Annotated in this window: 41 protein-coding genes and 1 pseudogene; 24 read left to right on the top strand and 18 right to left on the bottom strand. The window is 43.5% G+C overall.

The window, feature by feature from the left end; genetic code table 11:
• Together QUA40_RS12535 and QUA40_RS12530 are read left to right on the top strand one after the other, a co-directional pair.
• A pseudogene (locus QUA40_RS12535) lies at positions 1 to 162 on the top strand (ISKra4 family transposase); the annotation flags it as partial.
• Between the two features lie 5 nt (positions 163 to 167).
• Positions 168 to 644 carry a hypothetical protein gene (locus tag QUA40_RS12530; protein WP_333125921.1) on the top strand — a complete coding sequence of 159 codons (477 nt, stop codon included), beginning with the start codon at positions 168 to 170 and terminating at the stop codon, positions 642 to 644.
• A 250-nt stretch (positions 645 to 894) separates the two neighbouring features.
• On the opposite strand, the gene QUA40_RS12525 is transcribed toward QUA40_RS12530, so the two are convergent.
• Entirely contained in the window at positions 895 to 1,515 is a 621-nt protein-coding gene (locus QUA40_RS12525) for a Uma2 family endonuclease (RefSeq protein WP_333125919.1), read from the bottom strand.
• A gap of 39 nt (positions 1,516 to 1,554) precedes the next feature.
• On the bottom strand, positions 1,555 to 1,830 hold the full coding sequence (locus tag QUA40_RS12520) for a hypothetical protein (protein WP_333125916.1): 276 nt from the start codon (positions 1,828 to 1,830) through the stop codon (positions 1,555 to 1,557).
• A 171-nt stretch (positions 1,831 to 2,001) separates the two neighbouring features.
• Between QUA40_RS12520 and QUA40_RS12515 the strand changes: the two genes are divergently transcribed.
• Positions 2,002 to 3,090 (top strand): hypothetical protein, encoded by a 1,089-nt coding sequence (locus QUA40_RS12515; RefSeq protein WP_333125913.1) that lies wholly within the window; start codon positions 2,002 to 2,004, stop codon positions 3,088 to 3,090.
• Here the strand turns inward: QUA40_RS12515 and QUA40_RS12510 are convergent.
• From QUA40_RS12510 to QUA40_RS12480, 7 genes are all read right to left on the bottom strand, one after another.
• Positions 3,032 to 3,454: a hypothetical protein gene (locus QUA40_RS12510; RefSeq protein WP_333125911.1), complete on the bottom strand. Its 423-nt coding sequence runs from the start codon at positions 3,452 to 3,454 to the stop codon at positions 3,032 to 3,034. The genes QUA40_RS12515 and QUA40_RS12510 overlap by 59 nt on opposite strands.
• 58 nt (positions 3,455 to 3,512) lie before the next feature.
• Positions 3,513 to 4,634: a DUF6753 family protein gene (locus tag QUA40_RS12505; protein WP_333125909.1), complete on the bottom strand. Its 1,122-nt coding sequence runs from the start codon at positions 4,632 to 4,634 to the stop codon at positions 3,513 to 3,515.
• A gap of 108 nt (positions 4,635 to 4,742) precedes the next feature.
• A complete protein-coding gene (locus QUA40_RS12500; protein ID WP_333125906.1) occupies positions 4,743 to 5,537 on the bottom strand; it encodes a mobilization protein MobD-like protein in 795 nt (264 codons plus the stop codon).
• 49 nt (positions 5,538 to 5,586) lie between these two features.
• Positions 5,587 to 6,099, bottom strand: a complete 513-nt coding sequence (locus QUA40_RS12495) for a hypothetical protein (protein WP_333125903.1) — start codon at positions 6,097 to 6,099, stop codon at positions 5,587 to 5,589.
• Complete coding sequence (locus QUA40_RS12490; RefSeq protein ID WP_333125900.1) at positions 6,092 to 7,756, bottom strand: hypothetical protein; 1,665 nt, start codon at positions 7,754 to 7,756, stop codon at positions 6,092 to 6,094. The genes QUA40_RS12495 and QUA40_RS12490 overlap by 8 nt, the downstream gene beginning before the upstream one ends.
• A 245-nt stretch (positions 7,757 to 8,001) precedes the next feature.
• The gene (locus tag QUA40_RS12485) at positions 8,002 to 8,235 is read right to left on the bottom strand and encodes a hypothetical protein (RefSeq protein ID WP_333125898.1); all 234 of its coding nucleotides are present in this window, start codon (positions 8,233 to 8,235) and stop codon (positions 8,002 to 8,004) included.
• Positions 8,213 to 8,575, bottom strand: coding sequence for an HNH endonuclease (locus QUA40_RS12480; protein WP_333125896.1), 363 nt, complete (start codon positions 8,573 to 8,575; stop codon positions 8,213 to 8,215). The genes QUA40_RS12485 and QUA40_RS12480 overlap by 23 nt, the downstream gene beginning before the upstream one ends.
• A gap of 168 nt (positions 8,576 to 8,743) precedes the next feature.
• Here QUA40_RS12480 and QUA40_RS12475 point away from each other — a divergent pair, with 168 nt between their 5' ends.
• The gene (locus tag QUA40_RS12475) at positions 8,744 to 9,178 is read left to right on the top strand and encodes a discoidin domain-containing protein (RefSeq protein ID WP_333125892.1); all 435 of its coding nucleotides are present in this window, start codon (positions 8,744 to 8,746) and stop codon (positions 9,176 to 9,178) included.
• Between the two features lie 105 nt (positions 9,179 to 9,283).
• Positions 9,284 to 9,436 (top strand): DUF72 domain-containing protein, encoded by a 153-nt coding sequence (locus QUA40_RS12470; RefSeq protein WP_333125890.1) that lies wholly within the window; start codon positions 9,284 to 9,286, stop codon positions 9,434 to 9,436.
• A 538-nt stretch (positions 9,437 to 9,974) separates the two neighbouring features.
• Here QUA40_RS12470 and QUA40_RS12465 read toward each other — a convergent pair.
• Positions 9,975 to 10,706, bottom strand: a complete 732-nt coding sequence (locus QUA40_RS12465; protein WP_333125887.1) for a tetratricopeptide repeat protein — start codon at positions 10,704 to 10,706, stop codon at positions 9,975 to 9,977.
• Positions 10,707 to 10,948: 242 nt separating this feature from the next.
• Between QUA40_RS12465 and QUA40_RS12460 the strand changes: the two genes are divergently transcribed.
• Entirely contained in the window at positions 10,949 to 11,260 is a 312-nt protein-coding gene (locus tag QUA40_RS12460; RefSeq protein WP_333125884.1) for a nucleotidyltransferase domain-containing protein, read from the top strand.
• Positions 11,257 to 11,598, top strand: a complete 342-nt coding sequence (locus QUA40_RS12455) for a HepT-like ribonuclease domain-containing protein (RefSeq protein ID WP_333125882.1) — start codon at positions 11,257 to 11,259, stop codon at positions 11,596 to 11,598. Before QUA40_RS12460 ends, QUA40_RS12455 begins: the two co-directional genes overlap by 4 nt.
• Before the next feature lie 379 nt (positions 11,599 to 11,977).
• On the opposite strand, the gene QUA40_RS12450 is transcribed toward QUA40_RS12455, so the two are convergent.
• Positions 11,978 to 12,460 carry an Hsp20/alpha crystallin family protein gene (locus tag QUA40_RS12450; RefSeq protein ID WP_333125879.1) on the bottom strand — a complete coding sequence of 161 codons (483 nt, stop codon included), beginning with the start codon at positions 12,458 to 12,460 and terminating at the stop codon, positions 11,978 to 11,980.
• 253 nt (positions 12,461 to 12,713) lie between these two features.
• Positions 12,714 to 13,940: an ISL3 family transposase gene (locus tag QUA40_RS12445; protein ID WP_333125876.1), complete on the bottom strand. Its 1,227-nt coding sequence runs from the start codon at positions 13,938 to 13,940 to the stop codon at positions 12,714 to 12,716.
• A gap of 168 nt (positions 13,941 to 14,108) precedes the next feature.
• On the opposite strand from QUA40_RS12445, the gene QUA40_RS29010 reads away from it, so the two are divergent.
• On the top strand, positions 14,109 to 14,270 hold the full coding sequence (locus tag QUA40_RS29010) for a transposase (RefSeq protein ID WP_445301149.1): 162 nt from the start codon (positions 14,109 to 14,111) through the stop codon (positions 14,268 to 14,270).
• Positions 14,191 to 14,556 (top strand): hypothetical protein, encoded by a 366-nt coding sequence (locus QUA40_RS12440; protein WP_333125874.1) that lies wholly within the window; start codon positions 14,191 to 14,193, stop codon positions 14,554 to 14,556. The genes QUA40_RS29010 and QUA40_RS12440 overlap by 80 nt, the downstream gene beginning before the upstream one ends.
• A gap of 808 nt (positions 14,557 to 15,364) precedes the next feature.
• On the opposite strand, the gene QUA40_RS12435 is transcribed toward QUA40_RS12440, so the two are convergent.
• A complete protein-coding gene (locus tag QUA40_RS12435; RefSeq protein WP_333125872.1) occupies positions 15,365 to 16,216 on the bottom strand; it encodes a hypothetical protein in 852 nt (283 codons plus the stop codon).
• 190 nt (positions 16,217 to 16,406) lie between these two features.
• The gene (locus QUA40_RS12430; protein ID WP_333125869.1) at positions 16,407 to 18,359 is read right to left on the bottom strand and encodes an AAA family ATPase; all 1,953 of its coding nucleotides are present in this window, start codon (positions 18,357 to 18,359) and stop codon (positions 16,407 to 16,409) included.
• Between the two features lie 344 nt (positions 18,360 to 18,703).
• Here QUA40_RS12430 and QUA40_RS12425 point away from each other — a divergent pair, with 344 nt between their 5' ends.
• The 5 genes from QUA40_RS12425 to QUA40_RS12405 all read left to right on the top strand — a co-directional run bounded on the left by QUA40_RS12425 (position 18,704) and on the right by QUA40_RS12405 (position 22,991).
• Positions 18,704 to 19,183: a patatin-like phospholipase family protein gene (locus QUA40_RS12425; protein WP_333125867.1), complete on the top strand. Its 480-nt coding sequence runs from the start codon at positions 18,704 to 18,706 to the stop codon at positions 19,181 to 19,183.
• 71 nt (positions 19,184 to 19,254) lie between these two features.
• Complete coding sequence (locus QUA40_RS12420; RefSeq protein WP_333125864.1) at positions 19,255 to 19,722, top strand: helix-turn-helix domain-containing protein; 468 nt, start codon at positions 19,255 to 19,257, stop codon at positions 19,720 to 19,722.
• Between the two features lie 102 nt (positions 19,723 to 19,824).
• Positions 19,825 to 20,589: an IS1 family transposase gene (locus tag QUA40_RS12415; RefSeq protein ID WP_333125861.1), complete on the top strand. Its 765-nt coding sequence runs from the start codon at positions 19,825 to 19,827 to the stop codon at positions 20,587 to 20,589.
• Positions 20,590 to 20,764: 175 nt separating this feature from the next.
• Positions 20,765 to 22,525, top strand: coding sequence for a ThiF family adenylyltransferase (locus QUA40_RS12410; RefSeq protein WP_333125859.1), 1,761 nt, complete (start codon positions 20,765 to 20,767; stop codon positions 22,523 to 22,525).
• Between the two features lie 7 nt (positions 22,526 to 22,532).
• Complete coding sequence (locus tag QUA40_RS12405; RefSeq protein ID WP_333125856.1) at positions 22,533 to 22,991, top strand: Mov34/MPN/PAD-1 family protein; 459 nt, start codon at positions 22,533 to 22,535, stop codon at positions 22,989 to 22,991.
• 49 nt (positions 22,992 to 23,040) lie between these two features.
• Here QUA40_RS12405 and QUA40_RS12400 read toward each other — a convergent pair whose 3' ends face one another.
• Both QUA40_RS12400 and QUA40_RS12395 read right to left on the bottom strand, forming a co-directional pair.
• Positions 23,041 to 23,694, bottom strand: coding sequence for a GIY-YIG nuclease family protein (locus QUA40_RS12400; RefSeq protein WP_333125853.1), 654 nt, complete (start codon positions 23,692 to 23,694; stop codon positions 23,041 to 23,043).
• Positions 23,695 to 23,779: 85 nt separating this feature from the next.
• Positions 23,780 to 23,944: a competence protein CoiA family protein gene (locus QUA40_RS12395; protein ID WP_333125851.1), complete on the bottom strand. Its 165-nt coding sequence runs from the start codon at positions 23,942 to 23,944 to the stop codon at positions 23,780 to 23,782.
• A gap of 207 nt (positions 23,945 to 24,151) precedes the next feature.
• Here QUA40_RS12395 and QUA40_RS12390 point away from each other — a divergent pair, with 207 nt between their 5' ends.
• The 8 genes from QUA40_RS12390 (at position 24,152) to QUA40_RS12355 (ending at position 40,323) form a co-directional block, all read left to right on the top strand.
• The gene (locus QUA40_RS12390) at positions 24,152 to 25,102 is read left to right on the top strand and encodes a tyrosine-type recombinase/integrase (RefSeq protein WP_333125847.1); all 951 of its coding nucleotides are present in this window, start codon (positions 24,152 to 24,154) and stop codon (positions 25,100 to 25,102) included.
• Between the two features lie 291 nt (positions 25,103 to 25,393).
• The gene (locus QUA40_RS12385) at positions 25,394 to 25,564 is read left to right on the top strand and encodes a hypothetical protein (protein ID WP_333125844.1); all 171 of its coding nucleotides are present in this window, start codon (positions 25,394 to 25,396) and stop codon (positions 25,562 to 25,564) included.
• 216 nt (positions 25,565 to 25,780) lie between these two features.
• Positions 25,781 to 28,627: a helicase-related protein gene (locus QUA40_RS12380; protein WP_333125841.1), complete on the top strand. Its 2,847-nt coding sequence runs from the start codon at positions 25,781 to 25,783 to the stop codon at positions 28,625 to 28,627.
• Between the two features lie 100 nt (positions 28,628 to 28,727).
• Positions 28,728 to 32,684 (top strand): Eco57I restriction-modification methylase domain-containing protein, encoded by a 3,957-nt coding sequence (locus QUA40_RS12375; protein WP_333125837.1) that lies wholly within the window; start codon positions 28,728 to 28,730, stop codon positions 32,682 to 32,684.
• A 63-nt stretch (positions 32,685 to 32,747) separates the two neighbouring features.
• On the top strand, positions 32,748 to 33,323 hold the full coding sequence (locus tag QUA40_RS12370; RefSeq protein WP_333125834.1) for a Uma2 family endonuclease: 576 nt from the start codon (positions 32,748 to 32,750) through the stop codon (positions 33,321 to 33,323).
• Between the two features lie 39 nt (positions 33,324 to 33,362).
• Positions 33,363 to 34,259, top strand: a complete 897-nt coding sequence (locus QUA40_RS12365; RefSeq protein WP_333125831.1) for a hypothetical protein — start codon at positions 33,363 to 33,365, stop codon at positions 34,257 to 34,259.
• A complete protein-coding gene (locus QUA40_RS12360) occupies positions 34,256 to 34,957 on the top strand; it encodes a hypothetical protein (RefSeq protein ID WP_333125828.1) in 702 nt (233 codons plus the stop codon). The genes QUA40_RS12365 and QUA40_RS12360 overlap by 4 nt, the downstream gene beginning before the upstream one ends.
• The gene (locus QUA40_RS12355; protein ID WP_333125825.1) at positions 34,954 to 40,323 is read left to right on the top strand and encodes a DEAD/DEAH box helicase; all 5,370 of its coding nucleotides are present in this window, start codon (positions 34,954 to 34,956) and stop codon (positions 40,321 to 40,323) included. Before QUA40_RS12360 ends, QUA40_RS12355 begins: the two co-directional genes overlap by 4 nt.
• 26 nt (positions 40,324 to 40,349) lie before the next feature.
• Here QUA40_RS12355 and QUA40_RS12350 read toward each other — a convergent pair whose 3' ends face one another.
• Both QUA40_RS12350 and QUA40_RS12345 read right to left on the bottom strand, forming a co-directional pair.
• Positions 40,350 to 40,670 carry a hypothetical protein gene (locus QUA40_RS12350; protein ID WP_333125822.1) on the bottom strand — a complete coding sequence of 107 codons (321 nt, stop codon included), beginning with the start codon at positions 40,668 to 40,670 and terminating at the stop codon, positions 40,350 to 40,352.
• Positions 40,671 to 41,334: 664 nt separating this feature from the next.
• Positions 41,335 to 42,093 carry a phytochelatin synthase family protein gene (locus QUA40_RS12345; RefSeq protein ID WP_333125819.1) on the bottom strand — a complete coding sequence of 253 codons (759 nt, stop codon included), beginning with the start codon at positions 42,091 to 42,093 and terminating at the stop codon, positions 41,335 to 41,337.
• A gap of 267 nt (positions 42,094 to 42,360) precedes the next feature.
• Here QUA40_RS12345 and QUA40_RS12340 point away from each other — a divergent pair, with 267 nt between their 5' ends.
• On the top strand, positions 42,361 to 43,251 hold the full coding sequence (locus QUA40_RS12340; RefSeq protein WP_333125817.1) for a hypothetical protein: 891 nt from the start codon (positions 42,361 to 42,363) through the stop codon (positions 43,249 to 43,251).
• A 16-nt stretch (positions 43,252 to 43,267) separates the two neighbouring features.
• Positions 43,268 to 43,918 (top strand): hypothetical protein, encoded by a 651-nt coding sequence (locus QUA40_RS12335; RefSeq protein ID WP_333125814.1) that lies wholly within the window; start codon positions 43,268 to 43,270, stop codon positions 43,916 to 43,918.
• Positions 43,919 to 44,415: the final 497 nt, after the last annotated feature.

Below are 44,415 nucleotides of genomic sequence, written 5' to 3'. Positions count from 1 at the left end.
TCAGAAGACAAGATTTGTTCCATCGGCTCGGGAGCGGTGGAATCGACGGTCAAACAAATAGATAGAAGGTTGAAAATTTCTGGCGCTCAATGGTTGAAAAAAAATGTCAATCAAATGCTAAAACTTCGTTGTGCTTACCTCAACGACCTCTTGGCCATTTGAGGCTTTTGCAAAACCGGGATGCTCCCGGCTTAATTGTCCACTATATGGCTACGCTGTTAGCATCGAAGCGGATGAATCATTCTGAAAAACTCACAGCAGAACTTGCCCCAGATTTTGTGCCTCTTCTCAATAAAATTGCTTCCTTTCCTGCTGTTGCCGAAGGTGCAGCAACTCCAGAACCCACAGAAGAACAGCGCCTCACTTCTTCGCTACAAGTTCAAGCCGAAATTGCTTCTAATATTCAACTCGATACCGATACATTAAATCTACCCTTCCTTCAAGTCGATAGCCTGACTCTTCGACAATGCCGCACCGTTATTCGAGCGCTCAATTCCACTCTCCCACGAAGTGAGCATATTCGCCTTAAACTCAACAAAAAAGATGTGCCAGCCGATTCGTTAAAATTTCAAATTAAGAAGCACGTTGAGCATCGACCGCAGCAATTTGTCTCCCTAATTGAGCAAATTTTGAAAGCTAGTTAAAATGCTCGGAGAATCAACGACTAAATTAGTGTTCTTTTTCAAAAAAACTTCTGGTAACGAGTTGATAGAAAGTTTTTTTGAGTGAACCCTCCCTTTCCATATCTGGCGATTAGTTACTTTTTTCACCATTGCCAAAGGGAATCAGACCCCTGCCAATCTGTTCTATCAACTCGTTGAGACTCAATCCCAGTTCAATGGCGATCACACCGCACGAATTTCCTCCATCCTACCGACGTTACCTGGATCTAAGCTAGATAGCAGCATATCTGCCTGCCGCGAAGATTTGTTGTGCGGTTAATTGCAAGTCTGGAAACATTGAGGAAATAAGCCGAGATCCATTTTGAAACAACTGTTTTTGATACTCATCCTCTCGCAGGGTACAAATCGTAACTGTCGGCTGTTTGGGTTTGCCAATATATTCTCTGCCACCAATCCCTAAATAGTCAACAATCCAATACTCAGGTACTCCAAGCAGGGCGTAATCTTCAACTTTACGGGCGTAGTCATTCTGCCAGTTGGTACTAACAACTTCAGCAATCAGTTTAATAGAAGAACCTGATGTAATTACAGGTTCTTGTTGCCACAAAGGTTCATTAATTAGTCGAGTTTGGTCTAATACAAGCACATCTGGGCGAAAGGCTGTTGCTGTTCCTAATAGTTTGATGAGACAGCGAGGGGGGATAAAGTAGGGTAGCTCCATGCGGTCAATTTCTACATTCAGTTTTCGTCCCAGAAAACCGGATACTTGTTCGTGGGGCCCTGTTGGTTCCATTTCGGTTAATTCACCATCAATGAGTTCGTAACAATCGCTGTCGCCGTAGTTCGTAATAAATTCATCAACAGTTATAAATTTTGGAGGTGATTGAACCATTGTGTTTGTTCCTCATCCGACGGCAATGTACGTCTTTATTCAAAGCCTCGCCATACCTGAAAGATTGGCTGTGGGTTGTTTGCGACTTTGTTCCTCGGCGTCAGTCAAAGTAATTTTGCGCCTGCCAATCTGTTCGATCAACTCGCTCAAACTCAATCCGCGCTCTTTAGCAATAGCGCGAAAACCTTCCCACCCCGCAGATGTTACCTGAATGTTCCTTTGCTTTTTTGGCTCCTCATATCGAGGTTCGCCTCCGCCTAACTTTAAATTAGCTAGAGAGTTGGGGTGGAGCTGCGTTCCTTTGCTTGGGGGCATTTTGCAACATTATCCTTTCGACTTTTTTCTTTATTATCCCACATTACGAGCAGATTTCCGTGTTACTATAGGAAAGATGGAATCAACCTATACGAGTCAACTTCTTCAATCTGGTGTCTAGCTTTGGGGCTGGCAAGTCAGGGGTTGACTTATCTCAGGAGGCACTAGGAAATGCACCCAACTCAGGAGACACCGGGCAGCGAGCAGCGTCAACCTTTAGTAGTTTTGCGAGGCTCAACCCGAAAGCACCACCACACTGTTGCAGACTCCCTGCGGATTGACCCAGATTTCCAAACGCTCATCCCTCCTTTGAGTGCGAGCGAGTTTGCTACCTTAGAAGCCAGCATTCAAGAGAAAGGGTGTCGGGACCCTTTGGTGGTTTGGGCTGAAGAAAAAATTCTCATCGACGGTCACAACCGCTATGCTATTTGTACGGCGCACGGCATCCCCTACAAAACTGTAGAGATGTCTTTCGACAGCCCTAACACCGTCAAAGTTTGGATGCTCCTCAATCAACTGGGCCGCCGCAATCTCACGTCTGAGTCAGTCAGCTATTTGCGCGGCACTTGGTACGAACTCACCAAACAGTCCCGCGGCGGAGACAGAAAATCAAGTGGTCATTTTGACCACTTGAAAACAGAGACAAAGTTGGGGGCACAGTTCAAGGCATCCCCAAAAACAGTTCGCAGAGACGCTCAGTTTGCTAAAGCAGTAGACACCCTGAGTTCCATTGGAGGAGAGGATATGAAGTGGAAAATACTGAATCGCTCTGCGGGGATGACCAAGAAGCAGGTCATCGCTTTGGCGATTGATGCTCGCAGCCGTCCGGCTAAGGTTGCCAAAACTTTACAGGGGCGCGACCAAAAAGTAAAGCCTGAAGGTGAACCTACCATCGCTCATCACCTGACGCTCAAAATTGGTTCCTTAGTAGAAGTATACGCGCCCGATCGCCAAGACGTTAACGGCAGGTTAGGCCGCATTCACTCAGTCGGGGAGAAAACCGCCACTGTGTGGATGCGACACATCCCCACCGTTACTATGGACTTGTACACCTTCAAACACTCGGCTCTTACTGCTGTACCGCTCGAAAATCAACCGGGACTTCAAGAAATTTGCGATCGCACTGACCGACTTCACAAATTAGGAAATCTAGATCCGTTTGAAGTCGAAATTCTGAACTTGTTAGAAAGAACAACTGCTCTTACTCCCACCGAATTGCTGTATTTAGAACAGATTGAGAACAGACACAAGCTTGATTGAGTGCCTCGCAACTATTTTTTTGTTTGGGGACACTAATAATTTCGGAAATTTTAGTTGATTCACTTGACAGTTCAAACACTGAGTCAATCAATTTTTGTTGAGCTGCTAATTGTTGCAGTGAATAACAAGCTACCGCTCGCACTCGCTCGGGAGACTTGCTAGCATTTTTGGCAGCAAACGGCCCCCAGAAAGCACTCAGTACAATCTTAATCTGTTCCGATATTGGGTATGTTTGACTCAAACAGTAATCCCAAACCATCTCATCGAATGGGTCGTTTAGTGCAACTAAAACACCCGATATTTGCGACTGCACTTGCTTCTGATTTTGGTCAGGTAACGGCTGATTGTTCAAATTGGCAATCATAAATTTCTCCTGTTAAGCTAACTTATTTACATCCCACTCAAGACTTTAGTATTTGCCCTCAAGGAACAAACTCTCGTTCTTGAGGGGAGCGAATCCACAAAGTACAAAATCCTTTTTGTGCAGGTTTACCCTCTACTGTCAGCGTCACCCCCAATCTATTTATCTCAGTTTCACACAGTTTTTTGCCACCTTTCTCGCTCAACAAAGCTTGATTCCAGCTCATAAATTGGCGAGCATATTTCCCTTCATTGCTGGTTGCCCACTGAATTGTATCCGCGTTCTTGCGAGCAAACTGACCCTCTTTGCTCAGCCCCCATTCGAGCGCTACGGCTTGTTCTAAAGTGAGCTGGCGCGGCCCTTTTGGGTCGAGTTCAGGCGCTGGAATGAACCGGGGCAGCGCTAACCCGATAAACGCGCCGATCGCCATTGCCCCTAACACCACCCCGCTCCCAAAAATCACCGACCAAATATCGTGAGCAACTTTCTCTAAAGCTGCTTGTCGTACTAGGGTGTAAACTGAGTTGGAAATGTGGCGATGTTGCACCTTAACAGCCGCTTTTCCCTGCCGTTCTAAAAACTCCCTGCTTTCTTTTTCCCAATTCTCAGTAAGCTGCCGAACTTGTTCCAATTCTTGAGAGATGACAGCTTGAGAATCTTTCAAATCACCTTGCCATTGAGATTGCCAATTCTTGAAAAACTGGTCAATCTCTTGCGGTTTTTTTTCTAACAGCAGTTCGAGTTGACCTGTCGCCAGCAATACGATAAAAAGCGGGTCATTTTTATTGAGACCGTATCGGTAAGCTGTCTGAATGACATGAGAGCGAAATTTGGAGTCTTTGCCCTTGAGTACCTGGCTGATTAGTGACTCAGTATCTCTCTCGTACATGGGAGGGGCAGATAAAGGATCTCTGTTCAGAGCTTCTCTTTCCCTCGAATCATCGTCTATGAGTTCCCAAAACTCCTCTTCATTTAGCTTATTCCCATCTAATCTCAACTTTTCTTCTACTGCATCTTCTGGGAATGTATCTGGAGAATCGGGCAAAATGAGCGAATTTTCAGCAGATTGTATGGAATTATTTTTGGTATTATTAAGTCTGCCCTGTTCCCTTGGCGTTTCCAATATCTCGCCAAACTCTTCAGAGTCAACTTCGGAAAGTTCTTCTAAAAGTCGATCGGACATTTAACCTCCTACCTAATCAAAATCCTAATCTTTATGCTGTTCTGTATCGCGCATTCTATAGTCTGAACTCACACATTTTGTCCGTCCTATAAAGTTGACAACCTGTTCCTAAATTTGTGGTTTATTCTCGGGTGGCATTTCCTCATCTTTTTTTCGTTCATAGGGAGCGATGACTTCTTTTTTATTGCGATTGGGTGCGTTGTTAAACAAACCTACATCTTCTATCAGACGAAAACAGTCTTCCAGAAAAGTATGCAATCGCTGCTGACTAATCAAGAAAAATTCAGAGTGTTTCATTGCTTGAGAAAAGGACAATCGCTTCGTATCAATAAACTTGCGCTCTCTTGCACTCAGAGCCGGCAAATCTACGACAGGAATTCGGTAATTATTAATGAGCTTGTTCATTTCCTTATGGCTTTGTACGTGCGACCAATCTTTGCAAACTCCAAAATTGCGGACAAAAATGTGATTGAGCTGACCTTCAAAGTAGTTGAAAGAGTCAATAAACATTTCAATGCTGTCCGTTGTGCCACCGCAAATAAACCACTTGCATACGTCAACTCCTGACTGCTCTTTAAAATCGGGAGAAGTTAAATTAGCTTCGTCAATCCATTTGTTGATAATGCCGTAAACCCGAGCTGGTAAATTGACAATCACAGGAGTTTCTACTGCTGTTTCAAAAATAATATCGATATCGAAAAACTTCTCTTCATCTTCAACTAAAGCTACGATTTTTGCATTGTGTTCAGGATAGCGCTGCTGCACGTCAGGATTTTGAAAATCGCCATCAATTAACGTGTACAGCAGTTCATACTTCTGATTGAATTCAACCAGAATCCGAGTTAGCATCGACTTGCCAACGCCACCTTTCTCGCCGTCAACCAAGTGAATCATGTTAGTCATTTCATTCCTCCTTGCTGGATGTCGATGTCTATTAAAGGCTTAATAATTTTTAACTAAAGCTAGGCCCGACCATTGCTGGATCGAAACCAGCTAAGTTAAACGCGCTGTTTTCAAACTCAACTTCTCCCGAAAATTCGTCTGGTTCTTTTTCTTCGGGCAAACTTGCTGGATTTGAACTCTCAGGGGCCGTTAATTCTGCAGCAATAGATGCACCTGAATTCGATAAGTGAGGGAAAGTAGCTAAAGGAATTAAACCCGAAGAAATACCAGGGGCAATTGCTCCTAACTCGGTACAGTTAAATCCCGCATCTCGGCAAACTTCATCTATCTGCCTGAGCAAAAAATTAATGCTTTCTCGCCTCAAATACTCTAAGTCTGTAATAGAATGACTACCGCTATTGCGTAAAGCTGCTAACAACCACCGCGCTTTGATTAGAGGTAAAATCGTTTCCTGGAAACTAAAAAAAGGATGATTTTGCAGGTAAGATAGCAAGATAGCGTCTTCGGAATCTGGCAAAACTTGACAGCGCCAGCAAAATTCCTTGTAACGTTTTCTAGGCATAATTCCTCACCTTCTTTCCAGCACCTCGGTAGGGCCCTCCCAATAAGAGAGCTGCATCTAAGTTTGCTTCTGATTCCTCTAATGAAGGTTCTGTATTCGACGACGACTCATCACTCCATTTATTAGAATCATCTAAGCAGCTATCTTTGATACTTGAATCAGCATTTTGTTGAACGCAAATTTCACTGTTTTGTTCAGTAATATCTTCAGTCTTTTGTTCAGTGGGTTCCTCAATTTTTTGTTCAGTGGGTTCCTCAAATTTTTGTTCAGTAATATTTTCAGTCTTTTGTTCAGTGGGTTCCTCAAATTTTTGTTCAGTAGATTGCTCCGATTTAGCGTGAGTAAATTGCTCAAGTTTTAATTTAGTAGGTGGCTCGGATTTGGGGTGAGTAGGTTGTTCAGATTTTGGCTTGGTAGATTGTTCAGATTTGGGTTTGGTAGATTGTTCAGCACATTCTTTTACACTCTGTATATCAGTCGTAGGCACTGGAGCATCTCCTGAACTGGAAGTTGTATCTTCTGCCCTCTGAGAAGTCGCCGCAACAGACCTTTGCCTCAGTACCTCAAACTGAGATTTGAAGTAAGAAAATAGTCCGTAAACATCAGCTATGCGGCAACCTAAACCATCAGGATCGAGCGTTTTTGGCACTGTTATACCTGCGTGCCAAGATAGCGAATAATGAGAAAACTGATTTCGCAGTTCTGGCTTCATATATTCAGAAGTCCCCCCGCAAAATACAATTTCATCTAAATCGGGCGGCAGCACTTCATTAATCCAATGAGATAGCATTCGAGCGTAGTCGAAGCGAGACAGCTTGACTGCTTCAATCAATTGGTCAACTTCTCGATCTTTAGCTGTTTCCTCTCGATTCCGAGCAATTCGGTAAAAGTAAGGGCGGTTGTAGCTTACGCCTGCTTGAGCGATTGATAAAGCCAAACGGGAAGCATCGTAGTTAGAGGTTCGCTCTTGAACTAAATCCACCAACCTTACCATTCCTAAGTCTGAAGTTTTGCCCTTACCGACAGCACCGCGTGCCGAAACTATTACCGAAGCATTGCGAAATCCTACCATAACAAAGGCAGTTACCCGCTGCTTGAAGGCTGAACCTAAGTTGCTGTTGTGGATCAAAGCAATGCCGCCGCCTTCTTGCAAAGCTTGGGTTTTGTCCAGGGTGACGGAGAGCTTGCCGGTGGGTGTTTCAAATGAAGCAGAGTATTGACTTAAGAGTTCAAAAAATTGCTTGGAGTCATTAAATTCGCCTGGGGGCAAGAAAACGGAGATCGCAGCGCTAAATTGACTGCCTAAATCTAACTTCCGCGACACTACCCACAAAGCTGCTAGAGCTTTGTACAAAGCGCTACTGTACTTCAGTCCCGCCAAACCGATGTGAGCATTGAATTGCGCTGCTGCCAGGTAGCCAACGGCTCGGCATTCATTACCAATTGCCACCCAAGCAATATTTTCGGGAGATGCTGATGCGAGGTTGGGTTGTGTGAAACAATTGGCTATGTCTTGGCTCACTGGCCCCACCTGCGATTCCATTACAAAGGAGTTTGCTTTACTGCCTGCTTGCGAGCTTTGGCAGAAAACTCTAGTAGATAAGCCGCCAAAATCTATAGCCAGAATCGCATCTGGTATTGAGGATTTTTTCTTCATAAATGCTGGTTTTTATTACGTTATAAAATGATAATATTGGCTTCAGTTTAAGTCTGACCTCACCAAATTCGGTGGTTTTAGATAGTTAAAATAGCCCCCTCCAAATGGCGGGGTAGAGGCTGCCTTGCAAGGAAAACATCTCGGTTTGTGTCGGTTGCTTTGCGCTTCCTACAAATAGCAACTATGTCAAGGTTAGGCTAAGATGAAAGGCGAAAGATTGATTTTGATAACTATCCTGTCTTCGTTTAACTCAAGCTGAGCGGGTAGTTCTGGAGCTTCAAAGAAATAAATTGGGTACGGTAATCTTCGGGCAGCTTGATTTGATGTTGCCACTCGAAACTTTGCAACTCGGCTTCCGCAAGCGTTTGCCTCAGTTTGTATTGGTGAGAATCTGCGCGTGTTCCGTGCAGATTTTTATCTTCTTGCTGCAAGGGTTGAAGCAGTTCTGCTAATTCTTTAATATTTTTTGATATTTTCAATTGCCGATTCCAGAGAGCAATCCATCATATCCCAGTCAATACCATCATCGGGGAACAGCGATAATTGTCCAGGCGAGACGTTGGATTGCCCGCGGTTGTGATAAGAAAGGTGACACGCAGTACAAAGGGCTATTAAGTTTTCTGGACGGTTGTCCTCCGGTATCCGGTTGCGGTGGTGCACTGTCAAAGTTAGGGAACATCGTTCGGACTTGGTTAAACCACTTTTCCTACCGGGTCGGAGGCATTGTTGGTTGCATTTAGTACAGCGCCAAAGAGCACTTTCTTTCACTGAGAGCGCAATCTCTCGCCAATTTTTTGGATACCTTTTGGGTTTTGCCATAAACGTCAAAGCTCATCTCTCTATAGGGCGATCGCTTTTGTTGCCATTACTCAGAATACCGTCTCATCCGGACATAAAAGCGATGGCTCCGCCCCGGATGGAGCCTACGCACTCAGGGAGTTTGGGCATGACTGTCAGGCACTAACGTAGCTGCTGGCAAACCAGTGATTGCCAGAAACGGAGGGATTACCTATCCTGGCGCTTGCTAATGCTAACGACCCGGCTGATTACCAAACAACAACGAATTATCCAAAACTGGGGCGGTGGGGAAACGGAACCAATCAAGGGACTGGCACTTTTCAAATCGTCGATTTAGGTACGGTTTATTCACTTCATGGCGTTGGTTACAATATTGATTGGGATGGTGCGTTTAAGAATCCACTCACTTTTCGTGTTGAGGTTTCAACAGACAATAAGACTTGGCAATTAGCTTCTGAAATAGTCCATCCTTACTCTCCAAATACCAGTTTCAATAAAATTGATATTGATGTTGCAATTTCACCGATGACCGCTCGATATGTCAAGTATTGGGAGCCACCAGACGGCCAATGGAATGGTTGGGGGACGTTCCATCAACTCCGGGCTTACTCCCCAAAAAAGTAAAAGGTTGAAGTGTCTTTTAGGATAGCCCATAGCTGAACTCGGTGCGGTAGCGATGCGGAGCGACTAAACTTAAATTCACACGCTTATTGGTGGAGTAAAAAGGCGATGAGTGTTCACATCGGCACTTCAGGTTGGAATTGCGACCCTTGGCAAGGTGTGCTTTATCCCCACCAGCTACCGCCTTACAAAGAGCTCGATCGCTACATTCAGCAATATCAAACAGTCGAAGTTAATAGCACCTACTACCGCAGAGATTAGCAGCAATAATGAAACGACAAGGACGATGATCGAGAAGCGCAGAACAAACGATCGAACGAGTACGGAATAATGATTGCAGTCTTCGAGATTTCACAACAAATTCCCTCTGATTGTTTGCAGCTTAAATTCCCTAGCATTCCGTGTCTCCGAAGTGAAAAAATTCAAATGCTTCAAATTGGTAGACGATTTGAACGTGTTTTAGTAGGCAGTTCTAAAACTTTCCTCTCTACAGCATTAAGCAATAGTCCGGACACTTTTTATATGGCTAAATGGCTTATTCCATAGGACTTTGAAGCGAGTGTGGATAATTAAATGAATGTCACCTCTACCCCTGACTTGCATTTAATTCGACTTTTTTATGATGCTTGCCCTGTAAGGCTTGTAGTATCGTTCCAAAAACTGTCCGGAGTATTGATTAAGTTGAAGGATAAGATGCGGTACACTTTACTTTCCAAGCATTAGTCGTACCTGCAATTCTCGTGAAGTTCTAATTAGAACCGCTATAAATATGGCTCCGAACAGGACTATACTGCTCTTTTTACCGCTCGGCCTGTTCACGTGTTAATAACAAAGCTTTTTGGATGGCTGCTTTTCCTTCTTCCGTTCTGTCTACAGCATTGAGCACAAATCCCAGGTTATAGTAAGCTGCCGCATAGCTTGGATCGAGTTCTATCGCTTCTTGAAATGTTGCAATCGCTGCATCAAATTGACCTTGATTACCAAGTATTTGTCCGAGGTATTGATATACAACAACCGAATTGGGTGCCAGTTCTGTGGTGCGCTGAAGTACGCTGATAGCATCTTCGTATCTGCCCTGCTTATTCAAAGCAACACCTAAATGGTAATGTGCAGCAGCAGATTGAGGAGCAACCTGAATTGCCTGTTGAAAATTAGTAATTGCCTCGCCGTATCTCTCTAGATTTACAAGTACCATACCAAGACCAACAAAAGCCTGTGGTTGGCTCGAATCAATCTCGATCGCTTTTCGATAGACTGTCATAGCCTCGGAAAATCTTTGCAGATCGGCTAGTGTGGCAGCCATATTCAGGTAAGCTGCTGAATAATTAGGTGCAATCCTAATAGCGTTTTGGTAGGCCCAGATAGCTTTCTCACCTTGACCTTGATAATCCAAAGCCATTCCTAGCTTGAGGTAGACATACGCATTATCAGGATCGTGCTTCAGAAAACGCCTCCATATTGACTCAGCCTCAATATATTCACCAGCTTGCTGTGCTAAATCTCCGGCTTGAAATAGTTTTTCCAAATCCATAAATTTTCTCCCCCATGCAAAAGACCAATAACAGCATCAAGGTGGTGAGGGTCGTAGGGTTCAATTTGCATTCCCAGATGAACTCCTGTTAACTCTGAAAGCTTATGAGAGCATACTACAATACTCTACAATGTCTGATAGCTTGGCTTTGAGTGCTTACAGATAACTTTTAGGCTACTTTCGCTGATTAACTAGCAATGACCCCAGTGTGGGAGGCACCATCTTAAGGCGTTGAGGAGGGCATGATGGAAAAAACAGGATTAGGCATTCAAGAATTACTGTATTGCGAGCGATCGCAAATTCTAGCCATTGCCCAAAAGCACGGAGCCTACAACGTGCGCGTATTCGGTTCGGTAGCGCGGGGCGAAGCGACCCCAGAAAGTGATATTGATTTGTTAGTGGATTACGATTTGGAGAAAATCACGCCTTGGTTTCCAGGTGGGCTATTGCTCGATTTAGAACAACTGCTCAATCGTAAGGTTGATATCGCCACAGTGGATATGTTGAAAGAACGCATTCGCGAGCGCGTTTTGCAAGAGGCTGTACCGCTATGAGGCGGGAAGCGGAACGGCTGCAAGATATATTAGATGCAATAGCCGCAATTGAGCGATATGCAAGCCAAGGCAGGCAAGCATTTGACAACCAAGAATTAATTCAAATTTGGATTGTTCATCACCTGCAAATTATTGGAGAAGCGACAAATGCGTTATCGTCCGAGTTGACTAGCCAATATTCCCAAGTCCCTTGGGCGCAAATTGTAGCGTTTAGAAATCTTGTAGTGCATGAATATTTTCGAGTTTCGCTCAACCTAGTTTGGGCGATCGTACAGAATAATTTACCTCCGTTGAAGGTAACAGTAGAACAGATTTTACAGGAGCTAGGAGATACGTGAGTTCAGCACTATCAAACCTTCGCGTTCCTAGCAGCAGCGTCTCCCCCCAGAGTTTCTGATGACCGTAAAAGCGCCCTGTGGTCTAATCCACTCCAAGCGTCTTTATTCGCCACAGAAGTGGGTGGAACGGAGGACTGAGGGACTTCAAAGCCCCTGGACGATCGATTGGGTATTCTGCTCGTCAGACTCTCTCTTGCCTTGTAAGCGTTACTGAATTCACTGCCGGTTCAAGTGGTTTCGCTCGGCTTTCCTAAATAAAGAATACCGAGAGCAATGGTAGCTCCCGGCATCAGCTTTTCCAGTTCCGTTGTTGTTAAGTAAATGCAATCAGGCTCAATGAAAGGAAAACTTGTCTCACTCGATTAAGCACAGGCGATCGTTATTGGTTAGCCTGTTCCAAAGCCGGATTCGTTGAAGCTCCAGCAATTTCGGCTAAGTTAATCTTGACGACTTTATTGCGAGCTTCAGTCACTTTGGGCAGGGTTAGCGTTAGAATGCCATCTTTGTATTCAGCTTGCACGGAGTCGTTTTGAATGTGTGCGGGCAAGGGAAGCACCCGGTGGAATTTGCCGTAGCGGAATTCAGAGCGGACATAGCCAGATTTGGGGTTTGTGTTTTCGTAGCGGCGTTCGCCAGAGATAGAAATTGCTTCGCGGGTGACTTGAACGTCAATGTCTTTGGGGTCAATTCCAGGCAGTTGCGCTTTTAATACGAAGTTGTCCCCAGCATCAACCAATTCCAGAGCTGGCATCCAAGCGGCTTCTGAGTGATCTCTCGCTGTTGCCCGTTGCTCAAAAACTTTATCGAGTTGCTCGCGGAGCGTTTCAATTTCCGTGAAGGGTTGCCAATAGCGCATCAACATAATCTGTCACCTCAAAGATGGTAAAGCTTTATAGAACCCATTTGACATCTTTTTAGCGATCGCTCACAACAGTCGATCGGTTTACAGCAGGCGATCACTCACAATCGCAGAGACAGATGTTCAGGTTGCTTGTCCCCCATCAAGTTTTGAGCTAAAGTTACCATCAAAATACACGCTTTGCCGTCATGCCGTATTCTAGTAGCCTAACGGACTCCGAATGGTTAATCGGTTCTACCGAACCTAGTATGTAAAACTAACTAGCAAAATGCCAATGTAAGAAGCTCCTCAGAATAAAGTTGTCAAAATTTCTAAACCCATAAGCTTTTCTTTTGATTAGCTTTAATTTATTATTAATTCCTTCCACAACTCCTTGAGTAGTCCTCCGATCAAAATACGCAATAATTTCTCCAATCCACCTAATAATTGTCCCACAGCTTTTGGGGAAAACGGAAATTGCATCCTTTAACCAATCACTTAAACTCAATAATCCTTCTACCCAATCTTTTGAGGATTCAAAAATTTGTCTAAACTCTTCTTTCATTTGATGCATTTTGTGTAATGTAGGAGCAACTTTTTTGACTGATTCTAACTGCTCTTTTTCGATTTCTGTGAGATTCTCTTCATTTTTTAGTAAGACATATTTACTTTTTTTTATTCCGGAGAGTATTCGATCTTTTTCCGAGTTATTTTTTAAGGCTTCGGCTGCTTTCTTAATCTTTTTTCTAGCTCCATCTAATTCTTCATTTACTTGTTTCATAACATGAAATCTATCGGCCACAACTTCTGCTTGTGGCATTAAATCTTCTGAGACCTTTTTATAAGGCTTCCACATATCTATACTGACTTCTTCTATTTGCTGTAAAACCTCTTCTCCCCAGGCTTCTAGGTATTTTTTTACTTCCACTTGAGTTCGGTTTTTGAGCATTCCTACTATAACTTTTTTATCGATATCTACTAAAACTACACAATAATTTTTCTGTCCTTTAAAGAGAGCAATTTCATCAATTCCTAGCCTTTTTAATCCTGATGGTTTTTGTCCGGTCAGTTCCTTTCCCCATTCTTTTAACATGGTTTCTATTTCTTGTTCGCTGACTCCATTCCTTTGAGCCACATTTTTGATATCGCTTTCTAATAATTCTGACAAAATCTTTTTTTTCAACCTCTCTGTATAGGTTCGAGTTTTTTTAACAAATTCTAAGTCTTCACTAAATTTTTTTGGGCAACCTTCACACCTCATCTGACGGCGATTTACTTGTAAATATACTTTTTGCTCTCCAAACGGCAAATCCCTCACTACATAATAATGATTTTGATGGAGTTTATCAGTTTTCTTCCCACAGTCGGGACAAATGGCTTTTTTGTTGTTATTATCTAAGTAAATCGTGATTCCTATATTTTCAATAATCTGATAACTTTTGACGGTCACTCCCTCAATATTAAGGAGTTTGGTCATTAGATAAAGTTGAGGATTGGAAGCCATAGGTATAATTTTTATCTTAATTTTTATAAAATTTAACTTTATTATACTACAAAAAGCCCTGTAAGTCAATATATAAGTGCTTTCCCAGCGCCTAATTTTTATATTTTATAGTTAATTTTTATGAAAATTATTAACTTTTTTACATACTAGGTTCGGTAGAACCGGTTAATCTTAGAACCTCTACTACATCAAATATTACCCGTTAAAAAGCAAACTAGACCCCCCAACTGGACAAAAAGAGAAATCCTGGATGGCATATTCTATCAACTCAAAAATGGTTGCAATTGGGAAGATTTACCAAAAGACTTACCCCCCTACTCAACTGTATAACGGATATCATCCCGAACATCTGACCATTGAGTTGCAGAAGATTTATCCACAAATTATGACTAAAATCAAGTTTGAACTCTCAAAAAAGCCTTCGACAGTAGAAAAAAAAGCCCAGGGCAAGTCGGGATTTGTTCCGGTGAGGGCTCGGTGGATAATTGAACGGTCAAATGCTTGGATGGAAAGGTGCAAGATACTCATCAAAAACTTTGAGAGAACCTTAGCTAATGCAACTGCCAAGGTTAATGTTTGTTTTATTAGGCTGATGATCAAAAGGCTTGCAGCTTAAAAGATGTCAAATGGGTTCTATAAAGAATGTTTGGGTTGAAGCTCGTTGCTTACAGTTATTATGATGCCGCTTTTTTAGTGATAACAACAGTCAGGAGAACCCTACTGAGTTGGTCGTATTTCCCAGAATCAGTGCGAAACAATCAGAGTAATTCGCAGTGAAGAAAACCGTACAAAGCTATTCCTAGAAACCGAAAAGGCTGTGGTAACGCCATGATGAACTTGCCGAGCGAACCCTGAACAACGCGATCGTCGAGGGAAGTATCGCTAGTGTTAACCGTACCAAAAACGCGGTGCGGGTGATGTGTAGCAGGGTAAGGACGTGATTTGTCGGCGCTCGCTGCTTTCCTATAGTCATCGCTCGCTGCATGGGTGCGATCGCATAATCCACTCTTAAGAACAAAGTTTGATATAGCTAGCTGCGGGAGCGGGAGTCCCGCACTAACGCCTCCACCAGCGGGGTGTTATCCACAGCTAACTAACAAATTCTCCCAAGCAGTAATTTAAAACAGCCAAGACACCTTCATTGTCTAACGACTAGGGTGTCACCTGCTTGAGAATGCCTAGTAAAACGTTATGCAGAAACAGAAAGTAATAGATACCGAAAGCAGCCAAGCTCCCTAAAAGCATTACTATATCTTGCCGAAACTTGGCTATACCAATGAAAATACCAAGAAGAATTGATACGGTGATAGCGATGGAAATGTCGAACATAAGGTAGACCGCTCATTAATGCTAATGATTTACCTTCCCAATCTAGGTCCTCAGCCCTGGTGTCAGATGCAATGCGATCCAGATTTGAAGTTTTGTTAAGCTTTGCCGTAAATGCCGCCTGCCTTATGCGTGCAAAGCAATTCCCCTTTGTGCCACGCCCAACTAGGCAATGGGCGGCTAGCTGTCACTGCTAAACTCAGTGCTTCCTGTAGTGAGTCGTTGTAAGCGAGTAATTTCTTCCTGAGCAATGGGTCATTTTTTACCTCAATTTGGCACGCCAACTGAAGCATTCCTATCCAAGAAAAACCAACTTTGTGCCAAACCAAATTTCTTTTTAGTTTCTGTTCTTCTGCATCCCTAAGTTTTGGGTAAATGCCATTCAACTCGGCTTGCTCCAGAAGTTGAGTATACTGCTTGGCCGCTAGCCTCCACTTTTTTATCGGAACGTCATAGTAGGGTTCCAGACAGACAGAGAAAGAACCATCCGCATCTTCTTTTAAAGTCTCTGCAAATAAATCATAGGCCGATTGAAATGGATATTGTCTCAGGCTAGCTTGGTGAAAAAATTTGTACGAAGAATGGGCGTATGCCCCGGGAAAATGCTCAACATAACTCGTGTTTTGAAGTTCGGTGTGGAGTTTTTTGACATATTTTTCGGCAACTTCGCAAAGCTCCCACCGAGCTTTGTACTCATTAACGCAGCAGTTCATTAACTCAGCTTTTCGTTGAGAAATCTCTTGCCGTTTTACAGCTTCCTCAAGTGGGTAATACTCCTTCACAAGCCACTTTGATTTCCAGCACTCAGCCAAAAGAAGCTGGGTTTGTCTTGCTTTGTGCCATTCCTCTATCTGAGCTGGTGTCTTAGCTTGCTGTAGGAGGCGCTCGCTGGGCAAGCTAGCTATAAGTTGGGCAATTTGCTCGTATATTTCAGGGGTTTTTTGATTCATTAGGTAATTCGGGATAAAGTGGAGGACTTCGGACGGCACAGACTAAGCGGGGATTGCAGGCGAGCGAGAAGGCAGCGATGGCTCCGCCCCGGCTTACGCCTACGCAATCGGGAAGTTTGGGCATGGCGGGTGGATTGGGGTTTGGTTTAGTTTCTCCCAGAATTGGATATTGGAAGCGATCGCACTCGCGTCAATCCAGCGCTGCCTTACCGCTGTCAAGGATACCTCGCAAAAATTGGGCGAGCTCGGCAAAGTGCCCTGGGTTATTTTCAAGCAACCATTCTGTAAGCATTACTGAGTGCGTAGTTTTCCTAAACTTAACCCGTGCTTCGGATAACTCAGAAAATAGCATATCGAGCAGTTTAGCTGCGTTAATATTTGCGTCAACGTATTGGGGATTTGATAGCTCCTGCTGAGTAGTATCTTTAGAGAAACAATCCTTCTTTTCCTTTAACTTAACCTTATTGGTTTCTAGCGATTCTCGGACAGATTCGCTGGTAAGAGGTTGTTGTCGCTCCCTATCTTCTTGATTGAGGACGGCTGCTATAGCATCGGGATAGAGCAGGTAATTTTCATACATACACCTTTCCAGAAAATTAACAGGCTCCGAGCTTCTTTTCTGTAAATCTTTCATATCCTGTTTAGTTCTATTCTCCCGGTCAAACACAAAACCTACAGCAGGAGGGTACAAATTATTCCCACCACTGAGCCGTTGGTATAGGTCAAACATAACATCAGCAAAGTGAGCCTTCTTTCCCGATAAATCCCCCGTGTTTTTGATGCTGACAATTTTAGTGCCTGTCAAAAGTTTTGGAGCTAGCTTGGACAAAATGAGCGGGAAGCACTGTTCCTCGGTCGGCCCTTCCACCCAGAGAATGCTGTCGGCACCGAAAACATCAGACAAACTGACTCCCAGTTCGGCTAATAGAGAGCGCTGTTCCTTAATATCTTTTGCATTCATCATTGATGCTTTGGTTTCCCCGCCCTCAGACCGCAGCTTCACGATAGTTGAGGGATTGGCAGCGGAAATAATCTCGGCCGAATGAGTGGCAATAAAATATTGGTGCTGCGGAAACTCCTTGAGGATTTCTATCAGCTTCTTGGCAGCCCCTGGATGCAAATAAGATTGGGGTTCGTCAATGATAATCGGTCTGTGTTCTGGGGAAGCCAGTACCGCGTAAAGAATCGCCAGCACTTGACCGATACCAGTTCCACAGTCTGACAAGCTAAATGCCAAGTCTTCTCTGCCGCTTTCGAGAGATTTTGTAGGCCAAAGTAATATTTTAAGGTCGGGAGGCTGACGAGTTTGCTTCGATAAAATTTTAGTTGAAACCCATTCAAACTGTGGAAACATGGTAGAGACGTGCTGATTGAAACTTTCGTACAACTTTTTTTTACTGGGCGATTCCAATAAATGAATAACTTCAGGCAGGTTTGAAGCGCTTGAATTGAGATTTTCATCATTTCCAATAGAGCATTGTCCAACGAACCGCTGGGCTTGAAGTTGGGAAACGCGGTTTGCGAATTCGTCAAAAAGCGTTACGAAAAAATTTTCCTCTATATGCCTGTCTGCTTCATCAGTTTCTTGGCAGAATGTAAAGCGATCGTTCGCATCTTTTTTTATAAGATTTTTTTGGCTCCCTCTATTAAACCCCATCCTCATTGGGTCTGGCCGGTAGTACGTTAACTCAACAGCCGGATCTAAATCTTTGATTGAAATGCCATCCCGGTTTACTGAATGAACCGTTGATTTTGAAACAGTTAACTCTACATCGCTGGGATTGTCCATCCACTTTTGGAATAAAGCAAGCACTTCGGATGCGGGCAAGTACGAATTGCGAGCCGAAGACAATCCTACATAGTAGTTGGGTGATAAATTATCGAACAGGCTGTGAATTTCTGCTTTTGTGAAGATTAAAGTTACTTTGGCGACAGATTCTCGGATTGGCGTTGAATTGGGTTGCGGAAGCGTTTCGATACTGCGGTGCGGGCTTGTCTCAAAGCTCAGGCTCAGAGCTTCCAGCAGCGCTGTTTTCCCTGAATTGTTGGCTCCCACAATAATATTGATGCCGGGTTTGAACTCTAAAGCCCCGGAATCGTAAAAAGACTTGTAGTTAAATAACTGGAAATGGGAGATGTGCATACCTGTTTTTTAAGCTAAACGATATTTTAAGGGTGAAAAAATCGTAGATGCTGCACCTAGTTACTCTTTATTAGAAATAAACAAACAAATAAATTTTAACGGCTAGAAAAAAAGATGGATTAGAAAATACCGCCCAGCCAGAGTACGGTTATCCAACATGGGCAATTGTCGAGCTACTCACTAAGCTGGATAAGTTGGCACTATACAGCGGTTTACAACCGTCTGCGGTACAAACACTATTCCGTATAAAAATCAGCACTAAGCTACTGATTTATGATGTTAAAGTTGCCGAATAGAGCGGGTAATTAGTATTCATTTAAGCAGAAACAGCCAACTACTAAAATATGGTTCAATCTTATAAGCTAAACGATTCAGGGTCACCGATATTCAAAGTTCTATCGATTGACGGAGGAGGAATTAAGGGACTGTATTCAGCCAAAATTTTGGAACATTTTGAGGAGAGATTTAACTGTCACATTTCTGATTACTTTGACATGATTTGCGGTACATCAACAGGAGGTTTGCTTGCTTTAGCCTTATCTTTAAACATTCCTGCTAGCCTGATGAGCAATTTATACTACAGCCGGGGCAAGCAAATTTTCCCGCAGCAAAATACCTTTCTAAGTTCGCTTAAGCAACTTTTCCTAAGAAGCAAGTACGATAATAGAGAGTTGAAGAGGGTGCTACAAGAAATATTTGGAGAGCAAACTATTTCAGACTCTCGGTGTTTGCTGTGCATCCCCGCATTTTCCTTAACCGATGGTAGACCATTTATCTTCAAATACGACCATGCGGAGGGCAATCTATGTAGAGATGGTAAGTAGGTCGGCGAAAAAAAACAAAACTATGTTAAGATACATAAAGAAAGGTATAGCTTTAGTGAGGTAATTAATATATGGGCGCTCGATTAAGAGTATTTCTGACTCAAAAGCAAGACAAAACCCTATTTAATCTGAGAACGGCGAAAGTACCACAAAAAGTCAAAGATCGAGCAGAAGTAATCAGGTTAAACGCAAATGGCTGGTATGTTGAGAAAATAGCTACTCACTTTAACTGGGCTTCACAAACAGTGAGAGCAGTCTTACATAAATGGGAAGAATTTGGTATAGAAAGCCTTTGGGAAAAACCAGGTCGAGGGGTAAAAGCCAAATGGAAAGAAGAAGATATAGAGTTTTTGTCAGAATGCTTAAAAAAAGAACCACGTACATATAACAGTTTTCAATTAGCTGATAAATTAGAAAAAGAGCGCTCTATTAAATTAAGTCCCGACCGACTAAGACGGGTACTAAAAAAAAAGGGATCATTTGGAAAAGAGCTAGTCCAAGTCATAAAGGAAAACAAGACCCCAAACAACGAGAAATAAAGCAATCAGACCTAGATATGCTGGAATTAGCAGCGGGGTAGTGCTTTTATGTAAAGGATGGAGGATAATACCTCTATGTCCAGTCTTTTGAGGAGTCTCATCATGAAACCCTATCTAATTTGTCCCACTTGTGGTTCTGACGATGTGATGAAAAATGGGATGACTCGTCGGGGAAAACAAAACCACAAATGTCGCGAATGTGGTCGGCAGTTTGTCGAAAATCCTCAGTGGGCACCCAAAGACACCGACACTTTGGCAAAAATTGAGTTACTTCTGTTGGAGCGGATTTCCCTGGCTGGTATTGCCCGAGTCATGGGCGTTTCCCAGAGCTGGCTCCAAAATTATGTGAACCACTTGTACGGTGCAATAGAACTCAAAGCCACAGTCATTCCGAAAGAAATTGGAAAACACACAGTCCAAATGGATGAACTCTGGTCTTTTGTAGACAACAAAGGGAATAAACAATGGGTCTGGTTAGCAATGGATACCAAGACTCGGGAAGTGATCGGATGTCATATTGGAGACCGCTCCTCGAAATCGGCTCTTGCATTATGGGATTCACTACCAAGTGTCTATCGCCAATGTGCCAAGATTTATACCGATCACTGGGAAGCCTATGCCGTAGTTTTACCAAGTAAAAGGCATAAGTCCGTCGGCAAGGAAAGCGGATTAACCAGTTACATTGAACGATTGAACAATACTCTCAGGCAACGAATTTCGCGATTAGTCAGGAAGACGTTATCGTTTTCTAAAAAGTTGGAGAATCACAAGGGTGCTATTTGGAACTTCATTCATGACTACAATTACCAAATCCGATTAGGAATGCTGAAAGTTCAACCGCCTCAATTTTCTCCATCCTTTACATAAAAGCACTACCCCAGAGAGATGCCTGTAGAGCGTGGCAACAGCATTTTGGCGCAGAGCGATTCCCCTGTGACTTATTTAAGGACGCAGCCGATAAGTTGCTGCAAACAGCCTTCACTGCGTCAGCCTTGACCTTTCCCAATCGTCCTGTCATGCCGAAAAAGCCGGGAGGATTTGCGTGAGTGATATTTGGTTTTTTAGAGATTTACAGAGGTTGCTAAAAGAGCGAGATGCGATCAACGAGCTTGAAAGTAGCGTTCACTGGTTGAAGGGATCGCATTGGACATTTGTTGATAAAGACAAATTAGCTGTTGAAGCAATTATCCATGCCCACAGTTTTGATTACGCTGTGAAGATGGTTTATCCTGTACTCTTTCCTGCGGTTCCACCTGAAATATATCCTCAAAATTCTCAGGAACGATGGTCTGACCATCAGTATTTAAGTGGGGCTCTTTGCTTAGAGTGGCGACCCGATACATGGCATTTCAATCTGACAGGAGCGCAAGTTCTGGAGAGTGCCCATACCCTTCTTAGCACAGAAAATCCCCACGGAATTGGGGAACAGCATATTGTCCCTGTGCAACACGAGCTTTCTACAGGTCAGATCCTGCGAGCTAGTTATCTCCGAGGATATCTTGCTGAAGAAGGTAAAGCTTATCTTGCGGAATTGCCATCCTTGACTATGGGATCGAGTAATTGCTGGATACAGTGGCAGAGTGAGTCATTAGTAATATTTATTCAAGGATTTAAACCTGGGGAGGGATATCCTGATTGGTATGATGCTTCAATTCCTACCAAAATGGATTACACAACAAAGAAAGGCTTTTTTTGTAAAACCCAGTACAACCCTGAGCAGTTGAAGCAGATAAAAAGTTTATATGATTTAGAAACCATTTTGAAACAAGGAAATTCTTCATCTAACAACCTGACAGGAGTGGATAGTATCTGGTCAGAATATGCTAGCCAGGGTTTGTTTTGTATTCTGCTGACTGATGCAACAGACCAAATTCATTGCTTTTTGAAAATATCTGCTGACAAGGATGCTTTGTCTAATGTGACTTTAGTTTGCTCTTCCCATACCATTGCTAACCCGCGAGTATCGGCGGAACTTCAGTCTCTTCCTGATAAGTCTGTTGGTATTGTCGGTTTAGGGTCAATTGGCAGTAAAGTGGCTCTTTCTCTAGCACGTACAGGAATTGGGAAGTTTTATCTGGTCGATGAAGATATTTTTCTGCCCGATAACATCTGCCGCCACAGTTTGGATTGGAGAAATGTCGGAGAGTATAAGGTTCACGCTGTTGCTCATTTGATATCCTGCATTTCCGAAAATGCCCAAGTTGATGTTGCAACTATTAAAGTGGGTGGACAAGAAACCAGTTCAGCTTTGGATCATGTTCTGTGCCAGCTAAATAAATGCGATCTGATTATTGATGCAACCGCAAATCCACGGGTATTTAACTTACTCGCATTTGTTGCCAAAAACTTTTTCAAATCGCTGCTATGGGGAGAAGTTTTTGCTGGTGGTATTGGAGGAATAGTTGCCCGCAGCCGTCCTAGACAAGATCCTGATCCGCAAGGGATGCGTGCTGCATTTTATGAGTTTCTTTCGGTGCAGGATGTTCCACTTCCAACGATTTCGTCTGAACCCTATCGTTTGGAAAACCAGGAAGGCTTGATTCTGGAAGCATCTGATGCGGAAGTCAGCATCATTGCTAGCCATATTACCCATTTAGCGCTCGACACAGTTTTATCAAAAGAAATATCTTTATTTCCTTACTCAATGTATGTGATTGGTTTGCAGAAAGGATGGATTTTTCACGCTCCTTTTCATACAATTCCGATAGATACTAGCAATTTTGCCCCGGAAAAAAACAATGATATAGCGTCTGATTTTGTAAAAAACCAAGTAATCGATTTCCTGAAAGGATTGCTGGAGTAAGCACGCGATGAATATCCACCTTCCTGAAGACATTGCCGAAAAACTGATTAAAGCTTTGAAAAAAGCAGGTAGCAAAGAGATAGGCGGCATCTTGATGGGCGAATATCTATCACCTGGAGTTTACCGTGTGAAAGACCTGACTATTCAATCACAAGTGGGAACAACTGCTTTTTTTTTGCGAATGCCTTTAATAGTGCTGCGTCCACTCCAGAGTTTCTTCCAGAATACAAATAATCAATTTACTCGTTTTAACTATTTGGGGGAGTGGCATTCCCATCCATCCTACTCCACTGAACCCAGTAGCACTGATTATCAAACAATGTGGGAAATTGTTGAAGATTCTACTGTAGGAGCCAACTTTGCGGTTCTGATAATTGTTAAGTTGGATGAAAAACAGCAACTAGAAGGTAGTGTGACAGTTTTTATTCCAAACTATAGAAGCTTTAGAGGTGAACTCATACAGTAAGATTTTAAATTAGGGTAGTAAATACTAAGAATATTATCCAGTGGCGAGATTAGTGGAGGAGTACATCCCGCTCAACTTCACTTAACACCTTGGCTTCTATCCCGTACAAATCATTCAAAATAGTCTTAACATTAGGAAACTGAAAATACTCAGTCAGCTTACCAATGCGGTAGTTAAAGGGTTGATATCGGTGTTTGAAGTACAGTTCCACATTCCCCCGGTGTTCCCACAGTCCCAGCAAATTGACAACCACATCCGAGTAATGCGCTTTCACATCCCGCTGCACTTCGGCGATTCTTTCCTCGATCGATCGAGTTGTCACCCCAATTTTATAGAAGCAGTGGCCGTCCGCTTTGACCTCCAGAAAATAGAGCGAATTCACCAGAATCCGACGAAGCTGCGCTCGATAAATCTGCAAATCAGCCCGCCGTTCGTCCAAACAAGATAACGCCGCAGCTTCGGCAATCTCTACAGAGCCTTCTAACTTCATTAACTCTGATAGCAGCAAGGGTTCTTGGACTTGGTTGAACAACGCCAGGGGAAGCGCGCCGACGGGGATTTTACCCAAGTCGGTAAACTGATAAGTGCGATCGCCCTCTGATTCCAACAATCCTTTCAACTGCCACCGAAAGTTTACCAAGTCTTTGGGAATGCCGTAATTTTGTGCGCCGTACTCTTTCCACAGCACTTTTAGTTGCTCCAATTCCTCACCCTTAAGCTGGATGTTGAAATTATCATAGAGGGGAAGCGAGGGAAACGCTTTGGTTTTAATCCGCTGCGAGACTGGTTTACAACTTTCCGAGCGTGTGCGCGAAGTGATGTTCTTTCACCGAACCCTTTTTTGCTGTCAATCCGCCGCCACAGTAGAGACAAGTTAGCTGAGTTTTTCCGCGCACAACCTCATCAATGCTCATCAGTTCGCCACTGAGAGCAACACCAAATTTAAGCCACATCGCCCTTCAATTCTCCTCAAAGCAGGTTTGAAGATGCACCCGCTAGATGAATAATTGTAACAATATTGCTTGTTAATAGCCTCTGCCTTGGGCGAGAACCAACATCCAGGTGCAGCTTCGGGCGACTCTTTTGAGAGGTAAATTTTGGATAAAGGCAAGTCTTCGTTAGTCTAAATTAGTATTTATAACCACACTTTGAAAGAGTAAATGCTCAACTTACTTGAAGAGCAACAGCCGGAAACCTTGAAGTTGCAGGCACCGGTGCCACTGGCATTGCATCCTGCTGCGGTGTACCTTGACAGTTTGGGAAGCGATCGCTCGAAGGCAACGATGGCGGCGGCGCTAGACATCATGGCGAAGTTGCTGGCGGGCTCGGAGTGCGACCGGATGACGTTGAATTGGGCCGCCTTGCGCTACAAGCACACGGCAGCGCTGCGCTCGGTTCTGGAGAAACAGTACGCCCCGGCGTCGGTGAATCAAATGCTATGCGCCCTACGGCGGGTACTCAAGGAAGCTTTGCGGTTAGATTTAATCGACCCCCTGGATTACAGCAAGGCGGTAGACGTGAGAAGCGTCAAGCAATCGGGAAAACCAAGGGGGCGGGCGCTATCCCCGGATGAAATTGCAGCGCTGGTGCAAAGCTGCTCTGGCGAGAGTACCGTTGATGTTCGAGATGCAGCCTTGATTGCTATCTTGCGTGGGGGTGGAATTCGCCGCGCTGAAGCAGTCAATCTGGATGTGGCAGATTTCAACCTATCTACGGGAGCGTTGGAAATTAGAGAGGGTAAGGGCAAGAAATACCGAACAGTTTATATCTCAGAACCGGCGATCGCCTTGGTAGAAAAGTGGCTCAATTTGAGGGGAGAAGCGCCAGGGCCGCTGCTTTTTCCCATCCGTAAGGGAGGAGAAATTCAATTTCGGCAGATGACGGACGATGGCGTTTTGAAGATTTTGCAGCGACGGGCTCAACTCGCCGGAGTGGATTCTTTCTCGCCTCACGATTTCAGGCGGACGTTTTGCTCAGACCTCCTCGATGCTGGAGTCGATATCGTAACAGTGCAAAAGTTGGCAGGTCACGCCTCTCCTGTGACAACAGCTAAGTACGATCGCCGGGGCGAAGAAACGAAGCGACGGGCTGTGCAGCACTTAGGGTTTTGATGCTGAGGGTGGAGAGCTCATCGCAGATTTTCTTGAGCTTTGTTTAGCCGTGCCTTCTATTTTCATAATAAGCGCGATTATGTCCACGTCTGAGAGTTTGCCGCAAATACTGCATTGCTGCATCCGTCGGGGGTATTTCTTAATGCGGCGATTCAGAAGTCGGCAAGTTGTGGAAGGGCGATGGCAGTTCGGGTGTTTATAGCTATAGCGTGTTTAAATAGTTAAACTTTGGCTTAGGGTAAGATTTGCTGTTGAGAGTTATAAAGTCATGCTGGAAAACATAAAAAACTTTTGCTAGAAAACTTCATTACCCCTAAGTGGATGGAGTTATCGTGGAAGGACGTGGAAGCGATCGCCTTTACTCCCGCACGTCCTTCAGTACCTCCTAAAGAACCCGCACGATGTCAGCTTGCATCCAGTCTTAGCTGCCTGGAAAGAATATGTGCGGTGCAGGAACTCTGATAGGGTGACATAAGAAATTAGAATGCCACATAAGTAATTAGTAGGAAGCTGCACCTAATAAACCTGTAAGCTTGCACAAGAAAAGAGGCAAGTTTATAAAAGGTAGCCGATCGCTCTAATGGTATGGTGTGATGATGGGACAATCTCTAAGCGGACGATCGGCTTTCCTTGCGACACCAAAATGCTTAAACTGTTAGTGGGTTCCCAAGAGTAAAAATGACAGCTATCACCCCCCCCGGTTCTATCGTCTCTTGTCGTGATCGCCAGTGGGTGGTGTTGCCTTCCGACAGGCCCGACTTGATTCGCCTGCGTCCCTTAAGCGGAAATGAAGACCAAATTTGTGGCATTTACACCCGCCTCAACCTAGAAACTATTGAACCCGCCCAATTTCCCGCACCCAACGCCAGCACCATTCAAGACCACGCTGCGGCCCAACTTCTCCTCGATGCCACCCGGTTGAGCTTGCGAAGTGGGGCTGGCCCGTTTCGCTGTCTGGGCAGACTGTCCGTGCGTCCCCGTCCCTACCAGTTAGTACCCCTATTGATGGCGTTGCGGCTGCCGGTTGTGCGACTGCTAGTGGCTGATGATGTTGGCATTGGCAAAACCGTCGAAGCAGGACTGATTGCCCGCGAACTCTTAGACAGGGGGGAAGTAAAGCGCCTAGCAATTCTCTGTCCACCCCAACTATGCGATCAATGGCAGCGAGAACTCAAGCAAAAATTCCACATCAATGCGGCCGTCATTCGTTCAGGCACTGCCTCCAAATTAGAGCGAGCATTACCCACTGGCGACAGCCATATTTTTAGCTATTACCCACACATAATTGTTAGTTTAGACTACGTTAAATCAGAACGTCGCCGCGCTGTATTCCTCACTCATTGCCCAGATTTAGTAATTGTTGATGAAGCCCACACCTGCACTAATTCCCAGCAACAAAAAGCGATAGGTCAGCAGCGCTATGAATTAATAAAAGCCATTGCCGAAAAAGCCACCCGCCATTTACTGTTACTGACAGCTACTCCCCACAGTGGGATTGAAGCAGCATTTTTGTCTTTATTAGGTTTGCTAAACCCTAAATTTGAGCAATTTAATTTAGAAATCCTCACCGAAAAAGAACGCATTGAGCTAGCCAATCATTTTATCCAGCGACGGCGGGTGGATGTCCGCCAGTGGTTGGACAACGAAACGCCATTTCCGCAGAGAGAATCTTTAGAATTAGCTTATCCATTATCTACTGATTATCGTCACTTATTCGATAACGTTTTTGATTTTGCTAAGGGATTAGTGCTAGGAGTTGACGACAGTTTGAGTTACGCCCAAAAACGGGGTCGATATTGGTCAGCTTTAGCAATTATCCGCTGCGTGATGTCATCTCCAGCAGCAGCAATTGCTACTCTATCCAGGCAGGTAAGAAACCGTGATGCGGAAGTAAAAACTGAGGAATTAGAGGAATTGTGGGATGATGAATTAGCTGCCAGTTATGTAAGTGATCCTACAGAAGGAGAGCAAGTTGCAGACGCTTCTCCTACGGCCGTGGTGGATGTGGGACAAACAACCTTAAAAGATTCTCAAAAACGAAAGCTACGAGATTTTGTCAAGCAAGCAGAGGCTTTAAAAGGGGAAAAAGATGTAAAATTACAAAAAGTTATAGCCCTGGTAAAAGAACTTCTCCAAGCAGGTTTAAATCCGATTATTTGGTGCCGATATATTGCGACAGCTAATTATGTTGCTGAGGCTTTAAAGCAAGACTTAGAGAGTAAAAAAAATAGCGATATTCGCGTGATTGCAATTAGCGGTGAAGATTCAGAAGATAAGCGGGAAGTCCGGTTAGCCGAATTGATGGCGTATCCGCAGCGAGTATTAGTCGCTACTGACTGTTTGAGTGAAGGTTTGAACTTACAAGAACATTTTACCGGAGCCATCCACTATGATTTGCCTTGGAACCCGAATCGATTAGAACAACGGGAGGGTAGAATCGATCGCTACGGACAAACAGCGCCAGTAGTTAAATGTATTTTGCTTTACGGGCAAGACAACCCTGTAGATGGGGCAGTCTTAGAGGTTTTAATTCGTAAAGCTGTGGCAATTCACAAAACTTTAGGGGTGACAGTTCCCGTACCAATGGATAGTACAGCGGTGCAAGAAGCTGTGTTTAAATCGCTGTTTGAAAAATCAACTAGCGAGTATTATCAATTGAGTTTGTTCGACCTTTTGAAAGAGGAAACTTCTCCTATAACAGAATTGCACCAACAGTGGGATAGAGCAGTTGACAAACAAAAGCTCAATCGAACTCGGTTTGCTCAAAGAAGCATTGAACCGACAGATGTGAAACGAGAGTTAATTGAGTCCGATTCGATTTTAGGCAGTGCAGCAGATGTGGCGCGTTTTGTCAAGTCAGCTTGCGAGCGTTTGAATACTTCTTTAATAAAAAAGAAAAATGGCTGGTATTTGCCAAGTATTCCTTCGTGTTTAGTGTCTTTAATTGGGGATAAGCCTCGGACAATTACCTTTGATTCACCTGCACCAGCGGGGGTAGAATATATTGGCAGAAATCACGCCATTGTTGAAGGTTTAGCACAGCATTTATTAGAAGGGTCTCTGGAGAATTTACACGAATCGGCAGCGTCTCGGTGTGGGTTTACTGTTACGAAATCAGTGCAGCAACCAACGGTGATTTTGCTGCTGAGGTTGCGGCATTTGTTGGAGAGTTCCCGCAGTCACGAAGCGGGCGTGACTTTGCTGGCTGAGGAGTGTTTGGTGCGGGGTTTTCGCGGGAATCCCGCGCAACCGCAATGGATGTCTGAGGAAGAAATTTTGACTCTATTAGAGGAGGTAGAACCCGCAGGAGATTTGCCAATCGAAAGAAAAAAGGCCGCGGTGGAAAGGTTGCTATCTCGGTTGGGAGATTTACAGGCAAATTTAACAGAAATGGGGAGGGAAAGGGCGGGTATTTTATCGGAGTCACATCGGCGCGTCAGGGCAATGACGAAGGAAGGGCAAGTGAAAGTAATTCCTCAGTTACCGATGGATATTTTAGGCGTTTATATTTTGCAGCCACCTTAAGGTAGGTAGTTGCGCTGTCTTTGCCAGTATTTATAAATTAAGGGCTGAAACCCAACTACGTATCAATCTAAAAATCCGCTGAAGTGCTACTACATACCCTATGGTTTCTCTAACTATTTCTGGAATTTCAATAGAAGGTAATTTAATCGCCCCCGACTTAACCACGGAGTTTTTGTTGGGGGATATAAAAGGGCAGAATGCCGTAGATTTTGGTTTACCAAAAACGCAGAAGTTAGAAGATGAAATTGCGGTAGTTTGGGGAGATGCTAAAGCATTTTGGATCGCCTTTCAGCGCAGGTTAGCGCGATTAGATTCAAAGGATGCAGCAACAAGCTTAACGCGGGAATATTGGGCAATACCGCTGTTAGAATTATTGGGATGCCAACCCATTTATCAAGCAAAAGCAGAGGTAGTTGAAAGTCAAACTTATGCTATTTCTCACCGAGTAGAAGCTGGAGAAAATAAACCGCCTATTCATATTATTGGCTGTCGGGTGAGATTGGAAGAAAAACCGCCTGCGGGAATGCCCAGGTTGTCCGCCCATGCGTTGATGCAGGAGTATTTGAACCGCACAGAACATTTATGGGGAATTGTCACGAATGGGTTGCAGTGGCGACTATTGCGGGATTCGTCTTTGATGACAAGATTAACTTATATTGAGTTTGATTTGGAGCAAATCCTTAACGGGGATAATTTTGCGGAGTTTGGGTTATTTTACCGCTTGTTTCACCGTTCTCGGTTGCCACTGGGAATAGATGATGCAGATAAGTGTCTGTTGGAATTTTACCACCAAGAGGCGATTCAGCAGGGGGGACGAGTACGCGATCGCCTCCGGGATGGAGTGGAAAGGGCAATTTCCCGCTTGGGGACAGGATTTGTGCAGCATTCCAGCAACCAGCAGTTGCGGAAGTTGATTGAAGATAATTTATTAAAAGAGACGGATTTCTATCGGCTATTATTATTATTGATTTATAGGTTATTGTTTTTGATGGTGGCGGAATCGCGTAACTTGCTGTTAGCCGGAGAAGATGAAGAAAAAGCAAGAATTTATCGAGAGTATTACAGTATTGAACGGTTGCGGTTATTAGCAGAACGCCCTAGTTATCGGCGCGAGGGGTTCCAAGATATTTGGCAGGGATTGCGGGTAACGTTTAGTTTGTTTGATGAAAGTTGGCGAGGAGAATTGTTGGGATTATCTCCTTTGAATGGGGATTTGTTTGGTTCAAAGACTTTGAAAGACTTAGATAATTGCGCTTTAGATAATCACGATTTATTGTCTGCTCTTCGGGAGTTGTCATTATACGAACAAAAGGGGCAATTGCGACGGGTGAATTATGGAGCACTGGATGTGGAAGAGTTGGGAAGCGTCTACGAAAGCTTGCTAGATTTTCACCCGCAATTTCTGCGCCGAGATGGGATTCATCAGTTTGTTTTAGTAGGAGGTACAGAGAGAAAAACAACGGGTTCTTATTACACGCCACCCGGTTTAGTAGGACTGTTAATTAAAAGTGCCTTAGAACCTGTTATAGAGGATAAGATTCGTAGTTGCATTGAAGGGTTCCGTGAGGGTTCGGTAACAGCGCAAGATAAGGCTACAGTCCGAGAACGAACTGAAAAAGCATTGTTGAGTTTAAAAGTATGCGATCCGGCTTGTGGTTCCGGTCATTTTTTATTAGCAGCAGCGCGGAGAATCGGTAGGGAATTAGCCAAAGTTAGAACGGGTGGCGCCCAACCGACACCGGATGAGTTGCGGATTGCTGTGCGCGATGCCATTCAAAACTGCATTTATGGGGTTGATTTAAATTTGTTTGCTGTTGATTTGTGTAAGGTGGCGCTGTGGATTGAAGGGTTTTCTAAAGGTTTGCCATTAAATTTTTTAGATCACAGAATTAAGTGCGGTAATTCTTTGGTGGGAGTGTTAGATATAAAATGTTTGGATGAAGGGATACCGGATGAGGCGTTTAAGCCTGTAACGGGGGATAATAAAACTTTAGCAAGTCAATTAAAAAAAAGCAATAAAAAAGACCGCCAAGCTATAGAAAGTGGTCTACCTTTCTTGAATTTTGTTTATTTAGAAACCGAACGGAATCAATATGCTGCGAATTGGCGCGATTTGGGAGACATACCGGAAACTACAGCGGCAGAAGTCAAACAAAAACAAGCGCGATATCAACAAACTCACAGTCAGAATAATGTCAGATGGTGGCGTGATTATTCGGCGTGTAATTTGTGGACAGCGGCATTTTTTATGCCTATAACCGAACTGAATTTACAGTTGTTACCGACAACTGCGGCGTTAAGTCAGTTGTTGCAGGGGAATTCAATAACGCAAATGGTTGTGGAAGCAGCAAATCAGTTGGCGGAAGATAAGCGGTTTTTTCATTGGCCGTTAGAGTTTCCTGAAGTCTTTGAAGTTGGTGGGTTTGATTGTGTTTTGGGTAATCCACCTTGGGAGAGAATTAAGTTACAGGAAAAGGAGTTTTTTGCTTCTCGAAGTGTGGAAATTGCCAAAGCTAATAAAGCAGAACGTGAATCACTGATTAAACACTTGTCTAAAATTAAACCAGAATTGATACAAGAGTTTGAGGATGCGAAACATGATGCGGAGGCACAGAGTAAATTTATCCGAAAATCGGGACATTTTCCGTTAACTGCTGTTGGTGATTTTAATACTTATGCTGTGTTTGCTGAAATCAACTGGATGCTTATCAATGGAAAAGGTTGTAGTGGGTGTATAATCCCACCAGGAATTGCTACTGATGATTCTACTAAAAATTTTATTCAAGAATTAGTTAAAGCTTGTTCGCTAGTTAGTTTTTATGATTTTACCAACCGAGGCTATATTTTTCGAGCTTTAGAAAGTACCCATTCATTTTCTTTATTAACTATTTCTAAAACCGCCGTTAAAGAAGTTAACATAGCCGCTCAATTATGGAAAATTGATGATTTAAGGAAGCCTGGAAGAGTCTACAATTTGGCAGTTGAAGAAATAAAACTACTTAATCCTAACACATTAAATCTTCCAATACTTAGAACTACAGAAGATGTTATTTTAATAAAAAAAATATACTTGCGATTCCCTGTACTTGAAAATGTAGAATTACAACAAAATAAGTGGGGAATTAAGTTTTCTGCTATGTTTCACATGGCTAATGATTCCTCAACTTTTTTTCGTAAAAAAAACCAACTTGAAGAAGAAGGATGGACTCTTGAGAACAACTTCATGAAAAAAGAAGAAGAAAAATATATTCCTTTATATGAAGCCAAACTTACAGATATTTTTAATCATCGTCAGGCTACTTTTGCTGGTATTCCACCAGAGGATATGTATGGAACCCGTCCTCGTACAAATGAAGCTACCTTAGAGCAGCTTATCAAGCCTAATTGGGTTATTCTTCCAAGATATTGGGTACCTCTAAAAGAAGTTGAAGCAAGACTTCCAGCATTCTGGAAGTCTTCATGGTTGATTGGTTTTCGCAATGCTATAAGCGCTGTAGCAGATTCAAGGAGTGTAAGGTTCACTATTTTTCCTAGATTTGGCGTTGGTCACTCTATGCCCTTAATTTTTTCTGATCAAGAGCCTTATAAAATGAGTGCGCTAGTTGCTAACTTTAATGCCTTAATTTTTGATTATGTTGCTAAACAAAAAGCAAGTGGCGGAAATCTCAGCTTTTATGTTGTTCGCCAACTCCCTATCATTCCCCCCGACTGGTACACCCCAAAAGACATCAAATTTATCAGCGACAGAGTATTAGAACTCGTCTATACAGCCTGGGATATGCAACCCTTCGCGCAAGACATGGAATATGACGGCCCGCCGTTTATTTGGAATGAACAACGCCGCGCCATTTTACGCGCCGAATTAGACGCTTATTACGCCCAACTTTACGGACTCACCCGCGACGAACTGCGTTATGTACTAGATCCAAGTGATGTTTACGGCCCCGACTTCCCCAGTGAAACCTTCCGGGTGTTAAAGAATAGTGAGACTAAGAAATATGGGGAGTATCGAACCCAGCGGTTAGTATTGGCCGCGTGGGATATGTTAGGGTTTTAATAGGTACGTACTAGCGCTGTTTGCGCTATCTTACACTGCATTACGTACAAGGAGATAAAAAACATGACCCCATTAATTTTAAACAATCCAGAAACCGCCCCCATCACCGATGAGCAATTTTATCAAATTTGTATCGCCAACCGCGAATTAAAACTTGAACGTACATCCAAAGGAGACTTAATTATCATGCCACCTACCGGAGGAGGAACTGGAAAACGAAACTCTGATATTAACCTAGATTTAGGCTTGTGGAATAGGCAAACTCAATTAGGCGTTGTCTTTGACTCTTCTACTTGTTTTCAACTGCCGAATGGTGCCAAATTTTCTCCTGATGCAGCTTGGATACCCTTAGCAAAATGGGAATCGCTCACCCCCGAACAGCAAGAGAAATTTCCGCCAATTTGCCCCGATTTTGTCATAGAATTGCGATCGCCCAGCGATCCATTAAAACCCCTACAAGAAAAAATGCAAGAATATATTAACAATGGCACTCGTTTAGGCTGGTTAATCAACCGCAAAAACCGCCAAGTTGAAATTTACCGCCCTGGTCGAGAAAAAGAAATTTTAGATAATCCAACAACGCTATTAGGAGAAGATGTTTTACCCGGATTTGTTTTAGACCTTTCATTCATTTGGTAAAACTTAGGCAGCTTAAATAGTTACTAAAAACAGGGGAAAATGTACAAAGAAGAACAAATTAAAAACCTTTTTGGCGATGAAGCTCTTGATTATTTAAGAAATAAAAATCAAGGAGGTACTAGCAATCAAAAAGGAAGTGATTATGAAACTAATTTCACGGTCTATCAACTGGCTTTATTATTAAAGAGGGTCATCGAAGGAAATGAATTAATAAAATTTTCTACCCAGATTCCCGCCTTCGTTGATGATTTACTCATTGAATTTGCCACCAGCAATATCTTCAATCACTACCAGTTAAAAAACAGCAAAAACGTAACTTGGGGAAAGGAACTCAAATCTATAACCGACGATTTTGCAAAGCAACAAGAGTTAAATTTAGCCCATTCTAAAACTTCCAATCTTTACCTAGTAGTTTCTGCTCAGACCTTATGTACAGCGCTTAATCAAAATATTCCTAATAACATTAAATCATACAGTCAAGTTATCTACTTTCCACCGGAACCAAACTTAATAAAAATTCTCGCACAACAACCAGCTTTTCGAGAGGCGATAGAGTATTTATCAGCATTTGAAAAACCCGCCCCAGACAAGATAGAGTGTGTCGTGACGGTATTACTAGGCGCGTGGCTATGCAGTGATAAATCTGGCGTTTCCCTCATCAATGTCCTCAAGAAAGCTCAGGAGTCAAACCCCTCTTATATCCGTTCTTTCAGCCAAGAATTACAACTTGACCCCCAAGTAGAAAATATTTTAAGTAATATAGACAACTTCTCGTATAATCTGACTAAAGGTTTCCTACATTGGAGCTATAGAGATGGACTGGAAGAGGGGACATTGCCCTACAGTATTGACACTGACCGATTTAGGCGGTTTCAAGAACTGATTAAGAAAAATAACCCAACTTCCTTCGAGCAGTTAGAGACGTTTTTAATATGACCAGAAAATACTCATCCCTCATTAACAATCATATTCGCTCTTTACTTGATACCTTAGCAGACAAAAGTATTGAGGCTCAACAATATCAAGAAACCATGACTAAACTAGGGATGAGTTTAGGTGATGCTCTACTGACAAAAATAGATAAAGAGAAAAGTGTCTACCTCGCCTCTACAGTTGAAGATGCTGATTTTTTAGCCAGAGGAGTATTAACCCAACTAGAAAATCATCTCGATTCAGTTGCTTTTGCTTGCTTTTGGAATCAAAGATTTTCGCCCTTTGAAATCGAAGATTTGACAGCCGCACCCATCATCAAAAAATACCAGGAAAAAACCCTCAATGATGTCAACTATTTAATAGTCATTAAATCCATTATTTCAGGAGCTTGCGTAGTAAAAACTAACCTAATTAACCTAATCCAAACAATTACACCAGATAATATTATCATTGTTGCTCCTGTCATGTATCACACGGCGCAAGAAAAGCTTAAAAATGAATTCGACAAAAATATTTACGATAAATTCCAATTTATCTACTTTGCTGAAGATGACGAACGCACTCAAGAAGGAGAAGTAATTCCTGGTATTGGGGGGATGGTTTATGAACGTTTAGGATTTCAAGGACAAGATGACAAAAACCGATATATTCCTGAAATTGTCAAACAGCGTCGTTCTCAACTAATCAAGGCTTCTGTATGAAAATCCCCATCAAACTTCAAGACTTATTGCAACAAAATGAAGTAGCAATCGCCGCTACCAGCACCTTCATCGGTCAAGGTTTAGCAACCCTCGATTGCACAAGCATCGAATCCCTCACATCAGAACAAATTACCGCTTTATTTTCCCACATCCCCCCAGACTGGGATTCCACTAATTTATCAGAAATCTTTAACCCCGAAACCCTCAACGAAACCCTAAAAGAACAATTAATTAATTTCATCAATCAACGTTTAGGAAAAACCCCAAATTCCCTACTCTCTACTCCCCACTCCCCACTCCCTACTCCCCACTCCCAACAATTCCTAGACATCTTCCAACTCAGAAATGAAGTCATCGACGACTACCGCCAATACATCGAAAGCTTTCTAAAAATCCGCGACATCAGAGTTAGAGAATTCGTCAACCAAGAGCTTGACAAAGGGCAACTCTGGCCGAACCCCTTAATTCAACTTAACCCTGCCTATCAATCCGGTGCAGAAATCACCACTCTCATCAACGAAGGAATTCTACACCCAAAGTGCGATCGATATTTCTCCCGTTTTCGCTTTTACCAACACCAAGAAGAAGCATTCCGCAGCGCCTCTCGCCAAGAACCCTACGTTCTCACTACTGGCACTGGTTCCGGCAAAAGTATCAGTTACGTTGTCCCAATTATTGATGACCTATTACGCAATCCAGAAATCAAAAACGTCCGGGCAATCTTAGTTTACCCCATGAATGCCCTGATTAATTCCCAAGCCGAAGAATTCAAAAAATTTCTTAGTAAAGTTCCCGACAGTCCCATCCGCGTTGAAAAATACACCGGCCAAGAAAGCAATAGTAAAAAAAGCGAAATTCAAAACGACCCCCCACACATCCTGCTCACTAATTATGTGATGCTGGAATTAATGTTAACCCGTATCTACGAAGATAAATTAGTAACATCTCCCGACCTGAAATTTCTGATCTTAGACGAACTACACACCTATCGAGGACGGCAAGGGGCAGATGTTGCCTTACTCATCCGTAAATTGCGCCAAAGATGCGGCAAAAACTTGCTTTGCATTGGCACATCCGCCACCATGTCCAGCGAAGGCACTAGCGACGATCGTCGCCAAGCCGTTGCCACCGTTTCCAGCCAGCTATTCGGAGTCGAAGTCAAACCCGAAAATGTCATTGATGAAACCTTAAAAAAAGCTATCAATCGCCCCTATCCTAACATTAACGAACTGCGCCAAAGCTTAGAAAATCCTCTTCCCCCAGAATCCGAACAAACCGAAGACACCTTCAAACAACACCCCTTAAGCGCTTGGATTGAAATGAATTTTGGTCTAGCCGAAGAAGAAAGCGGCGATTTAGTCCGACGCACCCCGATTTCCCTACAATCCGGTGCACAAAGCTTAGCTGAACAAACCCAAATTTCCCCAGAGAAATGCCTGACTCACCTCCAGCAAATGTTCCTCTGGGGAAGTCAAACCAAAGGTTTAGCTTTTCGCCTGCACCAATTCATCGCCCAAGGTGGTAGCGTTTATACGACTCTAGAACCCCATTCTCAGCGTTTTCTCACTCTTGAAGGTCAATACACAACCACGAATAATCGCCTCTTATATCCCCTTGTTTTCTGTCGCGAATGCGGTCAAGATTACTATGCTGTCCGCTACGATTCTCACCGCAATACAGCAACCCCGCTGCTGCCAACCGCCATTGATTTAGATTTAGACAAAGACGACATTCAAGAGGGATATTTAACCTTAGATGAACCGGAACTCTGGGAAACAGCAGATGAAGACCGTTTGCCCGACCAATGGTTCAAATACACTAAAAAAGAAGGTCGCATCCCTAAAAAAGACTACGCCCGATTTATCCCTACAAAGCTCTACATTTATCCTGATGGCAGAGTTACTACAAGTGTTGTTGTCAAAAATTCCGATTCTGCACCAACAACCTGCTGGTTTATTCCCAAACCTTTCCTTACTTGCTTGCACTGTGGTATTGTCCACGATCGCAGAAAAAATGAATTTGTCAAACTGTCCCGCCTCAGTAGCGAAGGCCGCAGTACCGCAACTACATTACTGTGCCTTTCAACTGTCAGCCGATTAAAAAATAGTGCAGCTATCCTGCCAGAAGCAGCCAAGATTCTCAGCTTTACCGACAATCGCCAAGACGCTTCTTTACAATCAGGACATTTTAATGATTTTGTACAAACCAGTTTTTTAAGAGCAAGTTTAAATGGAGCGCTGCAAAGAACAGGAGAATTAAGGCACACCGACCTAGCCGTTGAAGTTGTCCAACAAATGGGGCTATCTCAAGAAGATTATGCCCAACAAACTGCCGAATACGGTATAGGAAAACGCCGAAATGAGGAAGCTTTTAAAGCTTTAATTGAATACAGACTTTATGAAGACTTGCGCCGGGGTTGGCGCATCGTACAGCCGAATTTAGAACAGTGTGGTTTATTAGAAATTGAATATGAAGAATTACAGGAAACTTGTGCCTCCACAACAGTTTGGCAAAAATATCCTCATCCAATTTTACTGCAAGCTACCCCAGAGCAGCGATTTTTTGTCGCAAAAGTGCTACTCGATTACCTGAGAAAAGAATTAGCCATTGATGCCGACCTGTTACAACCAGAAAATGTAGAAGGAATTAAGCGACAAGTTGCCCAAGCTTTAAATGAAACTTGGAAAATTGACCCCTATGAATATACTTATGAAGCAACTTGGGCAACTTTAGTCAGCGGTGAAAAACGAGAACGAGCCAAACTCAAGCTCACCGGAAAAAGTAAAATCGGCAATTTCCTGAAATCTCTCCGCGCTTGGCCTTGGTTAAATGTTCCTTTAAGCGAGTCTGAATACAAGTTCTTAATTGAAGCTTTAGTCAAAATTCTCTGCGATTCTGGTTACTTAAAACGAGAGGAGAATGAACTACAATTAAGAATTGACTGCATGATTTGGCAAGCAAAACAAATTAATCAAATTACTGCTGACCCCCTGAAAACAAAACGCTTGCAAGGAAGTACACAAAACGGTGTTGAAGTCAATCAGTTTTTTCAAAACTTTTACACACGCACGGCCCAAACCATAAAAACTATGGAAGGGCGCGAACACACAGGACAAGTCAATAATCAAAACCGCCAGCAGCGGGAAGAAAAGTTCCGAAACGGTCAGCTAGCAGCGCTGTTTTGCTCACCCACAATGGAACTGGGGATTGACATCAGCGACTTGAGCGTGGTGCATTTGCGAAACGTTCCCCCATCGCCTGCTAACTATGCTCAAAGAAGCGGTCGGGCCGGTCGTGGCGGTCAAGAAGCTCTCGTCATTACTTACGCATCTGCCGTTAGCGGACACGACCAATATTTCTTTAAACGGCAAGAGCAAATGGTAGCAGGAATAGTAGTGCCACCGAAATTAGAATTAGCTAATCAGGATTTAATTCAATCTCACCTTTACTCGCTGTGGTTGGCGCGTACCGGGGCTGATTTGGGCGATTCTATGAATCGAGTTTTAGATTTAGAGAAAGATGACTATCCCTTAAAAGAAAATTTGCGCTCTCAGCTAACGCTTACATCGGCAACTTTAGCGCAATGCGTTGTGGATGCTCAAACTATTCTTGGCGATACCTTCTGCCAAAAAGATTTAACGCGCAGTTCTTGGTATTCACCAGGCCGAATTCAATTTATTTTAGAAAATGCTTTAAAAACTTTTGACGGAGCGTGTGATCGCTGGCGTACACTTTACGAAGATGCCTTTACCCAATTAGAAGAAGCTCGCCGCGTGATCGACCGTTCAGCCAGAGGGGGAAGCACGATAGAGGAACGCCAGAAGGCTGAGAATTTAGAGAAGGAAGCGAGACGACAAATTGATTTACTCACGGGCCAATTTAACAAAGGCAAGGGTGCTAACGAGTTTGAATTTTACCCCTACCGTTATTTGGCTTCCGAAGGCTTTTTGCCTGGGTTTAACTTTCCCCGCCTCCCCGTCCGCGCTTACGTTCCTGCTGGTGAAAGTGGCGAATTTATTTCGCGACCGCGCAGTGTCGCCATCCGGGAATTTGCGCCCAGTAACGTTGTGTACTACGAGGGCAACAAATTCCAAATTGCCAAAACTAAAGTTCCCGCTAGCGGACTCGATTACAAACGAGTGGCTTTGTGTGCCAACTGTGGCTACTTCCACGAAGGCGACAAATTCCAGCGAGACACCTGCGAAAATTGCGGAACCAACATTATCTCTGACCGCCGGGGCAACTCGGCAAAACTCAACCGCGTGCTGCCAATGGATACTATGTTTACGCGCCGCCGGGAACGCATTACCTGTGATGAAGAGGAACGGCTTAAATATGGCTACAATCTGACAACTCACTTCCGCTACGCGAATCAAAAACAAGAATCAGCTCAAGTATTGGCGGCTGATGGTCGAGAGTTGCTGAAACTCTGCTATGGAGAAACAGCAAATATTTGGCGGCTCAATTGCGGGTTGCGACGTGCTGGGGAGCGGGGGTTTAAATTGGACGCTGCGACAGGGTTGTGGGGAGATCCGAGGGAAGAGTCAGCAACGCTTAACTCCCTGCAAACGCTACAAAATGAAATTCATTTAATGGTGGCTGACACTTGCAATATTTTAGTTGTGGAGCCTGTGGCGGTTCCTCCGCAAGAAGCGGAGGGTTTTTTGGCAACGTTCCAGTACGCTCTAGAGCGGGCTATTCAAGCAGAGTACAAGCTGGAAGGAGATGAGTTGGCATCTGAACGGTTGGGAGAAGGGAAGTATTTACTTTTCTGGGAAGCTGCGGAAGGGGGTGCAGGGGTGTTATCGCAAATTTTGGAAAATCCGCTGTCGTTTCAGAGATTGGCAAGGATGGCGCTGGATATCTGCCATTTTGAGGAACCTAAGCCAAGTTGTACTCAAGCTTGTTATGAATGTTTGCTATCGTACCGGAATCAGTTTGACCATCCGTTGCTGAACCGATATTTAGTAAGCTCTCTGCTAGAGGAAATGGCTAGTAGCAGTGTCAACCGACATGCTTCGGGTGGTTCTCGCGAACAGCAGTACGAGCGGATGCGATCGCAAACTGATCCCAATTCTGAATTTGAGCGAATAGTTTTGCAAGAAATTTACCACCGAGGTATGAAGTTGCCCGATCTGGCTCAACATTTGATTGCTGAGGCGAACAGCAAACCAGATTTTATCTACACAAAAGCTAAAGTTGCTATTTTTTGTGATGGTTCAGCCCATGATAGTTTGGAGCAACAGCAGCGCGATCTGATTGCTCGTGAAAATTTAGACTGGGTTGCTGGATATTACGTGATTTCTTTGCGATACGATGAGGATTGGCAATCTCAGCTTAGTCAGTTACCTTCTTTGATTGACTAATAGACGGCAGCGGACACAAGCCGAGCTTACCTTTGGTGTTGACGAAAGCGGATAACCATTTCTGAGCGGATGGCACCCGCCGGGGTGAAAACATCGATGACTTTCAAACTGCACGCTTCGGCAATACGGCAGGCGGTGTAGAGGCAAACTCCAAAGAGGGCGCGATCGTGATCGGTTTGCAAACCTTCATTGAACAAGAGTTCGATTTCCTCTTGCGTGAATATCTTGGCCTGCCCGTGTCCCTCTATTTTCATGCTTGGTGTATACCCGACCCGATACCAGAGAGTTTGCCGCAAATCTGGACTTCCCCCGTACAAATGTAATAAAATATCTAAAACATTGACCAATTATAGGTTTCAATTGTTGAGTGAAAAAACTGTACCCAAGTTAAAGCAATAGCCGTTTTGGCGATCGCGCAGAACGCAATAGATTCAATATAATTGGCGTAAGCTTGCAGGCGTGAATAACCTACATGGCTACAGAAATCTTACTCAACAATGGAAACTTTTGCAATGATAAACTTTTGAGCCTATGTAAGTATATTTGCAGGGGGAAGTCCAGGCAAATACTGCACTGCTGCATCGGTCGGGGGAATTTCTTAACGTAGCGCTCGCCCGAATCAGCAAGTTTAGTTCGGGCGATGGCAGTTCGGGTGTTGATAGCTATAGCGTGTTTAAATAGTTAAACTTTGGCTTAGGGTAAGATTTGCTGTTGAGAGTTATAAAGTCATACTGGTAAATCGTAAAAAGCTTTTGCGGAGGTCTTGATTACTACAAGGGTGAGGGAAGCTGGGTTGCTTCGATAGCGGAAAATTACTTTAAGGACTTGGAGATCTACATTGCTGGTGATGTGAATGAACTTAATCCAACTCTCGAAAAAACAGCAGTTCGCTTTTTTAACAACTTTAGTGCCGTTGAGTCAACTTAAAACTGATAAAGTTTAAATCAAAGATAGAATAATGCTTCAATTACTTTTGCTCACACCCCACTAGGCAATCTCTAATTCTCTATCTTACTGACGCACAACGAGATAGCCGCGTGTCTTTTTGGAAATTGAATCAGTAGTATTCATCGCTTTCCAAAGATTCTCCGTAGAAGCCCATACAGGCGGATATTTATAACTGGCTACGTCTTCAATCAGAAACCGATCGCTTGCCTCGTGATAGGCAGCAAGGGGAGAAATATGCCCGCTTTTACCTTGACCCAAAACAGAGCGTTGGTAGTTCACGATTATATAGTCGCCAGAACTGGCAAGGTTGGCTTTAGCTTGAGCGCGAAATTGGTTAAGTGTTGTCTCCGACGCATAGTAGACCTCAACTTTGACGTTGTGACTTCTGAGCAAGGCAGCTAATTCATCAAGAGTCATCCCGGAAAAAGTGACGGCATAAGAAGAGCGGATATTCTGGGTTTGACCGTCAAAAAAGGTGTCTTGGGTTAGGGGGCGATATCCCTGTCTTTTGCTGCCGAGTGCATTCAGAACCGTCACACTGCTAGCCACACCACAATAGGCTGGACGTTTTTGAGTTTCAATGTGGGTGCTAAGCGGTTGAAAATCCTGTTTGCTCTTGCTCTGGTTCAGTAGCTGTTGTCCTTGGGGTGATTCTAGAGAAACCAAAGTTTTGGGAAGTGGTAGTCGGTCAACAGAAGGTGGCGAGAAGGCTTTCCATGTAAAAACGCTTAAACCTGTGCCGAAGATTAGTAGAATACCACCTCCAGCTTTTATTAGTCGCCTTCGCCATCGGTGATTGCCAGACGTTTGATTTAAGTTCATATCTTCATCTCTCCCAAGAACTGTTGTGTAAAAAAGTCTTAGTCAGAATTTTTCGTTGGATAATTAAACATTACAACGTCTAAACCTTGCCATCTGGTTAGTAGCTCAAGTACCTATTGCCTTTGCTTTGGACATCATTATAGCAAGTCTTTTCATGGTTAAAATTTCATTATAATTAAGGAAAAACATTATTTTTATAAAGCGGTCTGAAAAACAGGGATTCTGTAATATAATTTTGAAATCTATGCCTGGGAGCAAGATTGCATCATGCCGCCAATGCCAACAGTCACAGTCAAATCAGGATACAAGCCACAATCTATCGATACCAGCATTGAAGCTGACGTGCTGATGTTTCAGCTCTTGCGACAGTTAACGCCCCAACAAAAAGTACAGCGGACTTGCGCTTTCAATCAAGCGGTGCGAAGGCTGGCAATATCTGGAATAAAGAACCAGTATCCCAATGCTACTGAGACAAAAGTTCGGCAAGAATTTATTAAAAGGTGCTTGGGTGCTGAGTGGATAGAAGTTTTATCAGACAGTAACGATTGGGGTGAACTCGTGATTGCAGATCCGATCGAATTAGCGCAAAAAATAGCCAGCATCTTGCTACCGCTGAATATTCCCTATGTGGTGGGAGGTTCGGTGGCAAGTTCGCTATTGGGAGAAAACAGATCTACGCAAGACTTGGACTTAGTGATTGACCTGGAATCGCGAACAGCACAGAAACTAATTGATGCCATGTCAGGTGAGTTTTACATCAGCGAGTCGGCTGTGACTGAAGCAATCGCTAAGTCAAAAACAGCACCCCGCGAATCATCGTTCAATGTTATATATTTGCCTTCTATGGAGAAAGCAGACATTTTTGTGATGAGCAGCGATGACCCTTTTTCAGCTTTGGTGATGAGTCGTCGTCAACTTTACCCTGTTAGCGGTTTAACAGAGCAGGGAATCTACATCTACTCGCCCGAAGATATCGTCCTGCAAAAACTCAGTTGGTATAAACTAATTCCTGGCGGTTCCCAAAAGCAGTGGAGGGATGTGTTGGGAGTTTTGAAGGTGCAAGGGGAACGACTCGATCTCGCTTACTTAAACCAGTGGGCTGTTACACTCAAACTAACAGATTTGCTCTCTGGAGCGTTGATTCAATCAGGATATTAAGCGTCGGCAATTGAGAATGAAACAAAACAAACAACAGCTTGCTATTGCTAAGAAAATCAAAAAGTGGATTCAAGCCACTAAGGAAGTTGAAAAAGCTCGACTTGCCATACCGATAACCAGGCTGACGAGTATCAAAAGTCTGTGCCCTGATGAAGTCGCCGCTGAAAAGTTTGCACTTTACATTGCTCGACTGGTGCAGCAGCAGATAAATCAGGCAATTTGTCCAGAACATTTCACAGATGAAGAATGGGCACAGCAACAACAGTTAGTGGATGAAGCAATCACACAGATGCAAAGTTACTTAGAAAATCCTAGTTACGAAAGCAGGCAATCTCTCAGAAACTTATTGAGAGACATTGATGGCTTGCAAAGGGATGACTACCGTAATTTTAGGTGGGCAACGGTGCGCTTTGTCCGCAGCGGAGATTTATTAAAGCTAGAGTATGCACTGCGGTGTTTCGTAGAGACAGATTTCCCCTATTGGGCTTACAAACTAGCTAGAGAATATGTAGAAGGCTATGGATTGCAGTCGGGTTCGGGTATCGTTGCTGAATCCGTACCCATGTTGTTAGAAGTCGCAGAATTTTGGTGTCAGTATTATTTCAATGAAAGTTTGAGCGAGAAATTTCCCGATGGGGACTATCGCTGTGTTCTACCCAACTCGTGAGAAGATCCCGTATTTACTGCATCTATTTTTAGGAGTCTTTCACAAACCCAACACTCTTGGCGATCGCATCTCCTAAAACTTCAGGAAACTGTGCCCAAAGAGCTAACTCAGTTGACAGTAAGTTACAACGCCAGAACGGTGAGTACGGTGGAGGAAGTGTAACAAATCTATCAGCAAACAACCCGCTCGCGTCAAAAAACGGCACGTCGCCCCGTGGCAAAAAAGCGATCGCGCCTGATCCACTGACCAGTCTTCTCCCTTATCAAATAGCACTCAAGCATATAAAATAGAAATTGACTGGCGGACAATGTGATTCAGGGTGAATGATTGGCTAATTGAGACCAGTCCGCCTCAAAGTGGTGATAGAAGTCCCTCAAACGCTGGAAATTACCGCTTCGGGCGATCGTTAAATGTTCTTCTTTAGACCTCTTGCGAAAGTCTTAGGAGATCGCTAGTTTGTCTTCCAAGAAAGTTCATAATTATAAATACCAGCGATC

The sequence above is a fragment of the Microcoleus sp. Pol11C3 genome, assembly GCF_036701485.1.
Classification (GTDB): Bacteria; Cyanobacteriota; Cyanobacteriia; order Cyanobacteriales; family Microcoleaceae; genus Microcoleus.
This window is presented reverse-complemented; position numbering and strand designations above follow the sequence as displayed.

Coding starts and splice junctions, on each gene's coding strand:
- QUA40_RS12450 (WP_333125879.1), bottom strand. CDS start 12,460: ATGTTGATGCGCTATTGGCAACCCTTCACGGAAATTGAAACGCTCCGC.
- QUA40_RS12420 (WP_333125864.1), top strand. CDS start 19,255: ATGGGCGCTCGATTAAGAGTATTTCTGACTCAAAAGCAAGACAAAACC.
- QUA40_RS12505 (WP_333125909.1), bottom strand. CDS start 4,634: ATGTCCGATCGACTTTTAGAAGAACTTTCCGAAGTTGACTCTGAAGAG.
- QUA40_RS12435 (WP_333125872.1), bottom strand. CDS start 16,216: ATGAATCAAAAAACCCCTGAAATATACGAGCAAATTGCCCAACTTATA.
- QUA40_RS12360 (WP_333125828.1), top strand. CDS start 34,256: ATGACCAGAAAATACTCATCCCTCATTAACAATCATATTCGCTCTTTA.
- QUA40_RS12425 (WP_333125867.1), top strand. CDS start 18,704: ATGGTTCAATCTTATAAGCTAAACGATTCAGGGTCACCGATATTCAAA.
- QUA40_RS12415 (WP_333125861.1), top strand. CDS start 19,825: ATGAAACCCTATCTAATTTGTCCCACTTGTGGTTCTGACGATGTGATG.
- QUA40_RS12510 (WP_333125911.1), bottom strand. CDS start 3,454: ATGATTGCCAATTTGAACAATCAGCCGTTACCTGACCAAAATCAGAAG.
- QUA40_RS12520 (WP_333125916.1), bottom strand. CDS start 1,830: ATGCCCCCAAGCAAAGGAACGCAGCTCCACCCCAACTCTCTAGCTAAT.
- QUA40_RS12365 (WP_333125831.1), top strand. CDS start 33,363: ATGTACAAAGAAGAACAAATTAAAAACCTTTTTGGCGATGAAGCTCTT.
- QUA40_RS12490 (WP_333125900.1), bottom strand. CDS start 7,756: ATGAAGAAAAAATCCTCAATACCAGATGCGATTCTGGCTATAGATTTT.
- QUA40_RS12515 (WP_333125913.1), top strand. CDS start 2,002: ATGCACCCAACTCAGGAGACACCGGGCAGCGAGCAGCGTCAACCTTTA.
- QUA40_RS12480 (WP_333125896.1), bottom strand. CDS start 8,575: ATGGCAAAACCCAAAAGGTATCCAAAAAATTGGCGAGAGATTGCGCTC.
- QUA40_RS12495 (WP_333125903.1), bottom strand. CDS start 6,099: ATGCCTAGAAAACGTTACAAGGAATTTTGCTGGCGCTGTCAAGTTTTG.
- QUA40_RS12465 (WP_333125887.1), bottom strand. CDS start 10,706: ATGGATTTGGAAAAACTATTTCAAGCCGGAGATTTAGCACAGCAAGCT.
- QUA40_RS12455 (WP_333125882.1), top strand. CDS start 11,257: ATGAGGCGGGAAGCGGAACGGCTGCAAGATATATTAGATGCAATAGCC.
- QUA40_RS12345 (WP_333125819.1), bottom strand. CDS start 42,093: ATGAACTTAAATCAAACGTCTGGCAATCACCGATGGCGAAGGCGACTA.
- QUA40_RS12370 (WP_333125834.1), top strand. CDS start 32,748: ATGACCCCATTAATTTTAAACAATCCAGAAACCGCCCCCATCACCGAT.
- QUA40_RS12440 (WP_333125874.1), top strand. CDS start 14,191: ATGGCATATTCTATCAACTCAAAAATGGTTGCAATTGGGAAGATTTAC.
- QUA40_RS12405 (WP_333125856.1), top strand. CDS start 22,533: ATGAATATCCACCTTCCTGAAGACATTGCCGAAAAACTGATTAAAGCT.
- QUA40_RS12445 (WP_333125876.1), bottom strand. CDS start 13,940: ATGGCTTCCAATCCTCAACTTTATCTAATGACCAAACTCCTTAATATT.
- QUA40_RS12460 (WP_333125884.1), top strand. CDS start 10,949: ATGATGGAAAAAACAGGATTAGGCATTCAAGAATTACTGTATTGCGAG.
- QUA40_RS12470 (WP_333125890.1), top strand. CDS start 9,284: ATGAGTGTTCACATCGGCACTTCAGGTTGGAATTGCGACCCTTGGCAA.
- QUA40_RS12375 (WP_333125837.1), top strand. CDS start 28,728: ATGGTTTCTCTAACTATTTCTGGAATTTCAATAGAAGGTAATTTAATC.
- QUA40_RS12390 (WP_333125847.1), top strand. CDS start 24,152: ATGCTCAACTTACTTGAAGAGCAACAGCCGGAAACCTTGAAGTTGCAG.
- QUA40_RS12340 (WP_333125817.1), top strand. CDS start 42,361: ATGCCGCCAATGCCAACAGTCACAGTCAAATCAGGATACAAGCCACAA.
- QUA40_RS12430 (WP_333125869.1), bottom strand. CDS start 18,359: ATGCACATCTCCCATTTCCAGTTATTTAACTACAAGTCTTTTTACGAT.
- QUA40_RS12380 (WP_333125841.1), top strand. CDS start 25,781: ATGACAGCTATCACCCCCCCCGGTTCTATCGTCTCTTGTCGTGATCGC.
- QUA40_RS12355 (WP_333125825.1), top strand. CDS start 34,954: ATGAAAATCCCCATCAAACTTCAAGACTTATTGCAACAAAATGAAGTA.
- QUA40_RS12500 (WP_333125906.1), bottom strand. CDS start 5,537: ATGACTAACATGATTCACTTGGTTGACGGCGAGAAAGGTGGCGTTGGC.
- QUA40_RS12525 (WP_333125919.1), bottom strand. CDS start 1,515: ATGGTTCAATCACCTCCAAAATTTATAACTGTTGATGAATTTATTACG.
- QUA40_RS12395 (WP_333125851.1), bottom strand. CDS start 23,944: ATGTGGCTTAAATTTGGTGTTGCTCTCAGTGGCGAACTGATGAGCATT.
- QUA40_RS12335 (WP_333125814.1), top strand. CDS start 43,268: ATGAAACAAAACAAACAACAGCTTGCTATTGCTAAGAAAATCAAAAAG.